This is a genomic window from Streptomyces sp. NPDC127114 (assembly GCF_042677525.1).
Lineage (GTDB): Bacteria > Actinomycetota > Actinomycetes > Streptomycetales > Streptomycetaceae > Streptomyces.
On the sequence record NZ_JBHXTJ010000017.1, the window covers coordinates 115344 to 156680 of the forward strand.

Annotated in this window: 36 protein-coding genes, 1 tRNA gene and 1 riboswitch; of the genes, 9 read left to right on the plus strand and 28 right to left on the minus strand. The window is 70.4% G+C overall.

All coding sequences use genetic code 11. The features are described 5' to 3' along the window. Positions 1-344 precede the first annotated feature (344 nt). The 5 genes from ACFVGS_RS19355 to ACFVGS_RS19375 form a co-directional block, all read right to left on the minus strand. The gene (locus ACFVGS_RS19355; protein ID WP_385693130.1) at positions 345-884 is read right to left on the minus strand and encodes a hypothetical protein; all 540 of its coding nucleotides are present in this window, start codon (positions 882-884) and stop codon (positions 345-347) included. Positions 885-1051: 167 nt separating this feature from the next. Beyond that, entirely contained in the window at positions 1052-3199 is a 2148-nt protein-coding gene (locus tag ACFVGS_RS19360; RefSeq protein WP_385693131.1) for a hypothetical protein, read from the minus strand. A gap of 48 nt (positions 3200-3247) precedes the next feature. Continuing rightward, the gene (locus ACFVGS_RS19365; RefSeq protein ID WP_385693132.1) at positions 3248-4066 is read right to left on the minus strand and encodes a hypothetical protein; all 819 of its coding nucleotides are present in this window, start codon (positions 4064-4066) and stop codon (positions 3248-3250) included. A 117-nt stretch (positions 4067-4183) separates the two neighbouring features. After that, complete coding sequence (locus tag ACFVGS_RS19370; RefSeq protein ID WP_385693133.1) at positions 4184-4843, minus strand: Crp/Fnr family transcriptional regulator; 660 nt, start codon at positions 4841-4843, stop codon at positions 4184-4186. A gap of 40 nt (positions 4844-4883) precedes the next feature. Then, positions 4884-5402: a hypothetical protein gene (locus ACFVGS_RS19375; protein ID WP_385693134.1), complete on the minus strand. Its 519-nt coding sequence runs from the start codon at positions 5400-5402 to the stop codon at positions 4884-4886. Between the two features lie 550 nt (positions 5403-5952). Here ACFVGS_RS19375 and ACFVGS_RS19380 point away from each other — a divergent pair. Then, positions 5953-8034: a hypothetical protein gene (locus ACFVGS_RS19380; RefSeq protein ID WP_385693135.1), complete on the plus strand. Its 2082-nt coding sequence runs from the start codon at positions 5953-5955 to the stop codon at positions 8032-8034. A gap of 657 nt (positions 8035-8691) precedes the next feature. On the opposite strand, the gene ACFVGS_RS19385 is transcribed toward ACFVGS_RS19380, so the two are convergent. The 4 genes from ACFVGS_RS19385 to ACFVGS_RS19400 all read right to left on the minus strand — a co-directional run bounded on the left by ACFVGS_RS19385 (position 8692) and on the right by ACFVGS_RS19400 (position 13106). After that, positions 8692-9801: a hypothetical protein gene (locus ACFVGS_RS19385; RefSeq protein WP_385693136.1), complete on the minus strand. Its 1110-nt coding sequence runs from the start codon at positions 9799-9801 to the stop codon at positions 8692-8694. 991 nt (positions 9802-10792) lie between these two features. Beyond that, positions 10793-11422: a hypothetical protein gene (locus ACFVGS_RS19390; RefSeq protein ID WP_385693137.1), complete on the minus strand. Its 630-nt coding sequence runs from the start codon at positions 11420-11422 to the stop codon at positions 10793-10795. 107 nt (positions 11423-11529) lie between these two features. Continuing rightward, a complete protein-coding gene (locus ACFVGS_RS19395; protein ID WP_385693138.1) occupies positions 11530-12390 on the minus strand; it encodes an abortive infection family protein in 861 nt (286 codons plus the stop codon). Between the two features lie 329 nt (positions 12391-12719). After that, positions 12720-13106: a DUF6221 family protein gene (locus tag ACFVGS_RS19400; RefSeq protein ID WP_385693139.1), complete on the minus strand. Its 387-nt coding sequence runs from the start codon at positions 13104-13106 to the stop codon at positions 12720-12722. A 764-nt stretch (positions 13107-13870) separates the two neighbouring features. Here ACFVGS_RS19400 and ACFVGS_RS19405 point away from each other — a divergent pair. Then, entirely contained in the window at positions 13871-14554 is a 684-nt protein-coding gene (locus tag ACFVGS_RS19405; protein ID WP_385693140.1) for a hypothetical protein, read from the plus strand. Continuing rightward, the gene (locus ACFVGS_RS19410; protein WP_385693141.1) at positions 14505-15263 is read left to right on the plus strand and encodes a site-specific integrase; all 759 of its coding nucleotides are present in this window, start codon (positions 14505-14507) and stop codon (positions 15261-15263) included. Before ACFVGS_RS19405 ends, ACFVGS_RS19410 begins: the two co-directional genes overlap by 50 nt. Positions 15264-15295: 32 nt before the next feature. Here the strand turns inward: ACFVGS_RS19410 and ACFVGS_RS19415 are convergent. Next, a tRNA-Pro gene (locus tag ACFVGS_RS19415) sits at positions 15296-15369 on the minus strand. 203 nt (positions 15370-15572) lie between these two features. On the opposite strand from ACFVGS_RS19415, the gene ACFVGS_RS19420 reads away from it, so the two are divergent. The 3 genes from ACFVGS_RS19420 to ACFVGS_RS19430 all read left to right on the plus strand — a co-directional run bounded on the left by ACFVGS_RS19420 (position 15573) and on the right by ACFVGS_RS19430 (position 18997). Then, entirely contained in the window at positions 15573-16220 is a 648-nt protein-coding gene (locus ACFVGS_RS19420) for a transketolase (RefSeq protein WP_384411164.1), read from the plus strand. Positions 16221-16415: 195 nt separating this feature from the next. Continuing rightward, a complete protein-coding gene (locus tag ACFVGS_RS19425) occupies positions 16416-17309 on the plus strand; it encodes a transketolase family protein (protein WP_385693142.1) in 894 nt (297 codons plus the stop codon). A 488-nt stretch (positions 17310-17797) separates the two neighbouring features. Next, positions 17798-18997, plus strand: a complete 1200-nt coding sequence (locus tag ACFVGS_RS19430) for an acyl-CoA dehydrogenase family protein (RefSeq protein WP_384410919.1) — start codon at positions 17798-17800, stop codon at positions 18995-18997. A gap of 103 nt (positions 18998-19100) precedes the next feature. Here the strand turns inward: ACFVGS_RS19430 and ACFVGS_RS19435 are convergent, their stop codons facing one another. From ACFVGS_RS19435 to ACFVGS_RS19455, 5 genes are read right to left on the minus strand one after another with little or no spacing between them, the layout of a single operon-like run. Next, a complete protein-coding gene (locus ACFVGS_RS19435) occupies positions 19101-19676 on the minus strand; it encodes a GAF domain-containing protein (RefSeq protein ID WP_384410917.1) in 576 nt (191 codons plus the stop codon). Then, the gene (locus tag ACFVGS_RS19440) at positions 19673-20308 is read right to left on the minus strand and encodes an ATP/GTP-binding protein (protein ID WP_385693143.1); all 636 of its coding nucleotides are present in this window, start codon (positions 20306-20308) and stop codon (positions 19673-19675) included. Before ACFVGS_RS19440 ends, ACFVGS_RS19435 begins: the two co-directional genes overlap by 4 nt. Continuing rightward, positions 20286-20657 carry a DUF742 domain-containing protein gene (locus tag ACFVGS_RS19445; protein WP_384410910.1) on the minus strand — a complete coding sequence of 124 codons (372 nt, stop codon included), beginning with the start codon at positions 20655-20657 and terminating at the stop codon, positions 20286-20288. The genes ACFVGS_RS19440 and ACFVGS_RS19445 overlap by 23 nt, the downstream gene beginning before the upstream one ends. 2 nt (positions 20658-20659) lie before the next feature. Then, positions 20660-21094 (minus strand): roadblock/LC7 domain-containing protein, encoded by a 435-nt coding sequence (locus ACFVGS_RS19450; RefSeq protein ID WP_351660570.1) that lies wholly within the window; start codon positions 21092-21094, stop codon positions 20660-20662. Positions 21095-21100: 6 nt separating this feature from the next. After that, positions 21101-23131 (minus strand): sensor histidine kinase, encoded by a 2031-nt coding sequence (locus tag ACFVGS_RS19455; RefSeq protein ID WP_385693144.1) that lies wholly within the window; start codon positions 23129-23131, stop codon positions 21101-21103. 864 nt (positions 23132-23995) lie between these two features. Here ACFVGS_RS19455 and ACFVGS_RS19460 point away from each other — a divergent pair. Next, on the plus strand, positions 23996-24250 hold the full coding sequence (locus ACFVGS_RS19460) for a hypothetical protein (protein WP_385693145.1): 255 nt from the start codon (positions 23996-23998) through the stop codon (positions 24248-24250). 138 nt (positions 24251-24388) lie between these two features. On the opposite strand, the gene ACFVGS_RS19465 is transcribed toward ACFVGS_RS19460, so the two are convergent. Continuing rightward, the gene (locus tag ACFVGS_RS19465; RefSeq protein ID WP_385693146.1) at positions 24389-25588 is read right to left on the minus strand and encodes an MBL fold metallo-hydrolase; all 1200 of its coding nucleotides are present in this window, start codon (positions 25586-25588) and stop codon (positions 24389-24391) included. 100 nt (positions 25589-25688) lie between these two features. Here ACFVGS_RS19465 and ACFVGS_RS19470 point away from each other — a divergent pair, with 100 nt between their 5' ends. Next, entirely contained in the window at positions 25689-26363 is a 675-nt protein-coding gene (locus ACFVGS_RS19470; RefSeq protein WP_385693147.1) for a TetR/AcrR family transcriptional regulator, read from the plus strand. A 397-nt stretch (positions 26364-26760) separates the two neighbouring features. Here ACFVGS_RS19470 and ACFVGS_RS19475 read toward each other — a convergent pair whose 3' ends face one another. The 4 genes from ACFVGS_RS19475 to ACFVGS_RS19490 form a co-directional block, all read right to left on the minus strand. Beyond that, complete coding sequence (locus ACFVGS_RS19475) at positions 26761-27759, minus strand: SIMPL domain-containing protein (protein ID WP_385693148.1); 999 nt, start codon at positions 27757-27759, stop codon at positions 26761-26763. Between the two features lie 129 nt (positions 27760-27888). Then, a complete protein-coding gene (locus ACFVGS_RS19480) occupies positions 27889-29049 on the minus strand; it encodes a hypothetical protein (RefSeq protein WP_385693149.1) in 1161 nt (386 codons plus the stop codon). A gap of 217 nt (positions 29050-29266) precedes the next feature. Beyond that, complete coding sequence (locus ACFVGS_RS19485) at positions 29267-30061, minus strand: SGNH/GDSL hydrolase family protein (RefSeq protein ID WP_384410889.1); 795 nt, start codon at positions 30059-30061, stop codon at positions 29267-29269. A 175-nt stretch (positions 30062-30236) separates the two neighbouring features. Then, positions 30237-31226 carry a peptidoglycan DD-metalloendopeptidase family protein gene (locus ACFVGS_RS19490; protein WP_385693150.1) on the minus strand — a complete coding sequence of 330 codons (990 nt, stop codon included), beginning with the start codon at positions 31224-31226 and terminating at the stop codon, positions 30237-30239. 4 nt (positions 31227-31230) lie between these two features. Beyond that, positions 31231-31383, minus strand: a riboswitch (cyclic di-AMP (ydaO/yuaA leader). Between the two features lie 373 nt (positions 31384-31756). On the opposite strand from ACFVGS_RS19490, the gene ACFVGS_RS19495 reads away from it, so the two are divergent. Next, entirely contained in the window at positions 31757-32554 is a 798-nt protein-coding gene (locus ACFVGS_RS19495) for a tyrosine-protein phosphatase (RefSeq protein ID WP_385693151.1), read from the plus strand. 18 nt (positions 32555-32572) lie between these two features. On the opposite strand, the gene ACFVGS_RS19500 is transcribed toward ACFVGS_RS19495, so the two are convergent. From ACFVGS_RS19500 to hpnE, 8 genes are all read right to left on the minus strand, one after another. Continuing rightward, positions 32573-32728, minus strand: a complete 156-nt coding sequence (locus tag ACFVGS_RS19500) for a DUF6126 family protein (protein WP_384410880.1) — start codon at positions 32726-32728, stop codon at positions 32573-32575. An 18-nt stretch (positions 32729-32746) separates the two neighbouring features. Further along, positions 32747-33376 carry a helix-turn-helix domain-containing protein gene (locus tag ACFVGS_RS19505; protein WP_385693152.1) on the minus strand — a complete coding sequence of 210 codons (630 nt, stop codon included), beginning with the start codon at positions 33374-33376 and terminating at the stop codon, positions 32747-32749. 75 nt (positions 33377-33451) lie between these two features. Beyond that, positions 33452-34852, minus strand: coding sequence for an aspartate aminotransferase family protein (locus tag ACFVGS_RS19510; RefSeq protein WP_385693153.1), 1401 nt, complete (start codon positions 34850-34852; stop codon positions 33452-33454). A gap of 7 nt (positions 34853-34859) precedes the next feature. Further along, a complete protein-coding gene (gene hpnH / locus ACFVGS_RS19515) occupies positions 34860-35882 on the minus strand; it encodes an adenosyl-hopene transferase HpnH (protein ID WP_385693154.1) in 1023 nt (340 codons plus the stop codon). 7 nt (positions 35883-35889) lie between these two features. After that, entirely contained in the window at positions 35890-36543 is a 654-nt protein-coding gene (locus tag ACFVGS_RS19520) for a 1-hydroxy-2-methyl-2-butenyl 4-diphosphate reductase (RefSeq protein WP_384410869.1), read from the minus strand. Beyond that, positions 36543-38528 carry a squalene--hopene cyclase gene (shc, locus tag ACFVGS_RS19525; RefSeq protein ID WP_384410866.1) on the minus strand — a complete coding sequence of 662 codons (1986 nt, stop codon included), beginning with the start codon at positions 38526-38528 and terminating at the stop codon, positions 36543-36545. Before shc ends, ACFVGS_RS19520 begins: the two co-directional genes overlap by 1 nt. Positions 38529-38647: 119 nt before the next feature. Next, on the minus strand, positions 38648-39748 hold the full coding sequence (locus tag ACFVGS_RS19530) for a polyprenyl synthetase family protein (protein ID WP_384410863.1): 1101 nt from the start codon (positions 39746-39748) through the stop codon (positions 38648-38650). Continuing rightward, positions 39745-41172, minus strand: a complete 1428-nt coding sequence (hpnE, locus tag ACFVGS_RS19535) for a hydroxysqualene dehydroxylase HpnE (protein WP_385693155.1) — start codon at positions 41170-41172, stop codon at positions 39745-39747. The genes ACFVGS_RS19530 and hpnE overlap by 4 nt, the downstream gene beginning before the upstream one ends. Between the last annotated feature and the right edge of the window lie 165 nt (positions 41173-41337).

Below are 41337 nucleotides of genomic sequence, written 5' to 3' on the forward strand. Positions count from 1 at the left end.
GGTCGGCCGAGGGACCGCACGCAAACTGGTGCAGGCGCCACGCCCCCTCGGCGCCGACAAGGCGGCAGCTATTGGTCCACGTCGACCACGGCAGGCCCACGCATATCTGCCGTGATCGTCATGGGAGACACGGCGTACCTGTGGTCACGGACCGCCCTCACGTGCCGCGCACTGCGGGGGCCGGTGATGGCCGTGCAGGCGGTACACCATCTCGTCGGGAGATGTGATCATGCGAGCCTTGCGCCACGCGGTGTCATAAGAGAGTGCCCCCTTGCCCCGCTGCCAAAGGCAGAAGGCCCGCACGCTAGTGAACGGCGCCAGCAGCGCCCGCCAGAGCAGAGTTCTCAACGGGAGGCCCCTCGCTCAGACTCCCCTGGCACAACAGCAGGGCTCGGCGGACCGGACTCGGCAGGGAGCGACGCCGACCCGCCGGTGAACGCCTGCAAGGAATCGAGCAGGGCGAGCATCGCCCGCTGCTGCCGATCGGTGTCACTGAAGCCGCGGCCGACCTCCTCCCATTGTTCGATCAACGGCTGCCACCAGCTCCCACAGGCCCTGATTGACCGCGAAAGGCGCTGCAGTTCGGCAACGTGCTCGTCCGCCAGCGTGCCGGGCCGCTGCTCCAGCCGGTCCAGCACCACCAGGTCGGGATGGTCGTACAGCTGGGCCTTGAGGAACCGCAGGCGACGGACCCGCTCCTCGTCGGCCCGGCTCTGGGCGACGGTCTGACGGCTTTCTTGGGACAACCGCAGCGTGACACGCGCGCGCAGGATCCGGTAGGCCCCACCAGCGGTCCCGCGCAGATCACGCAGAGCAGCGTTGACAGCGTCTTGCGCGGCATACAGGTCGGCCGCCTCGCATCGTCCTGCGGCTTCGGCCGCCACCGCGTGAACCCGGAAGCGCACCAGGTCCTCTAGGTTGGAGCCCGTACGCCACGCCGGCCGCCAGACGATGACGAAGACAGCACCGAAGGGGACTCCGGCTGTGGCACTCGGCAGGAGGCGCTGGTGGGGACAGGCGCTGATGCGCTCCGCGCGCTGCCAGGGCCATCTCACGAGGGCGCCGTCTCGAGCGTGAACACCGAGCGGAGCCGCGGATCGACGAGGTGCCTGTGAAAGTCCTCCGCCACGTCGACCCCCTCGACGGTCACGGGTGCGTCGGCCAGGGCCCGCATGAATGCCCAGTACGCCTGGAACATGCCGTTGCCTCGCAGGATGTGGACGATCCGGTCGCGCAACCGCTCATACCCGACGGTGTCGGTGGCGTACGAGCCGATCCACTTCGTCAGCTCCGGGATGACCTCCTGCGCAGTGGCGGCGTCGGCGAGGAGGTCCCGCAACGCGCGGTCGACGTCGATACCGGCCGCTTCGTCGGACATGAGCCACGGCACCTTCGGGTGCTTCTTCTCCATCAAGGCGAGGAAGGCAAGGCTGCCGGACCTGACCGAGACCTTGGATGCCTGCCAAGCGGTGACTTCAGCAACGAGCATCGCGGTGCGAGCCGGCCGCGAGACCAGCTCCTTCATGACCGAGAGGACACGGAGCCGAGTTGCGGGATCGTCACTCTTCCGGGCGACCCGGCGCAGCCGAACCAAGGCCATCTTCGCTGCGGACGGGCCCGAGGCCTCATTCAGGAGCACGCTCCGACAGGTGTCGACCACCGTGCGGATGTACTCCTGCTGTCCGGCCCACCTGTACAGCGTGGCCCAGGCGGCGCGACCGACATGTTCGTCCCTCACGGCGCGCAACATCACGGCGCCGAGCAACTCGGGGTTTTCGGCACAGGCGATGCTTCCCAGCGTGTCCAGATGGTCAGCGGTACCGTGCCGCAGAACGAGACCGGCCAGGGCGTCGACCATCGGCTGGGCCGACACAGAGCCGTCACCGGGCTGGGTGAGCCAGACGAGCAAGGGTCCGCGCATCACCTCGTAGTTGTCCCACACATAGGTCAGCACAGCCCGCCCGTAGGCAGGCTGGTCGAAGACTACCGAGTCGTGTGTGTCCACTCGCGCGCCCACGTCATGGATACGGCGACGCAGGCCTCGCCCGGCGAAGATGGACTGGACCAGCGGTTCGGCGGCGGGTTTGTCGCCGTCCGGCACGACGAGAAGGCTCCGCAGGCTGCCCGCCGTGGCCGCCACCTCCGTCATGGGCGCGGACTGTCGGACGGCCAGAGCCAGCAGCAGACAGCGGTCCTCCAGGGTTAGTGATGAGTTTCGCCCGTCGTACGTGGCGGTCGCCTCTCCGAAGAGGCCATCCAGCTTCTGCCTCCAGTCCGACAGCGCGGCCGTCAGACGCTCAGCGAAACTGGAGGGTCTCTCTTGCCCGGCCATACGCGCCGCGGTAGATGGCAGTTCAGGCTGCCGACCGTGGTGCTCCTCCCACACCGTCATGGCGGTGACCGTGGCACGCACTGCCTCGACCGCGTTGAGACCGCGCAGAGAGACGACCGCCTGGTCGAGGGACTGGACATGGGGCACCAGCTGGGGATGTCCGCGGTAATTCAGGTGCTCCTCGACCATGAGCTCCGAGTCAGGCGGCTCGTCGATGTGCACGACCCTGACGTCGCCGCGAGGGCTGAGGTAGTGATCGGGCCAGAGCTCCTTCGCCACGGTCATCACCAGGAAGGAACGCGCCGAAGCGAGCGCCTCGGCATGCCGAGGGAGCGAGTCGAGGAAGTCGATCGAGAGTCGGTCCGTACGCGCATCCTTGAGATCCACCTGGTAGGCGTGTCGGTGATCCACCGGAAGTCGGCCCCGGCTGGGCGCGTTCCAGTCGGCGTCCAGTTTCACCAGCGTGCTGTCCGCTTCGGTGTGACGCGCCAGCAGTTGGAGCGCGAAGGTGGTGGAGCCGAACGAGCGCGGTGCCACGACCAGCAGGACACGCGGTCGCAGAAGGCTCGTCTCCCCATTGATGACCTGGTCCCAGGCTTCCTTCCAGCGTTCCGAGAGGATGAAGGGCTGCTCGAGGATCTGCTGCCGATCACGCTCCGTACCCTCAAGCACGTCCCGTTTGCGCGTTTCCTGCAGCAGTTTGAGCTCACCGATGTGCCCGGCGGCCACACTGGCCTGCTGGATGTGGAGGTCGCCGGACTGGGAGGTCGGGACAGAAGCGGGGGAGGCGAGGTCCGGAGACGTGCCATCAGATCCCGGGTTCTTCGGTTCGTCGGGTTCGGGCAAGGTGAATGCGTTCTCTTCCATGGATTGTTCCTCTGCTGGAAGCGGGGAGGGGCAGGCGGCACATGTCCGTCAGCGCTGACGCTGGTCAAGGTTGAGCGTGTCGAGCTCGCCAATGACAGTCGGGCGGTCCATGGCGCCGATGAAGTTCAGGACAGGACCGCGGTGGCCGGCTTCCGGAGAGGAGTTGCCCGCAGCACCGCGCGTCGGCCCAGGAACCGGAGCGGACGACGGCCGCAGACCAGTTGCGTCCGTGATGGAAGGGGCCAGCAGTACGGGTGGCAGGCCGGGTACGAGTAGGCGGCAGGGCTCCTCGAACTGCGGCTTGCCGTCCACGCGGGCCGTGGCCCGCAGGAAGTGACGTTCGTCGAGGTCCATCGCGCGTCCGTCCCTCACCGTCCGACGAAAGGCGATCTCCGAGACAACGGCCGCCAGATAGGCGCCGTGAGCCTCGGCCGCGTCCAGCGCTTCCCGTACCACCTCGCTGTCGACCAGTCGGCACGCCTCGACGACGGCCCGATTGCGGCGGCCGGGCAGCGACACCGGCCCGACATGGACACTGGCCCGCAGACGGATCTCCGGTGCACTGTGCAGGCGCGCCTTCTTGTCGTATCGGGACAGGGCCGCGTTGAGATGTCCGAGGAACGGATCGACCAACCGCGTGGTGTCCCTTGCCGGCAGGACGAAGATGCCACCATCACCGGTGTCACCGAAGGCGCCGTCGACCCGCTGCGGCATGTCCAGTCCGCTCTGGTCGAACACGGTGTCAAGGATGCTGTCCAGGTCGAAGCGCGCCGGTGCCATCCGCGCCTCGGGGATCCTGCTGTACCCCTTCATGTCGACGACCAGCAGAGCGTGCTCCGGTGGCACATCAACCGGGTCCGGCTGCACGGGAGACCTCATGGGAACACCAGCCTTTCCGCCACGGCCTTCGCGGCTGGCGCACCATGCTGGCCGGGTCGGCGCCGGGTCGGTGCCCACTACTGGGCACCGACCCGGTGCGCTCCGTCACCCCTGACCGAGGGGATGGGCCTTGATCCGGGCAATGTCTCTGATAAGCAAGCCACCCCCGGACTCCGTCTCCAGCCATCCGTGATCGCGCCACGTCTTGATCGCCGTTCCGACGGCATTCCGCGACGCTCCGATCAGCTGGGAGAGTTCCACCTGCGTCAGACGCACATGGACGTGGCCGGCCGTGCAGGAAGCCGACTGGACCAGCCGCCCCAGAGCCGACGCGAGTCGTGCCGGCACCGGGGCGGTCGCGAGTTCGAGCCGTACCGCTTCCGCTTCACGCACGCGAGCGATGGCGTGGCGCAGTATCGAAGCCGTCAGACCGTGCTCGTCGACGAAAGCGAGGAACTCGGGAGCGGGGATGACCCGGACCTGGCATGTCTCCGCTGCGATGACAGACGCCGTGCGCGGCTGGGCGTCCAGCACAGCCAGCTCCCCCAGCAGTTCACCCGCCCCCCGGACTGCCAGCAGGGTCCGCTCACCGTTCTCACCGGTCAGAGTCACGATGGCGGAGCCGGACTCCAGCAGCAAGACATGCGTCCCCGGATCCCCCTGTCGCAGAAGAACACTTCTGGCGGGGCGTGACCGCACCGGAGCCAGATCACGCAGCTTCGCCCACAAGACCTTGTCGAACACCGCAGCGTGCGGCTGATACATAGCACCTCCGATGTGAGGAAGCATCAGAGGCGGGATGCTCTCAAGAGACGAAGCAGCTGATCAACAAGCCAATTCCGGCCACGCCCAGATTTATGACCGTCAGATCCACGGCCACCTTGATGATCCGGAACTTGCGGTGCGCGAGAGCGGCCATCCGGGCCACATTCTGAGCTTCCGCCTGATGCCGTCCTCCGATCGCCTGCCACGTAACGGCAGCCACGACCGCTTCAGGAGCCTCATCGGGACACGGACCGTCCATTCCCGTGAGCGCCGTACCACTCGGCAGGACGGGGCGCAGAGCAAGGAGCGCCGCGACGAGCGCGGCCACCGCCCCTGTGCACATCACCGCCAAGGTCGTCCTCACCACCCAGCCGGCTTCCGCAGCCACCGGCAGCGCCGCAACCACGACGGCCAGGAGGGCCGCGTCCAGACCGGATAGCACGGTCGCCTTAGCGTCGGCCCGCTGCACCTCCACAAACAACTCGGCCGCCCTCGCCCGCATCCTGCTCACCGCATCGCAAGACAGAGCGCCTTCAGCCCTAACAACCGATCCGGACACGTCACCCGCCGCCTTCCCGCCACAACAGGACCAGCCCTGTCACGAGACCCCAAGGTGCCAGGAAGACGGATGTGGCAGGTGCCCAGCAGAGGGCACGCCAGCAGGAAACTGCGTCACACACACCTCGATCAGAGTCCCGTCGTTTCTGATCAACATGCCCGGACACTCAGCAACTGCCTGAGCTGTCACGACTTTCATGAAGCCCGCGATCGTGTGATCAAGTGGTCTGCGGGACCTGCGCCTGGTGTTTCCAGTACGACTGTTCGCACTCATCCAATGGGATGTAGGCGAGAGCGAGTGGAGTCGTTCACCGTTGCGCCAGGCGACCCACTGGAAAACGGCCCGTTCGACCTGGTCGAAGCCCCGCCACGATCTGATCCAACCGGCTTCCGTGTCGCTGTGAAAGTGATCCCTCCGCAGGCCGAGGACCCTAAGTTCCGCGCCCGCTTCCGCCGAGAGATCCAGCCCTCCGCCCGCGTGCAGGGACCGTACCTCACCAGCACGATGCGGTATGAACGTAGACTTTCCGATGCTCGACCAGGGAGGGCACATGGGCAACAGCGGGGGTGCGGCCACGCACTCGGGCGTCGACTTTCAGCAGCGGGTCGCCGCTTTGGCCATAGCCCACATGCTCTGTGGGCTCGAATTCGGTTCCTTCGGACCCACCATAGCGACCAAGATCACGGAGTTGCGCTTCGAAACGGCCGACGAGATCGACGACCTGGTCGTCATCGGCCCGGATACACGGCTCTTCGTACAGGCTAAGAACACACTGAGCGTGTCCCCGGACCCCACGTCGGAGTTCGGTTCCGCCCTGGCGCAATTCGTCGCGCAATACGTGTCGGATAACCGACCCGGCGACGCCTATGTCCTCGCGACGTCACTAGGGGCATCCGGGCGGATCCGCAAGCAACTGCGGAAGGTGACGAACGCCGCCCGGCTTAACACGGCTGGCGGCCAGGGTCTGCCGCTCTCCGAGCAGGAGCGGGATGTCCTGACGAAGACCGAGGACATCATCAGATTCCACTACCGTGACCGTACGCAGAAAGACATCTCCGCGTTCGATCTACAGCGGATCATGGCGAGGATCCACATCAGCGCGCTCGACCTGGGTGAGGGCGGTTCGCAGGAGTCCGCAATCCTCCTCGTGCTCAGCAGCAAGGTCTCGGCCCCCGCCAACCAGCTCTGGTCCATGATGATCACCCTGGCCATCACACTTGCCCGCGAGCGGCATTCCCTCGACACCGACGCTGTGCAGGACCGCTTCGGCAAGTACCTGAACCCCCTGTCTCCAGCCCTGCCGACACGCTCCCCCGGCCCGATCACCGCCGAGCTCGTGGCCGACCTGCCCTTCGGATGGGACGTAATCCTGGCCAAGTCTCCCTATGACGAGTGCGACTTCATCATCACCGATGTCGAGCGGTTCGACGAGGCGGGCGCGAAGCGCCACACGTTCTCGTCGGGGCAGGTGAAGATCGGGGGAATCGAGCAGTGGGACGTGGTCGGGCGCTGGGCCACCTGGGCTGGCTGCGAACGCCACATGGAAGCCCACGCCGACGACTACAAAGACAAGAAGGTGGTGATGCTCGCCGCCAACCTTCTTAACGATCCCAACCAGTCGAGCGCGGCCCTGACCCACGCGGCCCACTGCGCCAGCCTCGCAGCGGCGCACGAGGACCCTTACGCCTGCCGGCACTGCGGCGAACCGGTCTCCGAGGACGGAGCACCGCTTGTCGAGGTCGACGAGGAGGGGAAGGCAGAAGACCTGGGTCTGGTCCACCAAGCGTGCTGTACGCCGACCGACCGCGTACTCGGCGTGGTCGACGCGGCATTCTTCCGGGACCATCATCGCCTGCGGAACTTCGACTACGCCGGGTGGCTGTCGTCACTTCAGGGAGGACAGTGGCTGTTCGGCGGTCTCTCGGAGTCCCAGGTCAAGGGCGGTCTCATCACCTGGCGGTCCGAATACGACGACTTCTCCCGCGGTAGCTGGTGCGTCCGGATGGCCTTGGAGAATGGCCAGAACACCTACGTTTCTGCGCGAGGCCAGGTGAAGCGCATGTCCGCGGAGAGGGCTGCGCAGGCCGCCCAGGAGATGAACAACATGCTGGCGAAGCAGCAGACGGAGGGTGATCCGTTCTGTTACACCGCGAGCAGGGCCGAGTGGGGTCCGTACTCGCTCCTCCTGGGACAAGGACATGATCCGATTGCTTGCATGAGCGCCGAGGCCGCGCCGTACACCCGGGCCATCGAAGAGGCGTTCTCCGAGTGCGAGCAGTACTACGCCCCTCTGGCGTACCTCGTGGACGCCAAGACCGGAGATCCGGTGGTCGTGGAGGGCGTAATCTCTCTACTCACAGACCCGTTGACTCTCGATTCCTTCCTTAAGAACTGGGAGCGGGCCGGCCTTGAGCCGCCGGAGTTCACCGTGTCGGCGCTCCTGACGGACGCAGAGTTCGACCGCTTCGTGCGGCTGGCCATGACCCGAGGCCAAGGCGTAGTCGTCGACCCCAAGTGGGCGCTCAACGGTTCGCTGGTCAGCGGCTTCCAGGTAACCAGCTTCGAGCAGATGGTGTACGCGGCGGAGCAGGAACGAGCGGCGGCCGAGGGCACTCATCCCCAGGAGGCGTGATCCTCCGCATTGGTGCAGCTACCGCCCTTAGCGTTGCTATCAAGAGCGAGCTCAAGTGCCGGGCCCCTGACACCCGGCTCACCAGTCGGCCGATGGACACGGATGCACAGCTCGCATGGCCCGTCGATGCCGGGTGATAGGCCCTGAGCCCGAGCCACTTGAGTATGGAGGTAGTGCGGCACGAGACTCCGTCTGGCGTTGCAGCCCACCTCAGTGGGCTCCGCTCTGGCGCCGACGGTGACGTGAGTCGGTCCACTCGCGTCGCCACGCCCAACGACTACGGACTTCAGGCGTTCGATGCCACTCACCTTCTTTCTTCCCGAATAGTCGCAGGTCAGCAGGGTGGGGATGGCTTGGGCGCTGCGACTGATACGTCAGTACTGGATCTCGGAGTCGTTGAGCACATCTACGTAGTCGGATTCCATCGCCCGTAGCTCCTGGGCGAGGCGCTCCTTGCATGTGGGAGGCAGACTCTTGTTCTGTGGATCTCTGGATAAGCTCGGTCCTGACAATGTCCGGTGACCAGCAGCCGTGGGCACGCAGGGGCCGCAACGCGCCAGGGCCCTCACAAGGAAATGTCACAGTGCCTCGGTCGGGGCTGCCGCGAGTACGGCGGGGGCCGTACATCCGGCAGTCCGGTGGCTGCACGAGCGTGCCTCACACCGTCGAGGGGATGCACGATCGGGACCAGGCATCCAGAATGCCGGCGACGTGACTGGTATGGCCAGCGAGGCCCTCATACAGAAGGCGGGCATCCGCGTCGGGGAAGTAGGCATCCAGCAACCCGTAGAGCGGTTGGTGGAGGGACAGTTGTTCGTGCACGTTCCGTGGGGGCAGGTAGTGGACCAGGGTGTTCCGGCAGCCACTGTGAGCCTGCAAGATCAGACCGGTCATGGGGGCGTCGAGGATCTCCCTCAGCGCGGAGCGGTCGGGCTTTCGCAGGTCGGCTCCGTACTGCTCGTCGAGCTTGGTGAGGCTGGAGAGCACATGGTGGAGCGTGATGTAGCGCAGTTTCCATAGGCTGATCGCAGAGTGCTCGGCCTCCTCGGACAGAAGGACATCGAGGGTGTTCAGCGCGCAGGTCATGGCCGTCAAAGATGCTTTGACCTCCTCTGGCAGGGAGGGGTCGAAACTTGCGCGGTAATGCCTCTTGGCCCCGACGTCTTGCAGCCTCAAGTCTGCCTTGCGCACCGTGTCGAGGCAGGAAGGCCCTTCCCACGGCAGTCCGTCGGATATGGCCCTCACATAGCGTCCCACTTCTACAGCGACCGCCTGGAGTCGTGAGCCCAGTACCTCGGCGTCGAAACGTTCGGGCGGGGAGCCGAAGAAGAAACTCACCGTGTGGGAGGTCGAAACGAGTCTCCCTCGGAAGCGCCACAGGCCCAGGTCTGTCTCCAGCGGCCGCGCCAGCGGTAGCCACGTGTTGTTGAGGAACTCCTGGCGGTGCTGCTCGATGATGCGCCGGAATTCGGCACTCACCTCTGCCGGTTCCTTGGCCTTGTCATCGTAGAGCTTGACCGAGTGCCGGGCCCGCGCGATCGTCTCCGCGTGGTCGTAGGCAAGTGAGGTCGCAAGATCGGGTGCGATCCGACCCAGCGCCCGGTGGGACTCGTGGAGAACCAGGCACATGTAGTTGTACAGACAGAAGACCGGGAGGATGGTCAGTTCCGGTCTGGCGATGACTCGCTGCAAGAAGCGCCGCAGGAACATGCCGTCCTGGGCGATCAGCTGCAGAGCGAAGTCGTTTCCGGACAGGCGCGTTGTCATAGGTGGGCCGTGCTCCCAGTGGGGTATCGAATGTCGCCTTCTGCGGCATGTCCCGGACCAGGGTTGTCCGGAGAGAACCGAGCAGCCGCTTCAGAGCATCGTGCCAGCAGTCCAAGCCGGCGCCCATCACGTTTTCAGCACCCCCCTCACTCAGCTGCCGCGGAGCGCCCACGGATCTGGGCACGACGGCCTGCCGAGACCCCGGGGTGTCACCGCTCCGGGCGTAGCAGACCCGTGGCAGCTCTTTGACAGCGTACGATCGGCCGTCTACGCCAGGCGCGGGGTGGCACTATTCCTCTCGGTAGCGTCCTCGGTCCGCTGGACCTGACCTGTCACAGAGAGCACAGCAAGTACGGCGGCGGACACAGCGCCTACCCACTCCCTGACTCCGGTTTCGTGCCCGTCACGGTCCCTTGGGTAGACGCCGATCAACTGTTGGCCGCCCTTGCAGCAGTGGCGTCGCTCTTCCCGGCGGGAGTGCCGAAGTACTACCCGACGGTCGTCCTCGGACTCATTCTGGACTCGCTCAATGGGGACCTGGTTCCTGCTGCCGAAACGCTGCGGCACTCCACACTGTCGACGACCGCGAACCTCTACAGCCACCTCACTCAACAAGCAGCCCGCCAAGCCGTCGACACCATCGACCATGTTCTCAGCGGAGCCGAGCAGACGGCCGGCCGTTCGGACCGGCCCGCGTGGCTGCGACCACCGCGCGACCACCTCCACCGCCTCCGCGAAGCCCTCGACCGGCTCCGCTCCCCCGCACCGCCCGCCACCAACGCTGCAGCCAATCAACCCCGGCTCAGGCCTGCGACCACACTGCGACCACCACACCCCCGGACGCACGAAAGGCCGCCCGCCCATGAATGAGAGAACGGCCTCCGACCAGCGTTTCCGCACAGTCGGGACGACAGGATTTGAACCTGCGACCCCTTGACCCCCATCGGTGCGCGGCCATGGCAGCGTTCGCAGAGCGTCTCCCGGTACCTGATCAAGGAGATTCGGATCTTTCCCGCGTCTCCGCCGAAGAACGTTTGGAATCCGAGCCGGGTCGAGATCTCCTGGAAGTGATCCACTGTTTCGCAAGAGCGAGAAGGCGGTCCCGCTCGAAGCGCACCTCTCTGGCGACCCGGCCCTTCCAAACTCCCGCCCTGTGCGTGCGGGCACGCCCCTCCGTCGACGACGAGCGCTTCGGCTTGAGGCTCACCTTGACCGGTGGGCCGGCGGGCCCCTCGGGTCCGCGTGGGCCCCGATCACCCGGCGGACCTTGCAGGCCGGGAGGCCCCTGCGGTCCGGGAGCAGCCTCGGCTTCGATGGCCTCCTTGGCCGTGTTCGCGACCGCCTTAATACCGAAGTACGCCGTCGTGATCGCCGTGACGGCGGTGAAGGCGCTCGTGAGGATGGGGACGACGTGTTCACCGTTCTTCCCCAGGTTCGCGATACCCCAGATCCCGGCTACAACGATGGCGAGGTCACTGGCGACGACAGCAATGAGACCTGTCACCGAACGGAAAGCATCCGCACCCTCTCCGTTGCCCCTCTTGACCATCACGATGCTCAACACCGCGACGCCAAGGACGCCCGCAACGAGGACCAGCAGCACGATATCCAGCGCATCCACGGCGGCCCCCTTTCAGCCACGGGCCGCACTAGGCCTGACGGCGGGATCAGGAAGCACCATCGGAGTCCAGTTTCACCCCAGGGCTCCTGATCAGCATGTCCAGTAGCTCAGGTGGTGGCCTTGCGCCACGGCGCCGCCGGGTCCGCCAGCGTGTCGAGGATCAGCTCGCACCAGGTGACGGCGGCGTTGACCGTCAGGCGGGCGTGACGGACCCCGAGGCCGCTGGGAGCGCTCGCCTGGCCGTGACCGCTGCCGAAGCCCTGATTACGCAGCTCGGCCACGCCAACGGCGATGTTGATCGCGCCCGAAAGAACCTTCTTGATCGCCTTGCTTCCGTCGGGCCCTTCCGGCGCCGAGGCGGCATCGAGTTTCAGCGACTTCTGCACGGTGTTGATTAGGGAGGGCAGGGCCGCGTTGCTGTCGATCTCGATGCCCAGCTCCCGGAGGGTTGTCTTCGCTGTGGCCTCGATGAGCTGCTTCGCCGCTCCGATCGCACCTGACGGATCCGTAGTCAGGTCTCGCCTGATGCGCTCCAACTCAATCGTGATGCCTGAGGGGTCGCTCAGGTTGCTGAGGTCCCGGGCCAGAAGGGGCGGCGCCGACCACGAGATCTTCCCGCTCTCGTCGAGCGAGAAGCCGTCCCTCTCCAGCCGAACGCGGATGTCCTCCAGCCACTTTGGGGTGTCCGGCTGGCCGGGGTCCCGGTACGCGCGGATGAAGTCCTCGAAGACAAGCAGGGCCCGCCGGACGTGGTCAGGGTCAGACCAGTCCACGCCTTCGGCATAGAGCATGAACTCGGTCCGCCGCTGACCTGAGTCCTGGTACTTCAACTGTTCAGGCGGAATGGGCGCGAATCCGTGGTCCTCCCACAGCTCGGCCACGATCCGGAGCGTGAGGTCCGTGGCCAGAGAGCGGAAGGCGTTGCGGGTCGCCGGGCTCACCAGCTCCCGGCGGGCAGTGACGGTCATGAACTGAAGATAGGAGCAGACTCTGACACCGTCATGACCTTTTCCGACAAACGCCCTTATCCGCGCTGGGCGGCCCGCGCGAGGTCCGTCTTCACCCTGCGCAGCATCCGGGTCTGGTCGACGGTGAGCGGCGGCGCCGTCGCCATCTGCCGCTCCCCCACGCTGCCTCCCGGCGGACCCGCTCGGCCCACCGCATCTGGTGCACCACCAGGTTGCCGACGAGCTTCCGCATCGCCGGCGTTCACGACGGGCCCGTACGAGACCTTCCGGAAGCCGCCGGGGGCGTCCGTGGCGCGCTGGATTGAGGAGTGCAACGTGGAGACAGTGCCCTAACTCCTGCTGGCGCCGAGCTTTTCTTCACCGGGCTCGCACTCGTCCTCTTCCGGCCCCCACTCGGGCCGGAAGTGTGGGTGGTCGGCGTACGCCGCGACGAGTGCGTAGATCACCGGTACGCGGCGCCCCATCCAGGTATTGGCAACCGCGTCGGCGATCACGGTCTCCCAGAATGCGCGCTCCCCGTCCCCCGCCATCCGCTGATGAGGCTCCTCCACCCACTCCATGAGCCTGCGCTTCGCGGCGACGTCGGCAAGCACCCGGGCCTGCAACCCTGCCACGCCCTCGTTCTTGCCGGGCCGCACTGCGCGAGCAGCAGCTTCGTCTTCACGCAGGCGCTCCCGGAGGAACTCCATCATGGCCGGGAAGTCGCTTCGAACCATCGGTATTACCCCCACTTGCGCCAATCGCTAGGGACCATCATCCAGCACGACCGGGGAGGGAGCCGACCAACCTGTGGTCAACCAGAAGAGGGGCGTGCAGTCTGAAGAGCTCACTCTCAAGCTCATGCGGGCACGCCAGATCGTGTCCGCCTATCTGCCGTACGCACTGGGAGATCGTGCAGCGGGCAGCAACCGAAACTCTCGGACTCGCCGCATCCGCCGAGGACATCGCCGCATTCCGCCGTCCCACGTCCCTCTCCATCGCGGCGGAGGAGTTGCATCCCTGGTATGGGCACCGGTCGCCACCCCCTCTGGGCAGCCGTAGCCCACCAGCACACCGTGCTCACCGCCGCCCGTACAGTGAACCGCGCCTGCAACAGAAGCCGTCCATCGACGGCCGTTCCGACTCCCGGGCTTTGGAGCAGCCCACGGGGCCACGACCGGACGTTGAACCTCCGTTGGCGTCTGGACAGCCGCCACCTGCCCGCGCCTGGGCGGGCGCCTTTCGGTTCAAGATCCGGACCACTTCCAGGCTAGCCCCCACCCACGAGCCTTACGAATCGCCGTTTTCCCAGGTCATCAAGGATGCAGCTGCTGTACCACCAGGAGACGGAGGATCTGCTGATCCCATGCGCTGCAGCGACCCTTGGCGCAAAGACAAGGGGAAAGCGCAGGTCACTGGGGCGCATGGGTCGTGGTGGTCGCAGGTGGTCGCACGAGACTGGAGATGCCGACCTTTCCTCCGCCTCCTGGAGGCGATCCCCATGCGTACCATCGCCGACCGCGGCCGCGTCTACCGCAGGTGTGGCTGCCGCGACACACTGCATCACCAAGTCGGAGCGCACTGCCCGCACCTGCTCACTGACGGTGACCACGGGACGTGGACCTTTGCCGTCGACGTCCCGGCACCGCGCCACCTCCGGAAGACCGTACGCCGCGGCGGATTCGGCAGCCACGACGCGGCCGAAGGGGCGTTGCGGAGGTTCCTGGAGGGCGAGGCCGGCGGCTTCAACGCCGACCCGAACCAGAGCGTCGCCGACTACCTGACCGCCTGGCTCGCCGCCAAGACCCTCGTACTCAAGCCGACCACCATGGCGCGATACCGCGACTACGTCCGCAACGATCTCGTCCCCGCGTTCGGCACCCTCAAGCTCGACCAGCTCGCCCACCGCCACATCTCGGCCTTCGTTACCAGCCAGCTCACGGCCAGCCGCGGCCGCACCACCCTCTACCGGTGCCTGGCCACCCTCTCCAGCGCCCTCGGCGACGCCGTCCGCCAGCACCGCCTCCCCCACAACCCGGCCTCTCCCCCGGTCCTGCGCCGGCCACCGTCACCGGAGCGGCGGATCTGGACAGCGCAGGAGGCCGCCCGCTTCCTCACCCACTGCCACGAGGCGGATGGCCGACCTGTTCGAAGTCCTCATCGGCACCGGCATGCGCAAGGGTGAAGCCCTCGGCCTGCACTGGGACGACGTCCACCTCAACGAGGGCGTGCTCTACATCCGCTGCACGCTCTCCGCCGTCGACAACAACCGCCTGGTCATCACCACACCGAAGACCCGGTCGAGCAGAGGCTGGGTCGCCATCTCACCCCGCGTCGCCACAGCCCTCCGCCGACGGGCACGCTCGGCAGCCCGGACCCGCGGCGACCCCAGCGACCCGTTCGCGGGGCTGGTCTTCTGCCGACCCGACGGCCGCCCGCTCGGACCACACCTCGTACTCGACCGACTCCACCGACTGTCCGAGGAAGCCGGCGTCCCCCGGGTCACGGTCCACGACCTGCGGCATCTCGCCGCCACCATCACCATCACCGCCGGCGTCCCGCTCACCGTGGTCTCCAAGACGCTGCGGCACTCCACCCTGTCGACCACCGCGAACCTCTACAGCCACCTCACTCAACAAGCAGCCCGCCAAGCCGTCGACACCATCGACCACGTCCTCAGCGGAGCCGAGCAGCCAGCCAGCCGTACGGGCCGGCCCGCGTGGCTGCGACCACCGCGCGACCGCCTCCGCCGTCTCCGCGCAGCCTTCGGCCGGCTCCGCTCCCCCGCACCGCACGCCACCAGCACCAAGGCGAACCAGCCCCGGCCCGTGCGTGCGACCACACTGCGACCACCACACCCCCGGACGCACGAAAGGCCGCCCTCCCATGAATGAGAGAACGGCCTCCGACCAGCGTTTCCGCACAGTCGGGACGACAGGATTTGAACCTGCGACCCCTTGACCCCCAGTCAAGTGCGCTACCAAGCTGCGCCACGTCCCGGCACCTGTCTGACCTGCGGTTTCCCCGGCCCGACGTGCATGAGAACAATACCGCACTTCCGCGCGTGGTCACGAACCGGTTTGCGGCTTGACCTCAAGCGCGCTTGAGGTAGCACCGTGTACGCCATGAACGACACGACGTACACGACGGATGCGACGTACACGACGGACACGGCCGCCGACATCGCGCGGCTCGGCCGGCTCATGGGGCTGATGACCGGGGACGAGAAGCACTCCCCCGCGGCGACCTCGACGCTCGACGCGCTGTGGGTGCTCTACGACCGGGTGCTGCGGGTGTCGCCCGGGACCGCCGAGGATCCGGGGCGGGACCGGTTCCTGCTGTCGAAGGGGCACGGGCCCATGGCGTACTACGCGGTGCTCGCGGAGAAGGGGTTCATCGACGAGGACGTCCTGACCGGGTTCGGCGGGTACGCGTCACCGCTCGGGCACCACCCGGACCGGACGCTGGTGCCCGGCGTGGAGATCGGGAGCGGGTCGCTGGGGCACGGCCTGCCGCTGGCCGTGGGGACCGTGCTCGGGCTGCGGGCCCAGGGGCTCACCGATCCGAAGGTGTGGGTCCTCATCGGGGACGCCGAGCTGGACGAGGGCAGCAACCACGAGGCGCTCGCCTACGCCGGGCCCGCCGGCCTCGAGCAGCTGCACACCCTGGTGATCGACAACAGCTCCGCCACCTACGGCTGGCCCGGCGGCATCGCCTCGCGGTTCGAGGCGGCCGGCTGGTCCGCCGCGACCGTCGACGGGCGGGATCACGAGGCGCTGTACGCCGCCTTCACCGCCCCTCATCCCGGGCGGCCGCGGGCGGTCGTCGCCCGCGTCGAACCCAAGCACTGACCCTCCCGCGCCGAGCGCCTCGCACCGAGCGCCGGACGGGGAGCCGCATGCCGGAGCCCCGTCGTGGGAGCCGCCCGCCCGAGCCCCGTACCGCGCGACGCCCGCCCGAGGCCCGTACAGGCGAGCCCCGCGTCCGAGGCCCCGGCTCAGCGCCGCCCGTCCCGCATCACGCCACACCTTGAGGAGAACCCCGTCATGGACACCATGCGCGACCGTTTCATCGCCACCACCGGCCGGCTGCTCGACGAGGACCCGCGGCTCGCGCTGGTCCTGGCCGAGATCAGCAGGGACGGCTTCCAGCAGACGCTCGACCGGCATCCCGAGCGGGCCGTGAACGTCGGCATCCGGGAGCAGCTGCTCATCGGCGTCGGCGGCGGGATGGCCCTGACCGGGATGCGGCCGATCATGCACACCTTCGCCAGCTTCCTGGTGGAGCGGCCCTTCGAGCAGCTGAAGCTGGACTTCGGGCACCAGGGCGTGCACGGCGTCCTCGTCAGCGCGGGCGGCTCGTACGACTGGCCGGCCGGCGGCTTCACCCACATGTCACCGGGTGACGTGGCCCTGATGGACACCCTGGACGGCTGGACCGTGCACGTGCCCGGCCATCCGGACGAGGCGGAGACGCTGCTGCGCCGGGCCGCCGCGAGCGACGAGTCGGTCTACGTGCGGCTGTCGGTGCACGCGAACGCCGCGGCGCACCCGGTCTCCCGGAGCGGGTTCACGACCCTGCGCGAAGGCTCCCGGGGGGTCGTCGTGGCGGTGGGACCCATGCTCGACGCCGTGCTGGCCGCTACCGAGGGGCTGGACGTGACGGTCCTGTACGCCACGACCGTGCGGCCCTTCGACGGCGCCGCGCTGCGCCGGGCGGTCGCCGGGGCGCGCCCGGACGTGGTCCTGGTGGAGCCGTACCTCGCCGGGACGTCCACGACGGCCGCCAACGACGCGCTCGTCGAGCAGCCGCACCGCGTGCTCGGCCTGGGCATCGGCCGACGCGAGCTCCGCCGGTACGGCTCGATCGAGGAGCACCTGGCCGGCCAGGGCCTCGACCCGGCGGCGCTGCGGGCGCGGATCGGCGCCTTCCTGGGCTGATCACCGTTTCGCGGACGCCGCTCACTCTCCGTTACGCACTCTTGCGCCCCGCAACGCCCGGCGCGCCTGCACGGAGCCGGTCGGGTCACGCCGAGCCGGATGCGCCGGACCCGGAAACCGTGCGCCTCCGCCGCGCACGGGAGGGTGGGACGGGTCCGGAATGCCGACTCTTCGGCGACGAAGTCAGGCATGCGGTGATCTGACCTGACAGAATGTCATATGCCCTCCGGCTTCTTGCCGTTGGCATGTGGCAGAAAAACGACCATGGGAAATGCCCGCCGGATTCGACTGAGCAGGCCAAGGCCACACGAAACACAGTCAGAAACGAACGTCAACCGTTCCGGTTTCAGACAAACTTGGTGTCGATATTGATCCACCCCGTAAAGATCAACACCATGAAGTGGTCGGCCTGTTCGGGACGGGACCACTGCCGATGCACCACCTGCTCGGACCACTCGACGAGCAGGCGTTTCGCAGAGGAGGACCCTATGGACGGCTACTTCAGCAGCCGACTGCATCACCAGCTCCGGCAGACGGTGCGGGACTTCGCAGAGCGTGAGGTTCGGCCACGCATACCGGAGATGGAAGCCGGCCGCTCGGTCCACCACGAGCTGTCCCGGCTGATCGCCCGACAGGGCTGGCTGGGAGCGACTATCGGCCACGAGTACGGCGGTATGGGCGCCGGCCATCTGGCCAAGACGATCATCATCGAGGAGCTGTCCCGGGTCAGCGGCGCGATGGGCGCCATGGTCCAGGCCTCGCAGCTCGGAACCGCCAAGATCGTCCACTTCGGCAGTGACGAACAGCGGAAGACCTGGCTTCCGGCCATCGCCGCCGGAGACTGCCTGCCGACCATCGCGGTCACCGAGCCGGAGTCGGGCGGCCATGTCCTCGGCATGACCGCGAGCGCGGTCCGTGACGGCGACGACTACATCCTCAACGGCAGCAAGGTCTACGTCGGCAACAGCCACGTCGGCGACCTCCACGGTGTCGTGGTCAGGACCGGCCCCGGCTCCAAGGGACTCACGGCCTTCCTCGTCGAGTCCGACCGCCCGGGGTTCCGGACCGGTCCGCAGCAGCCCGCCATGGGGCTGCACGGCTTCAGCTTCGGCGAGCTCGTCTTCGAGAACTGCCGGGTTCCCGCCGCCAACCGGCTCGGCGACGAGGGCGACGGCCTCTCCGTGGCGTACTCGTCCAGCGTCCTCTACGGCCGGGCCAATCTCACCGCCGTGTCGCTCGGCATCCACCAGGCGATCCTGGAGGAGACCACGCGCTTCGCCACCGAGCGCGTCCGTTACGGCAAGCCGCTCGCCGAACTCCCCACCGTCAAGCTGAAGCTGGGGCAGATGCAGTCGCGCCTGATGACCGCCCGCCTCGCCGCGTACCACGCGGTCCACCTGCTCGACCAGGGCATGTCGTGCGACACCGAGCTGATGAACGCCAAGCTGGTGAACGTCGAGTCCGCGATCGACTCCGGGCGCAACGCGATGGAGATCCACGCGGCGGCCGGCCTGTTCACCGACCGGCCCATCGAGCGGTACCTCCGCGACGCGCACCACATCTTCGCCCCCGCGGGCACCTCCGACATCCAGCTCCTCCGGCTCGCCGAGGTCGCCCTCGGCCAGGACAAGGGCAGCTGGTCGGAGCGGCTCTCCGACGTGGTCCGGATGGAACCGGTCCACGCCTGACGTCACGCCAGGAGCGGAGAAGCAGAACGCCCCGGAGTCCGGCAAGGGAGCCGAACCCCGGGGCACCGGTACGTCACGGACCGGGGGACCGTCGGTCAGTGCGTCAGATCATGCCGTCCTCGCGCCGGTGGATCTGCTCCACCAGCTCCGCCGCCATCGCCTTGATGGTCTCCAGGCCGGCCCGCCCCCAGGGGCGGACGTCGGTGTCGACGACACAGATCGTGCCGAGCGCCGTGCCGGTCCGGTCGATCAGCGGAGCGCCCATGTACGAACGGATGCCGATCTCGTCCACGACCGGGTTGCCCGCGAAGCGCGGGTAGTCGCAGACGTCCTCCAGGACGAGGGCCTTGCGGCGCACCACCACGTGCGGGCAGTAGCCGTGGTCACGCGCCATGAAGCGGCCGACGCCGCCACCGCCGGCCGCGGCGGTGGCGCCCAGGTCGGTGCCCGAGTGGGTCCCGGCGGGCGTGTGCAGACCGGCGAAGAACTGCCGGTTCTCGTCGATGAAGTTGACCATGGAGTACGGCGCTCCGGTCACCTCCGCGAGACGGTGGGCGAATTCGTCGAAGGCCGGGTCCGGCTGCTCGCCCAGCCCCAGCTCGCGCAGGCGGCGGACCCGGGCGGGGGCCTCCTGGTCGATCGGGGTGAGCAGCAGATGACCGGTCGGGTCGTAGGTCATGTCGTGGCTCCGTAGGTCGGCACGGTGGCCGGGATGGTGGTGAGCAGATGCTGGACGAGGGTCAGCAGGGTGCGGATGGCGGAGCTGGAGATCCGGGCGTCGCAGAGGACGACCGGCACCTCGGGCTTGAGGTCCAGAGCCGCCCGCACCTCCTGCGGTTCGTAGCGGTAGGCACCGTCGAACTCGTTGACCGCCACCACGAAGCCGATGCCACGCCGCTCGAAGAAGTCGACGGCCGAGAAGCAGTCCTGGAGGCGGCGGGTGTCGGCGAGGACGACCGCTCCGAGGGCGCCCTCGGAGAGCTCGTCCCACATGAACCAGAACCGCTCCTGGCCCGGGGTGCCGAACAGGTAGAGCACGTTGCGGTCGTCGAGCGTGATGCGGCCGAAGTCCATCGCGACCGTGGTGGTCGTCTTGGACTCCACGCCCTCCAGGCTGTCGGTGGCGGCACTGACCGAGGTCAGCAGCTCCTCGGTGCTCAGCGGTTCGATCTCGCTGACGGCGCCGACGAAGGTGGTCTTGCCGACCCCGAACCCGCCCGCCACCAGGATCTTCAGCGCGGTGGGAAACGGGTCGGCCGCGAGGCCTTCGTGGCCCCGGTCGTGGCGCTCAGAGCCGTTGTCGTAGGCCATCGAGCACTGCCTCCAGCAAGGAACGGTCGGTTGGGTTGGCGTGGAAGCGGGGCGCTCGGGCGGTGAGCGCCCCGCAGTCCACGAGGTCGGAGAGCAGGACCTTGGTGACGACGGCCGGGAGCCGTAAGTGCGCCGCGATCTCCGCCACCGAGGTGGGCCCCTCGCACAGCCCGAGGGCCAGGCTGTGCTCGGGGCCCATGTGGGCCTGCGGTGCCGTGCCCGTCGCCATCACCATCGAGAGCAGGTCGAGCGCGGCGGTGGGCTGGGTCCGCCCGCCGCTCACGGTGTACGGACGGATCAGCCGCCCCGCCGCGTCGTCGAGCCAGGGCCCTTCCTGATGGGAGGCCATGGTCACTGTCCCGCACTGCCCGCCGCGCCGGCGGCCTGCCTGGCCGGGGTGACCAGGTACGGCCGGACGCTCTTGACGAGCATCGCCATCTCGTAGCCGAGCACGGCGGCGTCCGCCTCGCGTCCGGCGAGGACGGCGAGGCAGGTGCCGGAGCCGGCGGTGGAGACGAACAGCAGGGTGGAGTCCAGCTCGACCACGACCTGGCGGACCTCGCCGCCGTCGCCGAAGCGCGCGCCGGCGCTGCGGCCGAGCGAGTACAGGCCGGAGGCCAGCGCGGCCATGTGGTCGGCCGCGTCGGGGTCGAGGCCGTGGACGGACTTCACGAGGCCGTCGGAGGAGAGCAGTACGGCGTTGCGGGTGTACGGGACCCGCTGGACCAGGCCGCTCAGCAGCCAGTCGAGATCCGAGGAATGGCCGTGCGGCGCATTGCTCGCCATGTGCATCTACTCCTTGTGCGCGTCGCCGGGACGCAGCGATTCACGGGGGGCGGGCTGGGATTCGGCGAGTCCGATGCCGCGCTGGAAGGCGGCCATCAGACCCGGGTCGTGCAGGGCGTGCTCCTCGGGCTTGCGGGCCGTGGGCTCCTCGCGCAGCTGCGGGACGAGGTGTTCCTGGGCGCGCCGCTTGGGGAGGACGGGCCTGCCCGGTGCTCCGCCGTGCGGGGCCGGGGGGACCTCGGCGGGCGGAGCGGGGTGTGCGGTACCGGGCCCGGCGGGCACGGCGTGGGCGGGCTGGGACGGTACGCCGGGCGCGCCGGCGGCACCGGCCGCCCGGGAGGTGGGCACCGCCGGCCGCTGCGCCGCCGGGGGAACGGGCGCCGGGGCGGGGACGTACGGGGCCGGGTGGTGCGACGCGTGCGCCGCCACGGGGGCGGGCGCGGGAGCCGCCGGGTTCTGCGGCATCGGCAGCGGGGTGCCGTGGGCGGGCGTGCCGTGGACCGGCGCGCCGGGGACGGAAACGCCGTGGGCGGGCGTGCCGTGGACCTGGGTGCCGTGGGCCGGCGTGCCGTGGATCGGTGCCGGCCGGTCGGCGGCCGGGGCCGCGGACAGCGGCGCCGTACGGGGATCGGCCGCGCCGGAGCCGGCGACCTGGTGCCGGGGCTGCGTGTGAGCCTGGTGCTGGGGCTGCGCGTGGGCCTCGGGCTGCTGGTGGGCCTGGGCCTGACCCTGGGGCGAGGTCTGGTGCTGGGCCTGCGGGGCCGGGCCCTCGCCGCGGGCGAGGCCGTCGGGGTCGGATCCCAGCAGGCCCTGCGGCAGGACGAGGACGGCCTGGACGCCGCCGTAGATGTTCGACTGGAGGCGGACGGCGATGCCGTGGCGCCGGGCGAGGGCGGAGACCACGAAGAGTCCGATGCGCCCGTCCTGGAGCAGATGCGCGACGTTGACCTGGTCGGGGTCGGCGAGCAGGGCGTTCATCTTGTTCTGCTCGGCGACGGGCATGCCGAGACCGCGGTCCTCGACCTCGATGGCGAGGCCGGCCGTCACGTACTGGGCGCGCAGCAGCACCGTGGTGTTCGGCGCGGAGAACAGCGTCGCGTTCTCGACCAGCTCGGCGAGGAGGTGGATGACGTCGGCGACGGCGTGGCCCCGGAGCGTACCGTCGATGGGCGGGACCAGCTTCACCCGCGGGTACTGCTCGACCTCGGCGATGGAGGAGCGCAGGACCTCGGTCATGGTGACCGGGTTGGACCACTGGCGACGGGAGATGGCGCCGCCGAGGACGGCGAGGTTCTCGGCGTGCCGGCGGATGCGGGTGGCGAGGTGGTCCACGTGGAAGAGGCCCTTGAGCAGTTCCGGGTCCTCGACCTCGTTCTCCAGTTCGTCGAGGAGCTGGATCTCGCGGTGCACGAGGGACTGGAGGCGCCGGGCGAGGTTCACGAAGACCTCGACCTTCTGCTCGTTGCCGACGCTGCTGGAGAGCTGGGACGCCTGCACCACCGCGGCGACGGCCGCCTCGTGAGAGCGGGTCAGTTCGCGTCCGAGCAGCTCGAATTCGTCGCCGGAGGGCGAGGCCTCGGGGGCCGCGGGGCGGGGCGCCGGGCTTTCGCCCCTGCGCAACTGTTCGAGGACCGTGCTGAGTTCGCTCTGGCCGCGGGCGCTGGCGCGGCGTAGCGCGTTGGCACGGTCGAGCACCGCCTTGGCGGCCCGGTCGGCGCCGAGGGCGGCGGCGGTCACCGAGGCGACCGTGATCGCCGCGGCTCCGGTGAGTGCGGCCCACAGGCCGGGCGTCGCCTCGGCTCCGGTGGAGCGGATCGTGAACAGGACGGCCGCGGCGCCGCCGAGGGCCACGGCGACCGCCGGAAGGACGGAGGTACGCAGGAGTTGGGAGCGTATACGGGCCTCGGCCGGGAGCGGCGTGGGGGACGGAGCGGAGCCGGCGCCGGTCGGACCGGTGGCGGTGCGGGCGCCTGACCGGCCGTGCCGCCCGCCCTCGCGGCGTTCGGACCGCGCGGCGGGTGCGCGAAGTTGAGACATGAGTGTCCTTGGTACGTGCCCAGGAATCGGCGTACTACGGGGGTGGCACTACGGGGGAGGTGTTGCGTGAGTGAGATGAGCCTACCGATGATCACCAAGCACCCACGATAGTCGTCAACCGTTCACGTGCGGTGCGCAGTTGGCAAACTTACCCGTAGACCGCCCCGGTCTGGTATCGCCCCGTACACGACAGGCCGGGAATAGTTGGCCGAAACTCGCCGCACGGGTGGCGCCGAGCCGGAGCGGAGCGGGCCGTACGGGCACGCTCGCCGCCGTCCTCCGCGGGTTTCACCGCTGACCGGAATTCCGTCGCGGGCGTACGGACCGGGGAGCGCGCGCCCGATCCGGCGCGCGCCGTACGACGTCCGCGGTTCGCTTCCGGCGCGGAATTGTCAGCTCCGGATTCGCTTTCGCGTCTTTCGCGGTCTTCGCGAACGCGGTGTCAGCGCCCGCCCACGAGTCGAACTCACCACTGCGACCCTCGACCTGCGGCCGGGGCCGCGAACGCGCCGGCGGTGACCGCGGCTCCGGCGAGGCCGGCCGTGACGCCGAGTGCCCGGGTGAGGAATGACCGTCGGTCCGGCGAGGGTCTCGTGGAACCGCCGTCGCCTTCGGCTGGACCGGCTGAACCGGTTGAACCGGCTGAACGCATGAGGGAACCTCTCCTTCGGTCCCGGTGGAACGCCTTGCCGATGGGGAGTGTCGTGGTTCTCGCGCCGGGAGAGCGGTCCAGTCGCCGGTTTGCACCGTCAAGACCCGGTCGGCCCGGTTATGCGGCCGCTCCTGCTGGACTCCCGAGGACGACTCCTGCTGGACTTCGCGCTCTGTTGTCATACACGCAAGGTCAGGGAGGCAGGTCTAGCCATGTTCGACCACGTCGCCGGGTTGCGGCCCGAGGAAGCGGCACGATGGACAGCGCTCGTCGAGCAATGCCGACCCGTCCTCGCGGGTGAAGGGATGGAAGCCGTTCAGGCCCTGCTCGCCGAACGCGGCATGAGCGTCATCCAGTCGATCGCGATCACTCGCGCGTTGCTCGGCCGGGAAGAGACGCCTCTGGCTGTCGCCGCCCACATCGTGACCATGAGTGCCTCTCGCACGGCCATCAGGGACGCCGACTGAACGTCACCTGTCGAGCAGTCGGGAGTTGATGAGGCACGCCGAGGCACGCCGTCCATCACGCGCGTCGCCCGATCGCGCTCCTCGCCCGGGAGACGAGTCGGGCAGGACCATGACCTGCCCGACTCGTCCTCACCGACGTCACCGATCGCCCGCGAGGTCAAGATCGCGTCGGGGAGCCTCGTCAGGGGCCTCCACCGGCTTCGGCCGGCGCCACGGATGAGCGAGCGGATGGGACAACCCCCGCCACCAGGCGTCCGAGGGCGGCTTCCCCGCGGGCTCGAACGGCTCGCCGGGACGCGGGAACGCCACTGCCTGGCCGGCCTCCTCCGCCTCGTACTTCGTCCACTCCCCCGGTTCCGCCCAGGCGTGCGGAGCCAGGTTGAAGGTGCCCCAGTGGATCGGCAGCAGTACGCCGTGCGGAGCGCCGCCCTGGAGGTCGAGGTGGGCGCGCAGCCCCTCGGCGGGGGTCATGTGGATGTCGGGCCAGTACTCCGAGTAGGCGCCGATCTGGATCATGGTGGCGTCGAACGGGCCGTGGGCGGCGCCGATGTCCTTGAAGCCGGAGAAGTAGCCCGTGTCGCCGCTGTGGTAGATCCGGTGGTCCGGGCCCTCGACGGCCCAGGAGGCCCAGAGGGTGTGCTGCTGGTTGCGCAGGCCGCGGCCGCAGAAGTGGCGGGCCGGGGTGGCGGTCAGCCGCAGATCGCCGACCTCGGTGGACTCCGTCCAGTCCAGTTCCCGCAGCCGCGAGGCGGACACGCCCCAGTGCTCCAGGTGGGCGCCGACGCCGAGCGGGACGGCGAAGAGGGTGTCGGTGGTCGCCAGTGCCTTGATCGTCGGCAGGTCGAGGTGGTCGTAGTGGTCGTGGGAGATCACCACGACGTCCACCGGGCCGAGCGCGGCCAGCGGCGCGGGCACGGGGTGCAGGCGCTTGGGGCCCACGAAGGCGAAGGGCGAGCAGCGGTCGCCCCAGACCGGGTCGAAGAGCACCCGGCGGCCGTCGATCTCGGCGAGGACGCTGGAGTGGCCCATCCAGGTGAGGCGCAGTCCGGTGGCCGCGGGCCTGGCCAGGTCGGCGACGGTGGTGGGGTGCACGGGAATCGTGCCCGTCGGCGCCCGGCGCGCCCGTGCCTCCTTCTCGAAGTAGACCTTGGCGAACTCGACGGTCGAGCCGGACGGCCGGTGCCTGGCCTGCTCGGGGTTCCGGAAGACCCCGTCGGCGAAGTTCGGGGAGCGGCGGATGCGCTCCAGTCGTGCTCCCGTCGGGTCGGCGCCGAAGGCCGCGGGGCGCAGGGCGCGCAGGCGTGCCCGCAGCGCGTGGTCGGAGCCGGTGCCGGTCACAGGGCCTCCTGATGTCGGGGGGTCCCTTCATTATGGGCGGCCCGCCGGGCAAGGCGCCGGGGCGATCATGTCTTTGTCATGTGCTGTGTAGGGTCGGGTCGTGGCGAGAGAGCGGTTGAGCGTGGCCGAGCGGCGGGAGGCCCTGCTGCGGGCGGCCGTGGCCCAGATCGAGGCCCGCGGTGTGGCGGCGCTGCGGATCTCCGACGTGGCCCAGGAGCTCGGAGTGAGCAACGCGCTGGTCCTGTACCACTTCGCGACCAAGGAGCAGCTGGTCTCGGCCGCCTTCGCGCGCGCGGCCGAGGAGGACCTGGCCCGACTGCGCGGCCTGTTGGGGCGCCGGACCTCGGCGGTGCGGCGACTGCGGGCGGCGGTCCGCTGGTACGCCCCGACCGGGCAGGCCAAGGGCTGGCGGCTGTGGATCGAGAGCTGGGCGGCCGCGCTGCGCGATCCGGCGCTGCGCGAGGTCGCCGGCTCCCTGGACCAGGCGTGGAAGACGGCCCTGGCCTCGGTGATCGCCGAGGGCGTGGAGGCCGGCGAGTTCCCCTGCCCCGACCCGGCCGCCGCGGCCTGGCGCCTCACCGCCTTCCTGGACGGCCTGGCCGTGCAGATGACCTCGTACGCCGGCTCGCTCTCCCGCACCACGATGCTGGCCTGGGCGGACGCGGCCCTCGCCCGGGAACTCGGCCTCCCCGCTACGGACCCGGCGACCGCGACGGACCCGGCGACCGCGACGGACCCGGCGAGCGCGACGGACCCGGCGCCGCCGACGGAGTGACGGCTTCCGCCGAGCTCGCCGGACCGCGCGTCCTGGGACCCTCGCCCAGGGCCCCCGCCCCCGGACCCCGCGCCCCAGGCCCCCGCCCCCGGGCCCCTCGCCCCGAGAACCCTGGCTCCGGGAGCCTCGCCCCCACAACCCCACGCCACTGCGACGCGGCAGCCCCCGCACCAGGCGGCCGGCGAGCCGTCGGCAGTCCCGCAACGGCCTGGACCCCTACGCCCCTGCCACCCGGCAGCCCCCGCGAGCCGGCGGACCCGCGCGGTCCCGCGAGCCGCCGGCAGAACCGCGCGGCCCTGCGGCCCTCGCGCCCCTGCCATCCCGGCAGCCCGTCTCCCCGCCACGGCGCTACGACCCGGGCAGGCCCGGCAGGCGTCCGGCGACGCCGGTGCCGGGCTCAGACCAGCTCGAACACGGCCGTGACCGTCACGTGCTCCTCGATCTCGCCCGGCGCGAGCGGTACGCCCTCGCCGCCGTCGGCGGGTGCGCTCGGGACGGCGCCGGGGCCGGGGCGGCTGCTCTCGCCCTCGGTGAGCGAGACCAGCCGGCCCAGCTTGTGGCCGCTCAGCCGGGCGTGCTGCGCGGCCTTGTCATGGGCGTCGCGGTAGGCGGCCTCGCGGGCCTTGGCGCGGAGCCTGGTGGGGTCGGCCACGTCGAAGACGACGCCGTTGATCCGGCCCGCGTCACCGGTGGCCTCGTTCACGGCGCCGATGATCTGGCCGGTCCGGTCGATGTCGCGGACCTTCACGGAGAAGGTCTGCCCGGCCTGGTAGCCCGTGACCTTGCTCTCGCCCTCCGGGGACTGGGTGTAGACCGGCGACAGGGAGAGGCTCTCGGTGCGGATGTCACGCTCGGCGATGCCCTGCACGTGCAGCGCTTCGACCAGCGCCTTCGCCGCCGCGCTCTGGGCGGCCAGGGCCTCCTTCGCGGTCTTGCGGGTCGCCTCGACACCGACCGAGAGCGCCGCGAGGTCGGGTGCCGCGGCGGCCCGTCCGCTGCCGCCGACCGTGACGGTGGTCGGCTGCGGAGCCCGTGCGGCGGCGGCCGCGGGCACGGTGGTGCCCGGCGCGGCGGCGAGGGCGGGAGCGGCGGCGCCGAGGAGGACTCCGCCGAACGCGGCACCGGCCACGGCGCCGACGGCGAGCGCGCGGAAGCGGCCGCCGGTCCGCCGGCCCGCGGACCGGCGGCCGGTCACGGCGTCGGCGCGCCTCCCGGTGTGCCCCTCGGGGCGGGCCTCCGGGCGGGCCCCCGGGCGGGCCTCGGGGCGGGCCTCCGGGCGGCCGGTCACGGCGTCGGTGCGCCGTCCGGGGTGCCCCTGGGAGCGGGCCTCCAGCAGGGCCTCGGGGCGGGCGTCGGGGAGGGCTCCGGGGTGGTGGTCGGGGTGACGAGGCGTCATGGGCGGTCCCTTCGGCGGTGGTTGCCGGTGGTCGTCCGGCGCGCACATCCCACCAGCCGCCGCCCGTCGAGCCGCCGCGCCACTCCTGGACGGTCCTCTCCTTCACCTCTCCGTACCAGGCCTCGGGCTTCAGCAGTCGAGCCTGAGCGGCGGGCGCCAGAGCCGGCCGTCGCCCGCGATGCCCGGTGCGGGCTTGTAGGCGAGCGGGACCAGATGGGTGGCGGCCGCGGCCTCGTTGCGGGTGCCGAGCCACAGGTCGATGATCTGCCACGGCTGCCCGTCGAGGACGGTCACGGTCCGCGGCTGTCCGCCGCAGCTGTTGCCGTTGAAGATGCGCCGCCCGAACGCGGGCGCGTTCCAGCCGAGGTTGTCGGGCGCGGCCCAGCCGGAGTAGAGCGAGGGCGCGGTGGCGTAGCCGATCGGGGTGCCGGTGCAGTAGCCGCAGGCGGGATCGGCGTAGGTGAGCACGTAGAGTCGCTGCACCGGGTCCCAGTAGCCTCCCGGCCCCTCGATCTTCTTGAGCCCGGCGACCTTGCGCACGCCGACGCCGGTGCCGCCGCTCCCCCACGCGTCGAGCTCCTCGATGTTGAGCTGTGCGCTGCCCGGGAGGGTGCAGACGATCGCGGGATGGCCGCCCGGGGTGCCGGAGTCGATGATGCCGAAGTCGCCGTTGCCCTTGCAGACGGAGAGCGTGGGCTTGCGGTAGAAGCCGTCGGTGACGGGTGCGGGCCCGCACGGTCCCGCGGCGGAGGCGCAGCCCATCGCGTTGTAGGCATGGGTCCCGTCGAGGGAGTAGTGCCGGGGGCTGTTGAACCAGAGGACGAAGGCCCCGTCGTCGCGGCCCCAGCCGGTGCGGCGGATCATCCGCGGGTTGAAGCAGCCCTGCCCGGAGGCGCCGCAGGTGTCCTGCCAGGAGTTGTCGGTCCAGGGGTCGACGGTCGTCGGGTCGAACAGCAGCCTGGGCGGGGTCCACGGCCCTTGCGGCCTGGACGCCGTGGAGACGCCGAAGCCGCACCAGGGCGTCGGCTTGACGTACCACTCGAAGCCGCAGCCGTACATCGAGCCGTACATGTAGTAGGTGTCGCCGAACCTGGCGATCTGGGCGTCGTGGAGGTCGAGGCCGGCGATGGTGAAGGAGGCGGGGGCCGCGGCACGCGGCGCGGAGGCGGTGTGCCCTCCGGCGGCCGTGCCGCCCCCCAGGCCCGTGTCCGCTCCGGCCGCCGGAGGGACCGTGGCGAACAGCGCGGCCGTGGCGAGCAGAAGAGCCGTGAGGATGCGACGGACGTACACGCATGATGATTACCAGACAAGTCATCACATTTTGGACCGGACACGCACACCGCGACCGTCAGCCCCGCCCCCCGGCCCGGCTCCTCGCCCGGCCGTCAGCCCCTCCCTGGCCCGCGCCCGCCCAGCAGAGGAGGCCGAGGGCCGGACTGCCGCCCTCGGCCTCCTCTACCGCGTGAACGCGCAAGCGCGTCCTCGACCCGAATCCCGGACCTGCCCGCTAGAGGGGCATGAGGTCAGGGCGCTTGGCCTCGACGTGGTCGCCGGAGCTCTCGCCGCGCAGCCGGCGCCCGATCCACGGCACCAGGTACTCCCTGGCCCAGTGGATGTCGTCCTTGCGGACCTCCAGGGTGCCGCGCGGCGGCTGCGGAGGCCACGGCTGCTCCGGGTCGGCCGGTACGCGCCTGCCGAGGACCTGGGCGGCGCGCAGCGCGACCCGGGTGTGGCCCTCGGGCGACAGGTGGAGCCGGTCCTCGTCCCAGGCGCGGCGGTCCTGGACGGACTTCAGCGACCACAGGTCGAGCACGGGGCAGCCGTACCGGTCGGCGATGGCCCGGACGTGCCCGTTGTACGTGGCGATCTTGCCCCTCAGGTGCTTGAGGAGGGGCACGTCGCGCGTGTCGAAGCCGGTGGTCACCATGACGGTGCCGACGGCGGAGGTGAGGTCGGCCACCGCGCGCTCGAAGCGCTCGGCGACGTCGTCCGGGTCGGTGCCGGGGCGGATGATGTCGTTTCCGCCCGCGCAGAAGGTCACGAGGTCCGGGGCGAGTTCCTTCGCCCGCGGGACCTGCTCCATGACGATCTGGTCGAGAAGGCGCCCCCGTACGGCGAGATTGGCGTACCGGAAGTCCTCGTGCTCCGGCAGTTCGTCGGCCAGCAGGACCGCGAACCGGTCCGCCCAGCCGACGAACGTCCCGTCGGGCCCGGGGTCTCCGACGCCCTCGGTGAAGCTGTCACCGATCGCCGCGTACGACCCGAATGCGTTCTTGTCTGTTGATCTCGAATCGTCTGCCACGGGAGCACATCTTTCCCCTCGGGTTGTGACCTACGCGACCGTAAGGAGGGGTTGACGGTGGGTGACATATGCCACCGATAAAGATTCCACCAAGCCGGAATACGCCGGAGGCCCGGCACGGGTGTGCCGGGCCTCCGGGGGCGCCGTCAGGTGACGCCAGGATGCTGACGTGAGGTCAGATGCCCACGCCGTGCTGGCGCAGGTAGGCCAGCGGGTCGATGTCGGAGCCGTAGCTCGGGCCGGTGCGGATCTCGAAGTGGAGGTGCGGGCCGGTGGAGTTGCCGGTCGAGCCGGACAGGCCGATCTGCTGGCCGCCGCTCACGGACTGGCCGGCGGAGACGGACAGCGAGGAGAGGTGGGCGTACTGGGAGTACGTGCCGTCCGCGTGCTGGATGACGACCTCGTTGCCGTAGGCGCCGCTCCAGCCGGCGGAGTAGACGGTGCCGGGGCCGACCGCGCGGACGGAGGTGCCGGAGGAGGCGATGAAGTCGACACCGGTGTGGTAGCCGGAGGACCACATCGAGCCGGAGGCCCGGTACGGGGTGGAGATGCCGCCGCCGACGGGGGCGACCCAGCCGGAGGAGCTGGCCGCACCGGCCGACGAGGAGCCGGCGGACGAGGACGACGAGGAGGAGGACGCCGAGTCCGAGGAAAAGACGGCGGCCGGGGCCGAGGCGCGCTCGCTGCCGCGGGAGGCGCGGGTGGGCGCGTCGTCGCCGTTCTTGGCGGAGCTCTTGGGGGCGGCGGCCTTCGGCGCGGCGGCCTTGGGAGCGGGCGTGGCCTTGGCGGTGTTCTTGGCGCCGAGGGTCAGCTTCATGCCGGGGAGGATCAGCGAGGGGTTGTCGCCGACGACCTGGCGGTTGTCGCGGTAGAGCTTCTGCCAGCCGCCGGCGAGGTGGTGCTCGGTGGCGATCTTCGACAGGTAGTCGCCGCGCACGACGGTGTACGTCTTCGCCTTGGCCGGGGCCTTGGCGGGGGTCGCGACGGCGGGGGCAGCGGCGGCGACGGCCTGCTGCGGGTGGGCGGGGGCGGCCTGCTCGGCGGCGTGCGCGCCGGTGGCGCCGATCAGCGGGAGGGCGACGACGGCGCCTCCGGTGCCGGCGGCCACGAACCCGCGGGTGATCGGGTTGGCCTTGGGGCGGCGGTGCTTACCCTTCGCGGGCATGGCGAATTCCTCTCCGTCGCCTGCGAGGTGAGCTGTCGGGTTCGGACTGGAGATGTCCGGCCGCGTGGTCGCGCGGCTTCACCCCGAGCCGTCCTTTCGAGGGATCGGCGTCTTACCTGGGTCCCCCGCTCCTGCCGTGTACGGGTGGGTGCGGATTCCGGTCGGCGGCAGGATTAGGCGGTCCGTCCGGAGTGAGCGCGACGCTAGACGAGCGGAGACGACAGGAACAAGCCATAGGTTCCACGGATTCGTCTGCCGCGTGAATTCCGGCCGGAATTCCGGTCACCCTCCGTCGATGACGCCCCCTCGATTTCCCTTTGCCCAAGGGAATTTGAAAAAGTCGATCAGCCACGGTCCGTCACGTGTATGACGCTCCTCACGCCCCGGAGCCCATCTCCCCTGCAACCAGGGCGCCTTATGTCCAATCAGTCAATTCGGACAGATCACGCATTCCATCCCGATGGGGTGTGTGCGGAGCGTTCCAGCCATGATGATTGCCCCAGGAACCGATCTCGAGAGCAGGAGCAACCGTGACGCAAGCGACGACCGAGCCCGAGCTCACCGGCGTACGCAACTTCCGCGACCTGGGCGGACTGCCGACCGTGGACGGCCTGTCCGTGCGCCCCGGGCGGCTCTTCCGCAGCGGCCACCTGGCGCACGCCACGACCGAGGACGCGGAGTTCCTCGCCACCCTGGACCTCCACACCGTCTTCGACTTCCGCAACGAGGCCGACCGCAGCATCGAGGGCCCGGACGTCGACCTCCCCGGCGTGCGGAACGTGAACATACCCCTGAGCGACCCCGCCGACGGCAAGGAGTTCTGGAAGCTGGTCCGCAACGGGGACGTGGTCCAGCTCCGCGAGCTGCTCGGCGACGGCAGGGCCGCCGCCCGGATGTCCGATTCATACCGGAAGATGGTCGTCGGGAAGACCGCCGAGCACAGCCGGATCCTGCACGCGATGGCCGAGGACAGCGTCCCCGCCCTGATGCACTGCGCGGCCGGCAAGGACCGGGCCGGGCTGGCGATCGCGATCTCGCTGCTCGCGGTCGGCGTGGAGCGCGAGGCGATCGAGGAGGACTACCTGAAGTCCAACGCCCCGCACCGCCGCTACAAGGTACAGCGCAGCTCCACCGCTCCGGACGCGATGTCGCCCGAGGTGATGGAGCTGCTGAGCCCGCTCTTCGACGCGCGGGTGGAGTATCTGCGGGCCGCCTTCGACGCCATCGAGGAGACCTGGGGCTCCGTCGACACCTATCTGGCGGAGGGCCTGAGGCTCGCCCCGGAGACCCGCGAGCGGCTGCGCGAGCGGCTGCTCGCGGGCGCGTAGCCCCCTGAGGAGGTTCCCCTACTGGTTCTGCGCGCCCAGGGCGAACAGCAGGTAGAGGAACGCGGCGAAGAGGTGGCCGGCGACCAGGTAGGCGAAGAGCCGGAGCACCAGACCCTTGGGGAACTTGCCGCCACCGCGCTCCTCGCCGGTGACCGGTACGGATTTGTCGGACATGTCGATCCTCTCTGAGGGTCAGCGGCGGTGCGGAGTGCCGTCGCCGAGGCACAGCTCGGCGGCGGGGCTCTGCATCAGCGTGTGGACGAACAGCAGCTCGGCGCCGCCGCGGGTGGCGGCGCCGATGCGGTGCGGGGTGAGCGAGTCGAAGTGCGCGCTGTCCCCCGGGTCGAGGACGTGCACGGCGTCGCCGAGCGCGAGCCTGACCCGGCCGTCGAGGACGTGGATCCACTCCTCGCCGGGGTGGACACGCACGATGTCGGCGCTGGTGGCGTACGGCACGTGGACGCGCAGCGCCTGCATGGCGCGGCCCGCGCCTCCGGCGGGGCGGTAGATCCAGCCGTCGGCCTCGACGGCCTCGGCCTTCCCGCCCCGGATCACCGGGTCGCGTTCGGGCGGGACCTCGCCGAGGAGCTCGGAGACCGTCGTACCGTAGATGCGGGCGAGCGCGAGCAGCATGGGCAGCGAGGGCTGCCTGTTGCCCGTCTCCAGGCGCGAGAGGTGCGCCGGGGAGAGGCCGGCCCGCTGGGCGGCGGCCTCCAGGGTGAGCCCGCGCCGGCGGCGCAGTCCGCGCAGCTGGGGGGCGACGTCCGGCAGGACGTCGGAGGAGGCGGGGGCCGGGAGCGGCGTCCCGGGGACGTGGTCCATGCCTCCATTCCGCCAGGATCTTTCCTCTGGGGCAACTTTCTTGCCCCAGAGGCAAAGACCCTGGGCCGGTTCCGGTCAGCGCTGGGCGACCGCCTGCTTGACCAGCGTCTTCCCGAAGTCCCACATCAGTCCGCCGCCGCCGTGCGCGTCGTCCATCACGGCCGTGAAGGCGGTCACGAAGCGGTCGACGTCCGCCTCGTCGACGACCAGCGGCGGGATCAGCTTGATCACCTCCAGATGGTCCCCGGACACCTGCGTCAGGATGTGGTGCCGCTGCAGCAGCGGCACCACGACCATCTGGGCGAAGAGCCCCTTGCGGGCCGCCTGGAGCATCGTCCAGCGGCTGCGCAGGCCCAGCGAGGACGGCCGGCCGAACTCGATGCCGATCATCAGGCCCCGGCCGCGGATCTCCTTGAGGAGCTCGTAGCGCGGTACGAGCTCGCGCAGCCGGGTCGCGAGCAGGTCGCCGACCCGGCGGACGTGCGCCACCGTGCCCTCGGACTCCATCACCGAGAGCACCGCGAGCCCGGCCGCCATGGCCTGCGCGTTGGATCCGAAACTCGCCGAGTGGACCAGGACCCGGTCCATCGACGAATAGACCTTCTTGAAGATCCAGTCCTTGCCGAGGGTGGCGCCGACCGGCACGTAGCCGCCGGAGAGCGCCTTGGCGACGCAGACCAGGTCGGGCTCGACGCCGTCCTCGTGCTGGTAGGCGTAGAAGTCGCCGGTCCTGCCGAGGCCCGTCTGCACCTCGTCCGCGATCAGCAGGGCCCCGTGCCGGTGCAGGAGCTCCTGGGCGGCCCGCAGGAAGCCCGGCGGGGCCTCGTGGACGCCCTTGCCCTGGATCGGCTCGACGACGAAGCCGGCCACGTCGCCCTTGCGCAGCTCCCGCTCCAGGGCGTCGAGGTCGCCGAGCTCGATCGCCGTGTCGGGAAGGAGCGGGCCGAAGCCGTCCCGGAAGCCGCTCTCTCCGTTGACGGACAGCGAGCCCGTGGTCAGGCCGTGGAAGGCGTGGGAGCAGTAGACGATCCTCGCCCGGCCCGTGGCGTACCGGGCGAACTTGAGCGCGGTCTCGACGGCCTCCGTGCCGCTGTTGCCGAAGAAGACCCGGTCGAGGTGCGGGCTGTGTGCGAGGAGCTTCTCGGCGAGGAGTCCGGGCAGCGGCTGGCAGTCGAAGCGGGTGAGGTCGGCGAGCTGGGCGTCGAGGACGTCGTGCAGGGCCTGCCGGACGACGGGGTGGTGCCGGCCGAGGCCCATGACGCCGAAGCCGGCGAGCATGTCGAGGTGGTCGTTGCCGTCGGCGTCCCAGAAGTGGGCGCCCTCGGCCCGCACGTAGACCCTGTCGAAGCCGATGGTGTGGAGCATCCGCGGGAGCTGGTGGTTGAGGTGGCGGGCGTGCAGCTCGTAGCGCTCGCCGCCGCGCTCGGCGAGCAGTGCCCGCAGGTCGAAAGTGCCGGTGCCGGAGCCGTCCGTCATGACCGGCTCACCCGTTGTTCCCGGAGACGGTCTCGCGGACCGCGCGCAGCGACTCCTTGAGCGAACCCATGGTGGCGAGGACGGCGGTGGGCTCGTAGCCGCAGTGCGCCATGCAGTTGGCGCAGCGTGGGTCCTTGCCGCGGCCGTACTTGTCCCAGTCCGTCTCCTCGATGAGCTCGCGGTACGTGGGGACGTAGCCGTCACTCATCAGATAGCAGGGGCGCTGCCACCCGAAGAGCGAGTAGTTGGGGATCGCCCACGCGGTGCACGGGAAATCGGCCTTGCCTTCGAGGAAGTCCAGGAAGAGCGGCGAGTGGTTGAGCCGCCAACGCCGCCGGTTTCCGCCTGCGAACGCCTTCCTGAAGAGCTCCCTGGTCTGTTCCACGCCGAGGAAGTGCTCCTGGTCGGGGGCCTTCTCGTAGGCGTAGGCGGGCGAGATCATCATTTCGTCGACCTTGAGGTCGTCGTTGAGGAAGTTGAGCACCTCGATGACCGTCTGCGGGGTGTCGGTGTTGAAGAAGGTCGAATTGGTGGTGACCCGGAAGCCGCGCCGCTTGGCCTCCTTGATCGCCGCCACCGCCTCGTCGAACACGCCCTCCTTCGCGACCGATTCGTCGTGCCGCTCACGCAGCCCGTCGATGTGCACGGCGAAGGCGAAATAGGGCGAGGGCGTGAAGTCGTCCAGCTTCTTGCGCAGCAGCATGGCGTTGGTGCAGAGGAAGAGGTACTTGCGCTTGGCCACCAGCTGCCGCACGATCTCGTCGATCTGAGGGTGCATCAACGGTTCGCCACCGGCGATCGAGACCATCGGCGCCCCGGACTCCAGGACCGCGCCGACGGCCTGGGCGACCGGCATCCGCTGCTTGAGGACGCCGGCCGGGTGCTGGATCTTGCCGCAGCCCTCGCACTTGAGGTTGCAGGCGAACAAGGGCTCGAGCTCGACGATCAGCGGGAACTTGTCCCGCTTGCGGAGCTTCTGTTCGAAGAGGTAGGTCCCGACCCGGACGGACTGACGGAGCGGCATGGCCATAACTCGCTCACCTCCTGGGGAGCAGCAAAGAACGGTGCCATTCGGAGAATGCGGGAAGGACCGCACGAAGAACACGGAAGGCCGATATTCCCCCGCGCACCGTGCCGATCCGGACCAGTTCATGTTCTGGAGCGTCCACGACCACCCGTACGGCCGCAACCGGGCGCGGTCCGGCGGCCACCGCGGTGCTCAGCGTGGCGGCGGACTCCATGTCGACGGCGATCGCCCCGCCGGCGAGCAGCGCCGCCCGCTCGGGGCCGCGGACCACGTGGTCGGAGCCGGTCAGCGGGCCGGTGTGGACGGTGCGCCCGGGCAGCGCCCGGACGAGCGCCTTCACCAGGAGCCCGGTGCCGACGCAGGGGATGGTGCCGTCGGGGCCGCGGGTCTCCTCGGCGACGATCAGGTCGCCGGGGTGCATCCCGGGCGCGAGGCCCGCGCAGAACCCGGAGGCGATGACGGCGGCGTCCTGCCAGGGCTCGCGGCCGAGGGCGCGGGAGACCGCCTGGCGCGCGTGCGCCGGGCCCATCCCGGTCCGCACCACGGTCACGGGCGCGGGCGCCCCGCCTCGGTCGCCGCTGCGCAGCGCCAGCTTCTCGATGCCGAGCGCGCAGGCGACGAGCAGCGGCGGTACGGCGGCCCCGGCGGCCGGCTCCTTGTCCATCAGCGGCCCTCCCGGCCGGGCGGGACGGGCTCCCCGTTCACGTAGCGGCCGAGCGCGGTGAGCGGGAAGACCTGGCGGTAGAGGTGGTAGTTGATGGAGAAGTCCCAGGGGAAGCCGGTGCCCGTGAAGTACGGCTCGTCCCAGGAGCCGTCCTCCCGTTGCGTCCGCACCAGCCAGGCGACGCCGCGCCGGACCGCCTCGGAGTCCCGCTCGCCGGCGGCGAGCAGCGCGATCAGCGCCCAGGCGGTCTGGGAGGCGGTGGAGGCGCCGTGGCCGATCCACTGCGGCTCCGTGTAGGAGCGCAGGTCCTCGCCCCAGCCGCCGTCCTCGTTCTGCACGGACTCCAGCCAGCCGACGGCCCGCCGGATCGCCGGGTGGCTGCGGGGGATCCCGGCGGCGGTGAGGGCGGGGACCACGGACCCGGTGCCGTAGACGTAGTTGACGCCCCAGCGGCCGAACCAGGCACCGCTGGGCTCCTGTGCCGCGAGCAGCCAGTCGACGCCCCGGCGGGTGCGCGGGTGGTCGGCCCGGCCCTCGTGGGCGAGCATCTCCACGACGTGGGCGGTGACGTCGGCGGAGGGCGGGTCGATGACCTCGCCGAAGTCGCAGAACGGCAGCCGGTTGGGGAAGGGGCTGGTGTTGTCGGCGTCGAAGGCGCCCCAGGCGCCGTTCTTCGACTGCATGCCGACGGTCCAGCGGCCGCCGCGGGCGACGGCCGCGTCCACCCGTGCCGGGTCGGGGTGCCTGACCCGGCGGAGGGCGAGGATCACCTCGGCGGTGTCGTCGATGTCGGGGTAGTTGTCGTTGTGGAACTCGAACGCCCATCCGCCCGGCGGGAGTTGGGGCCTGCGTACGGCCCAGTCGCCCTTGCGGACGATCTCCTCGCCGAGCATCCAGTCGGCGGCCTTGACGAGTGCCGGGTGGTCGGGCCGTACGCCTGCGTCGGCGAGCGCGATGGTGGCGAGGCAGGTGTCCCAGACCGGGGACTGGCAGGCCTCGATCATGCGGGCGCCGTCCTCGCGCCACACGGCGAAGCGGTCGAGGGACTCCAGACCGGCCCGCATCACGGGGTGCCGGAGGTCGTAGCCGAGGAGGTGGAGGGCGATGACCGAGTAGACGGCGGGCGGCTGGATGCCGCCCCAGCAGCCGTCGTTCTCCTGCCGCTCGACGATCCAGCGGGCGGCGACGTTCATGGCGGCCTTGCGGAGCCGGCGCGGCGCGACCTTGCGGTAGAGGTGCAGCCCCTTGTCGACGCGCTGGAAGAAGCCGTCCCAACTGGCCGCGGGGGCCAGGGGCTTGCCCGGGTTCGGGCGGGCCGGGTCGGTGTGCAGCTCGTCCAGCGCGAAGGGGGCCGGGCGCACCGGCCGTTTGGCGGAGACGACGGTGAGCGGCACGATCGTCTGCCGGGCCCAGCAGCCGAAGTCGTAGATGTTGAGCGGGAACCAGCTGGGCAGGAACACCAGCTCGGGCGGCAGCTCGGGCAGGTCCTCCCAGCGCCACCAGCCGAACAGGGCGAGCCAGATCCGGGTGAAGACGCGGGCCTCGGCGATGCCGCCCCGGGCGCGGATCCAGGCGGAGGCGCGGGCCATGTGCGGGGCGTCGGGTGCGTCTCCGGCGAGCCGCAGGGCGACGTAGGCCTCGATGGTGGCGGAGAGGTCGCCGGGCCCTCCGTAGAAGGTGACCCAGGCGCCGTCCTCGCGCTGTTCGCCGCGGATGAAGAGGGCGGCGGCGCGGGTGGTCTCGGGGTCGAGGATTCCCAGGAACTGCCGGAGCAGCAGGTCCTCGGCGTCCATGGTGACGTTGGTCTCCAGGTCGCCCTTCCACCAGCCCTCGGCGTCCTGCCGGCCGAGGAGGTGGTCGACGGATCGTTCCGCCGCTTTGGCGGCGGCCTCGTCGAGGTCCCCTGGAGTGATGGTGGTCGTTTCGCTGGCCGCGGCTGCCCGGGGACCCACGGCCCCGGCGCTCCCGTCGGTCGTCGCTGTCATGGCTTCCCCTTCGTGCAGGCGGTGTACTTCTGCGTACGTTCTGCTTCTTCGGGTCTGCCGTCGTCCGGTGCCGGGCGGCACCGGACGGCGACTGCGAACTCATATCAGAGCGATGGTGATCATCTCTTCCGTACGACGACGAAATCGGCCAGCGCCGTGAGCTGTTCCCGGACATGGGCCGGGAGGTCCACGTCGTGCAGGGCACGGATGGCGATGGCGTGCTGACGGCGGGCCTCCTGGGAGGTCCACTCCCGGCCGCCGGCCTCCTCGATGAGGGCGGCGCGGGTGGCGAACTCCTCCTCCGAGAAGGAGTCGAAGTCGGTGCTCTTCGCGTCGGCGGCGAGCAGCCTGCCGAGTCGCTCGGAGGCCGGGCCGCCGGCCGCGAGGGCGGCGACGACCGGCAGGGACTTCTTGCGCTGGCGCAGGTCGGACCAGGTCTGCTTGCCGGTGGCCTCGGGGTCGCCCCAGATGCCGAGGAGGTCGTCGACGGCCTGGAACGCGAGGCCCAGGTGGTAGCCGTACTCCTCCAGCTTGTCGGCGGTGCGGTCGTCGGCGCCGCCGAGCACGGCGCCGATGGAGACGGCGCAGGCGAGGAGGGCGCCGGTCTTGTTGCCCTCCATCTCCAGGCACTCCTCGACGGTGACCCGCTCGCGGTGCTCGTAGCTGATGTCCTGGGCCTGCCCGTCGATGAGCTTGCGGGTGGCCGTGGTCAGCCGGCGGGTGGCCCGGCCGGCCTCGACGGTGCCGAGCTCGAGGAGCAGCTCGTTGGCGAGGGCGAACAGGGCGTCGCCGACCAGGATGGCCTGGGCGGGGCCGTGCACCTTCCACACGGTGTCGCGGTGGCGGCGCTGCTCGTCGCCGTCCATCAGGTCGTCGTGGAGCAGCGAGAAGTTGTGCACGAGCTCCACGGCGACGGCGCCGGGGATGCCGACCTCGGGCGCGGCGCCCGCCGCCTCGGCGGAGATCAGGGCGAGCGCGGGCCGGACGGCCTTGCCGCTGTCGCCCTCGGTCGGGTTGCCCTGGGCGTCGATCCAGCCGAAGTGGTAGGCGGCCACGGTGTCCATGGGCGGCGCGAGGCGGTCGACGGCCGCCCGCATGACGGGCGTGGACAGGGCGCGGCCCCGCTCCAGCAGTGCGGCGACGTCCGCGGTGTCGACGGCCGGATTCCCCGGGGGCGCAGTCGGCACGGTCTCTCCTCTAGTTCCGGTACTCACACTCATGCCGCCTCCTGTAGCGGATGGTCGTAGCGGCGGCCGAGGGCGGAGAGTGCGGCGCCCGCGGCGCTGAAGCCGCTGCGGACGGCACCCTCCATGGTCGCGGGCCAGCCGGTGGCGGTCCATGCGCCGGCCAGGTACAGGCCGGGCGCGTGGGTGCGGGCGCCGGGGCGGAGCCGGCCGACGCCAGGGGTCGGGGCGAACGTGGCGGTCCGCTCGCGGGTGACGAAGAAGTCCCGGATCCCGGCGCCCCGGGCGGCGGGCAGCAGCCGCTCGAGCTCCGGGAGGTAGCGCTCGCGGAGCGCGGCGACGGGCTCGTCGATCTCGTCCTGGGCGGCGGACTGGGAGACGGCGAGGTACTGGCCGCCGCCCGTCAGGCCGGAGGAGTCGGTGCGGTCGAAGACCCACTGCACCGGTGAACCGAGCGCGGCGAAGAAGGGCTGCCGCAGCACCTTGCGGTCGTAGACGACGTGCAGGTTGAGGATGGGGGCGGTGCCGATGTCGAGGAGGCGGTCGGGATCGTCGAGGGCGCCGTCGGGCAGGAGCCCGCGGGCCTCGCGCTGCGGCACGGCGAGGACGACGGCGTCGGCCTCCAGGGTCTCCCCCGGCACCCGCACGGTCCAGCGCCCGTCGTCGCCGCGGGTGATCCGCTCGGCCTTGGTGCGCAGCTCGGTGCGGACACCGAGCGCGTCCAGGGCCTTGCGGGCGCGGGTGTCGTGGAGTTCGCCGAGCGGCACGTGCGCCCAGCCGATGTCGGCGGCACCGGGCTCGGAGAGCAGCCCGGTCTTGAAGACCATCGCGGCCAGGCCCATGGAGGCGTGCGGGGCGACGGCGTTGAGGGTGGCGACCCCGACCAGGTCCCACAGGGCCTCGACGGCCCGCGCGGACTGGCCGTGGCGGCCGAGCCAGGTCGCGAAGTCGATGCCGTCGAGGGCCGGGTCGGCGGGGTCGAGCTTCTTCAGGGCGAGGGCGGCACGACCGACGCTCGCCCGCTCGGCGAGCGAGAGGTGCGGATAGGTCGCCAGGCTCGCGGCGAGGTGCAGCGGTACGGGCAGGGCGGTGCGCCGCAGCCGCCCGAGCCGCGGTCCGCGGGGGTGCCCGACGTCGAGCACGGGCACGTCGAGCCGCGGCTGTACGGGCGCGAGGCGGGTGCCGTCGATCCGGTCGAGGAACCACCGGTAGGCGGTGCAGCACCGCAGATAGACGTGCTGCCCGTTGTCGACCGTCAGATCGCCGCGCCGGAACGAGAACGCGAGCCCGCCGAGCCGCGGCCGCCCTTCGAGCAGCGTGACGCGCACCCCGCTCTCGGCGAGCTGCAGCGCGCAGGTGACACCGGCGAGCCCGCCGCCGACGACGACGGCGTGCGCGGGTGACCCACCGTGGCCGGTCGCGGGCCCGCGACGCGCCACCCGGATGTCGTCGGCGGTCATACGGCCTCCCCTCGGAACGCCACGATCAGGGACGCGCGACCGGCACCCCGGGTTGTCCCGATCCGCCGGCCCGCGGCCGACGACGGGGAGGGGTGCGGGGCCGGAGCGGGGGCGGGGGTGTCCGGACGTTTCGGACTCCTCCACGAGCGAAGCGAAGGGGAGGTG

What these genes read in the sequence shown, in the direction of transcription:
- ACFVGS_RS19360 (WP_385693131.1), bottom strand. Translation starts at nt 3,199, where the DNA reads ATGGAAGAGAACGCATTCACCTTGCCCGAACCCGACGAACCGAAGAAC.
- ACFVGS_RS19370 (WP_385693133.1), bottom strand. Translation starts at nt 4,843, where the DNA reads ATGTATCAGCCGCACGCTGCGGTGTTCGACAAGGTCTTGTGGGCGAAG.
- ACFVGS_RS19380 (WP_385693135.1), top strand. Translation starts at nt 5,953, where the DNA reads ATGGGCAACAGCGGGGGTGCGGCCACGCACTCGGGCGTCGACTTTCAG.
- ACFVGS_RS19385 (WP_385693136.1), bottom strand. Translation starts at nt 9,801, where the DNA reads ATGACAACGCGCCTGTCCGGAAACGACTTCGCTCTGCAGCTGATCGCC.
- ACFVGS_RS19395 (WP_385693138.1), bottom strand. Translation starts at nt 12,390, where the DNA reads ATGACCGTCACTGCCCGCCGGGAGCTGGTGAGCCCGGCGACCCGCAAC.
- ACFVGS_RS19400 (WP_385693139.1), bottom strand. Translation starts at nt 13,106, where the DNA reads ATGGTTCGAAGCGACTTCCCGGCCATGATGGAGTTCCTCCGGGAGCGC.
- ACFVGS_RS19405 (WP_385693140.1), top strand. Translation starts at nt 13,871, where the DNA reads ATGCGTACCATCGCCGACCGCGGCCGCGTCTACCGCAGGTGTGGCTGC.
- ACFVGS_RS19410 (WP_385693141.1), top strand. Translation starts at nt 14,505, where the DNA reads ATGGCCGACCTGTTCGAAGTCCTCATCGGCACCGGCATGCGCAAGGGT.
- ACFVGS_RS19420 (WP_384411164.1), top strand. Translation starts at nt 15,573, where the DNA reads ATGGGGCTGATGACCGGGGACGAGAAGCACTCCCCCGCGGCGACCTCG.
- ACFVGS_RS19425 (WP_385693142.1), top strand. Translation starts at nt 16,416, where the DNA reads ATGGACACCATGCGCGACCGTTTCATCGCCACCACCGGCCGGCTGCTC.
- ACFVGS_RS19430 (WP_384410919.1), top strand. Translation starts at nt 17,798, where the DNA reads ATGGACGGCTACTTCAGCAGCCGACTGCATCACCAGCTCCGGCAGACG.
- ACFVGS_RS19435 (WP_384410917.1), bottom strand. Translation starts at nt 19,676, where the DNA reads ATGACCTACGACCCGACCGGTCATCTGCTGCTCACCCCGATCGACCAG.
- ACFVGS_RS19440 (WP_385693143.1), bottom strand. Translation starts at nt 20,308, where the DNA reads ATGGCCTACGACAACGGCTCTGAGCGCCACGACCGGGGCCACGAAGGC.
- ACFVGS_RS19445 (WP_384410910.1), bottom strand. Translation starts at nt 20,657, where the DNA reads ATGGCCTCCCATCAGGAAGGGCCCTGGCTCGACGACGCGGCGGGGCGG.
- ACFVGS_RS19450 (WP_351660570.1), bottom strand. Translation starts at nt 21,094, where the DNA reads ATGGCGAGCAATGCGCCGCACGGCCATTCCTCGGATCTCGACTGGCTG.
- ACFVGS_RS19455 (WP_385693144.1), bottom strand. Translation starts at nt 23,131, where the DNA reads ATGTCTCAACTTCGCGCACCCGCCGCGCGGTCCGAACGCCGCGAGGGC.
- ACFVGS_RS19460 (WP_385693145.1), top strand. Translation starts at nt 23,996, where the DNA reads ATGTTCGACCACGTCGCCGGGTTGCGGCCCGAGGAAGCGGCACGATGG.
- ACFVGS_RS19475 (WP_385693148.1), bottom strand. Translation starts at nt 27,759, where the DNA reads ATGACGCCTCGTCACCCCGACCACCACCCCGGAGCCCTCCCCGACGCC.
- ACFVGS_RS19490 (WP_385693150.1), bottom strand. Translation starts at nt 31,226, where the DNA reads ATGCCCGCGAAGGGTAAGCACCGCCGCCCCAAGGCCAACCCGATCACC.
- ACFVGS_RS19500 (WP_384410880.1), bottom strand. Translation starts at nt 32,728, where the DNA reads ATGTCCGACAAATCCGTACCGGTCACCGGCGAGGAGCGCGGTGGCGGC.
- ACFVGS_RS19505 (WP_385693152.1), bottom strand. Translation starts at nt 33,376, where the DNA reads ATGGACCACGTCCCCGGGACGCCGCTCCCGGCCCCCGCCTCCTCCGAC.
- ACFVGS_RS19510 (WP_385693153.1), bottom strand. Translation starts at nt 34,852, where the DNA reads ATGACGGACGGCTCCGGCACCGGCACTTTCGACCTGCGGGCACTGCTC.
- hpnH (WP_385693154.1), bottom strand. Translation starts at nt 35,882, where the DNA reads ATGGCCATGCCGCTCCGTCAGTCCGTCCGGGTCGGGACCTACCTCTTC.
- ACFVGS_RS19520 (WP_384410869.1), bottom strand. Translation starts at nt 36,543, where the DNA reads ATGGACAAGGAGCCGGCCGCCGGGGCCGCCGTACCGCCGCTGCTCGTC.
- shc (WP_384410866.1), bottom strand. Translation starts at nt 38,528, where the DNA reads ATGACAGCGACGACCGACGGGAGCGCCGGGGCCGTGGGTCCCCGGGCA.
- ACFVGS_RS19530 (WP_384410863.1), bottom strand. Translation starts at nt 39,748, where the DNA reads ATGAGTGTGAGTACCGGAACTAGAGGAGAGACCGTGCCGACTGCGCCC.
- hpnE (WP_385693155.1), bottom strand. Translation starts at nt 41,172, where the DNA reads ATGACCGCCGACGACATCCGGGTGGCGCGTCGCGGGCCCGCGACCGGC.